The following is a 48,948-nucleotide window of genomic DNA, read 5'->3' on the forward strand; positions in this document are numbered from 1 at the left end:
ATTCTCGGAATGGGTGGAGCACTGGATTCTGCCAGGTTTAAATATTACCTGAGCGTTGAATTAGGATGCTCACCAGCTGATCTTAATGCAGTCGTAATTGGTGGACACGGCGATACCACAATGATTCCATTGATTCACCATGCTACTTGGAATAGTATTCCTGTCACCCAACTTCTTTCAAAGGAGCAACAGGAAAAGGTAGTTTCTTCGACCATGGTGGGAGGAGCTACATTAACCAAACTCATCGGTACTTCTGCATGGTATGCTCCAGGTGCAGGAACCGCAGCAATGGTTGAAAGTATTGTACGAGATGAAAAACGTCTTATATCCTGTGGTGTAGCTCTGGATGGCGAATACGGACAGAAGGATATTTCTCTCGTAGTGCCTGTAATAATCGGGAAAAATGGTTGGGAAAAAATTCTTGACTTCAAGTTGTCTGATGTTGAGCAAGCTGAATTTACAAAAAGCGCTGACGCAGTCCGGAATATGAATCAGGTATTGCGCGATTCAAATTTAATTTAGGGAAGTTGGTCTCTGTTTGTTTGCGACCAAACTAGACCATGGCCTGTGAGCTATTGGCCATGAGACAGATGAAAAAAATAACAGTTCCATTAGCACTAATAAATCTTCATGAGGATGGCTTCCACCTTTTGGTGGAAGTTGTCATTTTCGGGAAAAAATTTAATGCGGTATTGGATACAGGCGCATCGAAAACGGTGCTCGATAAAGCAACTATCGAAAAATACATCACTTCGGAGGAGCTGAAGCAATCGGAAAAACTTTCAACGGGTTTAGGCACCAATACGATGGAAAGTTACACTTTTGTACTTCCGCGACTGAAAATCGGAAAGCTTAAACTGAAAAACTTTGAAGCAGCAGTTTTAGATCTCTCAACAATTAGCACAGCTTATGAATCTCTTAATCTACCGCCAGTAATTGGCGTATTAGGAGGTGATATCCTCTACAGTCACTGCGCTGTGATTAATTACGAAAAACTGGTACTAAAACTTTTACCCGGCCGCCTTTAATAAATCGACTAAAAATCACTAACTTGATTTAAATTTCTATAGCATGAGATGGCTCTCCGTGTGTATCATAATGTTTTTTGGTTTCCAAACCTCATTTTCTCAAAATATTCAGGGAAGGTGGATCGGAAAAGTAACACAGACTCCCGGTGGATACAGCGAACTTTACGATCTTGAGCTGGAACTAACCCAGCGGAAAACTATATGGGGCGAATCTTATGCCTTTGAAGGTGACTCAGTCCGAATACGTTTCGGCCTTTCCGGTTATATTGCCAAAGATAGTATACATCTGAGTGAAAGCCTCGGTTGGATTCGTGAAGACAAGGTTCCATTTAGCTGGGTCGCTTGTGTAAAGCAATTTGTCCTGGCATATCGCAAGGAAGGAAGTTTCGAGTACCTTGAAGGGAGGTGGAATGGAGTTGGAACAGATGATCTTTCGAAACCCTGTTTCCCGGGGAAAGTTATCCTCTCTAGAACAATTGAAGGGTTGAATAACTTTCTAGAAGATCACAAAGATTCACTTGTTGTTACTGAGCCCATGTTAATAGCCAACATTAACCCTCCTATTCCCAACTTCAGTCCCATATTTCTTAATACTGAACCTAAAAAAATCACCGAAATCGTCGTGACGCAACCTGATCTTCAAATCCAGATTGTCGATTATATGAAGGTGGATAACGACACAGTTTCTGTCTACTTAAACCGAAACTTGCTTGCGAAGAATATTCGTATTGCCAAAAGACCAGCCTTACTCAATTTTAAACTCGATACCCGGCTTGAATTACATGAGATTTTATTATATGCTGAAAATCTCGGACAGGTTCCACCTAATACTTCAGAGTTGATTCTAATTGATGGGGAGAATCGGCACCGTGTTATGATAGTTTCTGACAAGGAAAAAACAGCGGCGGTTTATCTTAGATACAAGCCAAAAAAGAAAAATAAATAAACGCTATCGGTCGAAATGAAAAAATTACATGTACTTGTTTTATTTCTCTTCGCAGGCTCAACTTTGTTTGCTCAGGATTACAAAGGAATTTGGACGGGTTATTTGCGTGCTGAGGTATATGACGTTACGGTACTAAATATGCAGTATATATTGCATGTGAAAGACCAAAACCAAAACATTGTGAGCGGAAAAGCATATTTGTATCGAAACAACCCGTTAAAGGCGGAAGGAGCACTCGATTTTATTGGTGTAATTAAAGGTTCCGAGCTAAAGATTAAAGAACTTAAAATCCTTTATTCGAGAATTCCGGCGGATACAACCAGGTTTCTTTGTATTAAAAACCTAGAATTATCTCTTTCCCAGGAAAAAGGCGTAGAAAACCTGAGCGGCACCTTTACCGGAGCTGGAGAAAATACTATAGCCTGCTATCCTGGAAAAGCGTATTTGGAACGCTTCAGCAAAGATAATCAGGATGATATTCCACCAAATTTACTTACGAACCTTTTGTTGGACGACCGCGATCCGAATGTTTTTATGCAAACAAAACTAGCCCGGCCCATTGTGCTTGAAGTCACCAATAATGTGATCGAACTAGAAATTGGTGATTACTTGCGGGAAGACGGCGATATAATCTCAGTTTACCATAACAGGCGGCAGTTTATAAAGAATTTACCGATAGTAAATGCAAAGTCTGTTCATACCCTCCGGCTGAACCGCGATACTGAACTGCATGAGATCATACTTTATGCGGAGAACTTAGGTCGAATTCCTCCGAACACCTCCACGTTAAAAGTGTTTGATGGTTCAAAAGAACATCTGATTCAAATTACATCGAGTAAACAGGTCAGTGCGGTAGTTTATTTACGGTACAATCCTGCACAGAAAAGCCCTTCAAAATAATCGAGGGCACTGAAAAAGTCCGGTAGTTTTTATCTGGTAATAAAGGAGTAGAAAGCATATGTTTTCTGCTCCTTTATTTGTACTTTAAAGTGGAAATAAGAATACTTTAGATGTTAGCCCAACAACAAAAAATCAAATTCAGTGCGTTTTCAGGGTTGTATGATCTGATCGTACCCAAGGATAATCTTCTTCGCAAGATCAACGAACTGATCGACAGAAGAACGGATTATCACGGCCGCTGTGGTTACCTCAGGAGAAAAAGGGGACGGCCCGGAACTTCCCAGACTTTTGGAAATTAGTCAAAACAACGGTATTGAAGTAGAGACAATTATTGGGGATGCGGCTTATTCGGGGAAGGAAAACCTTGCCATAGCGACCGGGCAGGACATCAATGTCGTAGCCAGACTGACCCCTGCCATAGCCCAGGGTGCAAGAAAGGAAGAAGAGAAGTTCGATTATAATAAAGATGCTGGAATGTTTGTCTGTCCCGCCGGCCACTTGGCCATCCGACGAGCTCGTCAGGGGAAAAAGAACAGAGGAAAGAACCAGTCAGAGGTCTATTACTTTGACGTTGAAAAATGTAAAACCTGTCCATTGAGTGAGAATTGTTATAAAAGCGGGGCAAAAACCAAGACCTATTCGGTAACTATAAAATCAGACATGCACTTGCAGCAGATCGCTTTTCAAGAGACTGATCATTATAAACAGAAAGCAAAACATCGGTATAAGATTGAAGCAAAGAACAGTGAGTTGAAAAACGTTCATGGCTACCACCGAGCAATATCTTATGGAATTGGAAATATGCAAATGCAGGGAGCATTGGCGATTTTTACAGTGAATCTGAAAAGAATCATCAAACTAACTAGCTAAGTCAGTAAAACAAAAGAAAACATTCTTTACCCAACCTCAGCTATTAATTACCAGTACTACACGGTTCTCAATCTCAGTCAGCAAAATAGAAAAAGCGGCTAGGTAAAAAGTAAATTTACCAAGCCGCTTTAAAGGTCGACTCCCAAAAGGAAGCCTTTTTCAGTGCCCTCCAATAAAGTGAAGTGCTTTTCTAGCTTTCGTTATTAAATATCTATTCTGGCATACTTTGCATTCTTTTCTATGAATTCACGTCTGGGAGCTACCTCATCACCCATTAGCATCGAAAAAATATGATCGCATTCTGCGGCATTCTCAATCGTAACTTTTCTTAACGTCCGTGTTTCAGGATTTAAAGTAGTGTCCCACAACTGCTCAGCGTTCATTTCACCTAAACCTTTGTATCGTTGAATTCCAACGCTTTCTTCTTTACCGCCTCCTTTTAGACGCTGTACCGCCGCATCTCGCTGATCATCATTCCATGCGTATTCGAATTCCTTACCCTTCTTAACCTGATACAATGGAGGTGCTGCGATATAGATATAACCATACTCTATAAGCTCTTTCATATATCGGAAAAAGAAAGTAAGTATAAGAGTTGTGATGTGTGAACCGTCAACGTCAGCATCAGTCATGATTATAATCCGGTGGTAACGAAGCTTTTCCATATTGAGCGCTTTGGCATCTTCTGCCGTACCTATACTTACCCCCATAGCGGTAAACATATTCTTGATTTCGTCATTCTCGTAAATCTTATGCTCCATCGCTTTTTCCACATTCAGGATTTTACCTTTCAATGGAAGGATGGCCTGAAAATTTCGATCACGTCCCTGCTTTGCGGTACCACCCGCCGAATCTCCTTCTACAAGATATAGTTCACATGCTGCGGGATCATTATTTGCACAATCAGCAAGCTTGCCCGGCAGTCCTGATCCGCCCATTACCGTTTTGCGCTGAACCATTTCACGTGCTTTTCTAGCTGCCGCTCTTGCAGTAGCAGCCAGAATAACCTTGTTGACAATCATCTTAGCCTCACGAGGGTTTTCTTCCAGGTAATTCCCAAGAATTTCACCTACCGCAACATCTACTGCACCCATTACCTCATTATTGCCTAATTTGGTTTTAGTCTGGCCCTCAAACTGGGGTTCTTGCACTTTGACCGAGATCACAGCTGTTAACCCCTCACGGAAGTCATCACCTGTGATCTCAATCTTCATATTTTTTAACATGCCCGATTTTTCCGCATATGCCTTGAGCGTACGTGTTAAACCTCGGCGGAAACCTGCCACGTGCGTACCACCCTCATGAGTATTGATATTATTTACATAAGAGTGTACATTTTCAGTGTAGGTATCGTTGTATTGAAGAGCCATCTCAACCGGAATGCCTTGTTTAATTCCTTCCACATATATTGGTTCCGGAATAATTGAATTACGCATTCCATCAAGATATTTTACAAATTCTTTCAACCCACCTTCCGAATAGAAATCCTCTTTAAGTAAAGATCCATCTTCCAAAATTTCACGCTCATCAGTCAGTGAGAGACGAATTCCCTTATTTAAGTAAGCGAGTTCCCGCAGGCGCGCTGCCAGAGTATCAAATTTATATTCTGTAGTAAGTGTGAAAATTTCGGGATCGGGATGGAAAGTCACGATAGTGCCCGTTTTATCACTTTCACCAATAACTTTAACATCAAAGAGAGGCTTTCCACATTCGTATTCCTGCGTAAATATTTTGCCTTCACGATGAACGATCACCTTTAATGGCTTCGAAAGTGCATTTACACAACTCACACCTACACCGTGAAGCCCGCCGGATACTTTGTAGGTATCCTTATCGAATTTACCTCCCGCATGAAGAACGGTCATTACAACCTCTAGTGCAGACTTCTTTTCCTTGGTGTGCAATGCAGTTGGGATACCCCGGCCATTATCACTGACAGTAACAGAATTTCCTTTATGGATAATAACATTTATGTCAGTGCAATACCCCGCAAGAGCTTCATCGATTGAATTATCAACTACCTCGTAAACCAGGTGATGCAATCCTTTAAAACCTGTGTCGCCAATATACATGGACGGCCGTTTTCTAACCGCCTCCAGCCCTTCTAATACCTGTATATTATCCGCTGAATAATTAGACTTATCTACTGTTTCTTCGCTCATATTTTAATATAACAACTTGTACCAAAAATAACGATTTTAGCCGGAAAATACTACATTGTGGATAAAAATAGCCCATACTTTTATCCCTTAGATTTCCATCAAATTAAATGATTGGGATACTTGGATTGAAAGATTATATTTGCTTAAATTTTTAATAAAAAACATGAAGAAAATATTGACAAATTTAAGTAAAGTGGCGGCTGCGCTTGTGATTGCAGTAGCAATAATATCTTGCGGTAAAGAACAGCCTAAATCTAATACCTCAGTAACAACGTCGACTATTAATAAATCGGAAGCAATCGTCTTTGTAAACTCCGATTCCCTGCTAAATAACTACGAGTATTTTAAAGACGTAAAGAATGTTTTTCAGGAGAAATCTAAAAAAGCCCAGTCAGATCTTACAGCAAAAGGGACAGCATTTCAGAAAGAAGTAGCCCAATATCAGCAAAGCGCAGCAAACCTTAGTGCTGATCAGCGCACAAATACCGAACAACGCCTTGCGAGAAAGCAACAGGAATTAGCTGCATATAATCAAAATGCCGGTAACGCACTTGCAAATGAAGAAGCAGTAGAAAATGAAAAATTATATAACAAAGTTTCAGAATTTTTGAAGGGTTATGCTAAAACCAAAGGTTATAAAATGGTTTTAACCTATTCAAAGGCTAACCCGACAGTCTTATTTGCTGATGAAAGTCTGGATGTAACCACGGACGTCTTGGCAGGTTTAAATGGTGCTTATAAAAAGGATAAGAAGTAATTATCCATAGGAAATTTATTTCAACCCCAGCTTGACTGGGGTTTTTTAATGCAACTATTTCTAGAGTTTTTCAATAAAGATTATAAGATATGGAGAGCAAGGAACATGAAAAATTTATGCGATTGGCAATTCGGGTATCGGAAGGAAATGTCAGAAGTGCTTTGGGTGGACCCTTTGGCGCGGTCGTCGTAAAGGATGGAAAGATGGTTGCAAGGAGTGCAAATAAAGTTACTACTACATTAGATCCTACCGCGCATGCAGAAATTTCTGCCATTCGGATGGCGTGCAAAAAACTTAAGACCTACGATCTAAGTGGCTGTGTAATTTATACGAGTTGTGAACCATGCCCCATGTGCCTGAGTGCAATTTATTGGGCGCATATCGACAAGATTTTTTATGCAAATACCAAACAGGATGCAAATCTGATTGGGTTCGATGATCAATTTATTTATGATGAAATAGCCTTACCAATGAGTAGTCGAAAACTAAGCATTCATCAGATTTTAAGAGACGAAGCCCAGGCAGCGTTCCGGCTTTGGGATCAATCCGAGATGAAAATCAAATACTGATTCATGCCAACTGTCCACTCTCAACTCAACTGTCGACTAATCAAACCAACCTTCTTGCAGGTCGTCAATCTCCCTCCTATCTCTTTTCGTAGGCCTGCCTGCACCCCTATCCCGGCTTAAGTTCGGTGTGTGGAACATTGACTTATAAGAAGTTGTATCTTCCACTGGAGTTAAATCTTGATAAAACGTTACGGCAGTCTTTGCATCTACCCGTCTTTCTAAAAGACCGATAACTTTTATTATCTTTTTATCCGGACCTCTTTGAACGGTATACTCCTCACCTACTTTTACAATATGAGAGGGTTTAAGATTCTGTCCTGTCATTTTAATCCTTCCTGATTTGCAGGCTTCAGTAGAAATACTGCGTGTTCTAAATGCACGAATCGCCCATAAGTATTTATCTACCCGCAATTTTTCATTTTCAGCCATGTCAGCAAATTTACATATCCTTCAGGAATTTGCCAGAAAATTCCCTTAATTTGGCTCAAAATTACAGTATGACCACCGAATTGAAAAAACTAATAGAAACTGCCTGGGATGACCGCACGCTTATCACATTTAAAGAATATAGAGACGCCATTGAACGCGTTATTTTACATCTTGATAAAGGAGAATTGCGTGTTGCAGAACAAATCGGCACACGCTGGCATGTTAACGATTGGATCAAAAAAGCAGTCATCCTTTATTTCCCAATAAGAGAAATGAAGGAAATTGTAGTTGGGCCTTTTGTTTTTCATGATAAAATGAAACTGAAGACTGATTATAAAGCGACAGGTGTTAGAGTTGTTCCTCATGGCATTGCACGTTATGGTGCATACCTGGCGAAAGGAGTGATCATGATGCCTTCTTACGTCAATATTGGCGCTTATGTAGATGAGGGTACCATGGTAGATACCTGGGCTACTGTGGGGTCATGTGCTCAAATTGGAAAACATGTGCATTTGAGTGGTGGCGTTGGAATCGGTGGAGTTTTGGAACCTGTTCAGGCATCCCCGGTAATAATTGAAGACAATTGTTTCATTGGATCACGTGCCATTGTTGTTGAAGGCGTGCATGTTGAGAAAGAAGCTGTGTTAGGTGCTAATGTAGTTTTGACTGCTTCAACCAAGATAATAGATGTTTCTGGTAAGGAACCGATAGAATATAAAGGTATAGTGCCTGCCCGATCAGTAGTGATACCAGGCTCTTACGCCAAAAAGTTTCCTGCCGGTGAGTACCAGGTACCTTGTGCACTTATTATTGGAAAAAGAAAAGAATCTACCGACAAAAAAACCTCCCTTAATGATGCATTAAGAGAAAACAATGTCGCGGTCTAAATTTAATTGTAACCGGAATTTGATATATTATAAAACCTGCATGAGTGTACTCCTCATAAAACAAATTAATATAATCTCATGCAAACTTCATTGCCATTAAAAAATAAATTAAGTTCTGATGAAAGTAGGTTTTGATGGCAAGCGTGCAACCCAGAATATTACTGGCTTGGGAAACTATAGCCGGTACCTGATACGCTTGTTGACCAAGTTCCACCCACACAATCAATTTCTTATTTATGCTATAACTATTCCTCCTCCGGAACTGGCAATTTCTGAAGTGGAGTACCGATACCCTGGGAAACAATTAATTAAATCGTACTGGCGGAGTTTTGGCATTATCAAAAACCTCTTACGTGATAATATAGACCTCTTCCACGGCTTAAGCAATGAAATTCCATATAGCTTAAAAACAGCGGGGATACCAACGGTGGTCACTATTCATGATTTAATCTTTATAAGATACCCACAGTATTATTCCTTTATAGATCGCCTTATTTATAAATATAAATATCGTTATGCTGCTTTGCATGCAGACAAAGTTATCGCGATTAGCAAACAGACTAAACAAGATCTGATGCACTATTTTGGTGTAAACGAAGATAAAATAGAAGTGATATATCAGGACTGTGACGTAATTTTTCACCAGCAGGTCACTTCTTTAATGAAAGATGAAATAAAAAAAAAATATCAGCTCCCCGAAAAATACCTCTTAAATGTGGGGACGATAGAAGAGCGCAAAAATTTAATGCTTATAGCGAAAGCACTTTTAAGAATTGACAATATCCATCTTGTGGTAGTTGGAAGAGAGACAAAATACACTCTAACAGTTAAGCAATTCATTAAGCAAAATCAGCTTTCAGAGCGTGTGCATTTTCTGCACAATGTGGCTCATTGTGATTTGCCAGCTATATACCAGCATGCCGAACTTCTTATTTATCCGTCCAGATTTGAGGGCTTTGGAATTCCAATTGTTGAAGCATTACATTCGGGAATACCCGTCATAGCTGCGAAAGGTTCCTGCCTGGAAGAAGCTGGTGGACCCGGTAGCATTTATATAGACCCTGACGATGATGTAGAATTGGCAAAACAGGTCAAAGGCATCATCGACAACAACGAGACGAAAATGAAAATGGTGAGAATGGGGAAACAATACCTAGACAATTTTAAGAGCAAGCTTATTTCTGACCAAACTATTCACCTTTACCAAAATGTAATTGATAATGCTAAGAGATGAAGTAAGCAAAGCATTCGAAGTTTTGAAAGAAGGAGGTCTGATCCTCTATCCTACTGATACGATCTGGGGTATTGGCTGCGACGCTACCAATGCGGAAGCTGTAGACAAAGTTTTTAAGCTAAAAGGGCGTTCTGGTGAGAAAAGCCTCATCATACTACTTGACTCACATAGCAAACTTCAAAGTTATATCAAGGAAGTACCCGAAATTGCCTACGACCTTATAGAATTCGCGGAAAATCCGTTGACGATAATATATACAGGTGCAAAAAATCTCGCTTCAAATGCAATAAGCGGGGATGGCACAATAGGCGTCCGGATTGTGAAGCACGAATTCTGTACACAACTTCTCCAACGGTTCCGGAAACCTTTAATCTCCACGTCAGCAAACATCAGTGGCGAATCGTCACCTGCAAGTTTCTTTGACATTAGCCCTTTGATAAAAGACGGGGTAGATTACATAGTTAATTGGGACCAGCACGTCGTCACGGGCGCCAAACCATCTACAATAATAAAGCTTGAATCAGGCGGCAAGTTTTCCTTTATCAGGAAATAAGGCAATTCGAATCTAATTATAGTTCTGCTTTGCCGATATTTGTTTTGAGAGTAAAAGTCCTCATTTATTGAAAGGATCAAAATTGATATGAAAGAGTACTTACTTAATCCTATTTTTAAAAAGCTCAGCTTTATTGCAGAGGATACTAACGACGAGATATACGTTATCGGTGGATTTGTAAGGGATATTTTTTTACAACGGCCTTCAAAAGATATTGATATACTCGTAATAGGTAATGGAATTAAATTTGCAGAAGCAGCGGGAAAAGTTCTCCACTCAAAGGTTTCAATCTTTAAGAATTTTGGTACTGCTATGCTGCGTTGTGGAGACCTCGAGATAGAATTTGTGGGAGCTAGAAAAGAATCTTATCGGACGGAATCGCGAAAGCCAATTGTAGAAAATGGGACGCTTGACGATGATCAGAAAAGACGTGACTTTACAATCAATGCAATGGCCTTTGGTTTGAATAAGTCAAACTTCGGCATATTATTAGACCCTTTTGAAGGAATCAAGGATATTGAGAGAAGTCTAATAAGGACACCACTTGATCCTAAAATTACATTTTCGGACGATCCACTGAGAATGCTTAGAGCGATACGCTTTGCTTCGCAATTGGGTTTTAACATTCATGAAACAGCACTTCACGCAATTAAGGCAAATTGTGAGCGCATAAGAATTGTGTCTGTGGAAAGGATCACAGATGAACTGAACAAGATCATACTTTCCCCTAAACCATCATTAGGATTCACACATTTGTTTGATACAGGATTATTAAAAGTGATATTTCCACTGATGGCGGACTTGCATGGTGTTGATATCATAGAAGGTAAGGCACACAAAGACAATTTCTATCATACGTTGCAGGTTTTAGACAATATTTCAGAGAACACGAACGACTTATGGCTACGATGGGCGGCAATATTACATGATATTGCCAAGCCTGCAACAAAGCGTTTTGAAACCGGGCACGGATGGACATTTCATGGACATGAAGACAGAGGTGCACGGATGGTACCGAAAATTTTCGCACAATTAAAGTTACCGCTGAACGAAAAGATGAAAATGGTACAGAAACTTGTACAACTTCACTTGCGTCCCATCGTACTTGCCCAGGATGTCGTCACCGATTCGGCGGTTAGAAGACTGTTATTTGAGGCAGGTGAAGAAATTGACGGCTTGATGCTTCTATGCAGTGCTGACGTCACCACAAAAAATGAATTTAAAGTCAAAAAATATAGGCGTAACTTCGAAATGGTCACAAAACGTCTCAAACAAGTCGAGGAAAGTGACCAGATTAGAAACTGGCAGCCCCCAGTTAGCGGGGAAGATATTATGCTGGCATTTAATTTGCGGGCTGGAAGGGAAGTTGGTATAATAAAAAATCAAATCAGAGAAGCAATTTTGGAAGGTGAAATTAAAAACAATCGGAAAGAAGCACTACTATATATGTATGAAAAGGGCAGGGAAATTGGACTGGTTCCAGTTGAAATGAATACATAATATTTTATCAAAATCCATAAACCGTTTTTTCAAATCGTATTTTTGTATTTAATTTAATAATTAGTAATGGCGATATATAGATTTAGAGTGTCTTTCGAGGATTATGATGACGTAGAACGTGATATTGACATCAAATCAAACCAGACTTTTGAGGATCTTCACAGAGCCATTCATGGATCTACTGGATATAAAGTAGAGGTTTCCTCTTCATTTTATGTTAGTAATGACCAATGGATAAAAAACGAAGAAATTGCATTTTTGCCTAATCAGCGAAAAATTAATAATGAAGTTGCCTTAATGGAAAATTCAAAGCTGAGTAGTTTCATTGATGACCCTCATCAAAAGTTCTACTACATCTATAATTTTGAACGTCCCTTTGATTTCCACGTAGAATTAATTAAAATAATGCTCAACGAGGAATCTGGCAAAAGCTATCCACAAATATCGCGAACGCTGGGTGAAGCACCCAAAATTGCGGGTTCAGGAATTATATCGGCAGCGGAGGCTGTCGTATCAGATGATTTTGATTTCCTTAATGAGGAAGATTTTCAGCCTGAAGATCCAGAGGATCTGGAACAAATGACTGACATAGGCATTAATACAGATCAGCAGCTTGTAAATGTTGATGATGAAGAAAAAGATGAATTTATGGATGAATTCTCTGACAATGAGGGTTATGATCCGGATGACCTCCAAAAAGATGATTATTAATTGGTGAAGGAATTCAATGGCCAAAACACTGTTTATTATTGCAGGTCCAACAGCCATAGGGAAAACTATTCTCGCAATAAATTTAGCCCAATACTATAAGACTGAAATTGTTTCTGCCGACTCCAGGCAATTATACCGGGAGATGGAAATTGGTACAGCCAAACCCTCATCTGATGAACTCAATACAGTAACACATCATTTTATTAATTCCCATTCCATTACTGATGTCTATAACGTTGGCGATTATGAAAGGGAAGCACTTCAAGTAATTTCTACACTTTTTGAGCGCCACAATATCGTGATACTCGTTGGTGGATCAGGACTTTATATCAATGCCATCACCCAGGGATTTGACGACATACCATCTTCTTCTGCAGAGGTTAGAGAAAAATATAATCAGTTGTTGGAGGAACGCGGAATTTCATTCCTTCAGGAAAGTTTAAAAAGTATAGATCCCGAATACTATGATGAAGTAGATATAGATAATCCACAACGAATTATAAGAGCTATTGAGGTATATGAAACAAGCGGAAAGCCCTTCTCGGAATTTCGCAACAAGGTTAAAAAAACAAGGAACTTTAATATCATTAAGGTTGGACTAAACACTGACAGACAAAAACTGTATGAAAAAATTAACAATAGGGTTGATATAATGATTAATAATGGACTGGTCGGGGAAGTAGAAAGATTAAAATCATTCCGACATCTGAATGCTCTAAATACTGTAGGGTACTCTGAATTATTCGATTTTTTTGACGGAAGTTCTACTATAGAAGCAGCCGTAGATAAGATAAAACAAAATACCCGAAGATTTGCGAAACGACAACTCACATGGTTTCACAAATCTGAGGATATAAAATGGTTTCATCCTGATGAGGTGGATAGTATAACCAGCTATCTGAATTCTACACTCCTCGATCCTGAGCGCGTGGTGCAAAGAAATTGAAAAAGAGTATCAAAAAGGACAAGGTGCTTATTAACTGGGTCATGACAAGCACTTTCCCATCCGAGGTGATGGGATGAATATCTCCATATCCGACGGTCGCTCCAGTTATTAAACTAAAATAGAGAGCGTCGGTAATATTTCCAACTGATTCATTCAAATAATCTCCTGCTGCATAAATCACGGCATAAGATCCTATTACTTCTAAAAAATTGAAAAATAGCAGGATTAGAGACCTGTTATAATTTATACCAAGAGTATGCTCCGGAAGAAATATCTTATTGAAAATATATACAAAGGTTTCAATCAGGAGGTATATGTTAAATATAAAAAGCCCGACATGATTCCATAAGCCAAAATATAGAATTGCAAATGGCAAAGCAGTTTTAAATATTACGTAAACTTCCCCTCTGATTTTTCTCTGATGATAAGAGAATTTCCGATCAACATAGTCTAAATAAACTCCGGGGAAAAAGACTTTTGAAGTCACCAAAAATAATCTAAATATCCTTTCAATTCCAAAATCGACATAATTAGAGTTATGCCAAACATCCCTAATCTTATCGAAATGAGGTATATGCGGCCATTGCTCATGCCCTTTTACAGACTGACTACCAAATACCAGTTTACTTAGGTGTCGTTTCATCAAGCTTGTGCAGGCGGACCGCCAAAATTCATCGGAAACGCTGGCGGGTCTTCATTGATCTTTATCCTACCATTTATGGCCTCAAATTTCTCAAGATTGTCCTCAAGGGCTCTCATAAATCTTTTAGCATGTTCTGGTGTTAATACAATCCTTGATTTTACTCTGGCCTTTGGTACTCCTGGCATCACACGCACAAAATCTAATACAAACTCCGTATTAGAGTGGGTGATAATTGCTAGATTAGAGTAAATTCCTTCTGCAACTTCTTCAGAAAGCTCTATATTCAATTGATTTTCGGGTTGCTGCTCTTCCATAAAGTAAAAATAAAAAAAGTCCTCGCGATAAATGGAAGGACTCAAAAAACTTTATTCAAAAGTTATTTTATCATGAGATTTACTATTGCAATCATCGAACCTGTGACACCTAGAACTTTGATAAGGCCCACAAAATAAATGGATTTCATAAGTTCGAATTTGACCCCTCCCAAATCCTCATTTGTAGCAGATATCACTTTTCTGCTATCGAACTCATTTTTAACTTCTGCACTCACAAATTAAACACGTTCCTCTGCTTCTCCGTCACCGAGGTGTTCTTTAAGAATTTGATACAGTCCAATTTCGGACACGCTCATCCCTCTTCTTTTATGATAATGTAAATTACAATTTCTCAGCCAGACAAAAAAGCCCCTTCATGCAGAAGGGGCTTATAAATAGTAAAGGGCAAGTATTAAGCTTCTACTTCTTCCTGTTTAGATGCCAATAGTTTGTCATATTCTTCCTGAGAACCAACAATGATCCGCTCGTAGTGACGTAAACCAGTTCCTGAAGGAATCAAATGACCAACGATCACGTTTTCCTTTAATCCCAAGAGGTTATCACGTTTACCACTGATCGCTGCTTCATTCAATACTTTAGTGGTTTCCTGGAAGGACGCTGCAGAAATGAATGATTTAGTTCCCAGTGAGGCACGGGTAATACCTTGAAGCATCTGGCTTGAAGTAGCCGCAATCGCATCACGGGTTTCAACAAGTTTCATGTCTTTACGTTTAAGAACAGAATTTTCATCTCTTAATTTACGGACAGAAATGATTTGACCTGCTTTTAGGTTAGTTGATTCTCCCGGCTCTATTACTACGCGTTTATCGTAGATTTCGTCATTTTCCAATTGGAAGTCCCAACGGTCAACAAGTTCTTTCTCAAGGAATCGTGTATCACCAGCATCCTCGATCATCACTTTCTGCATCATTTGGTGAACGATGGTTTCAAAATGCTTATCGTTGATCTTCACACCTTGTAAACGGTAAACTTCCTGTATACCATTAACAAGATATTCCTGAACTGCTGCAGGGCCTTTAATTGAAAGGATATCAGCAGGAGAAATTGATCCGTCAGATAATGGCATACCCGCTTTAACGAAGTCATTATCCTGAACAAGAATGTGCTTAGACAATGGCACTAGATATTTCTTTATCTGTCCATCTTTTGATTCGATAGACATCTCACGGTTACCACGTTTAACTCCGCCTAAAGTTACAACACCATCAATCTCAGTTACAACAGCTGGATTTGAAGGATTCCGCGCTTCGAACAATTCCGTCACACGTGGAAGTCCACCCGTGATATCTCTTGTTTTACCTGTTGAACGGGGGATCTTAGCAATGATCTGCCCCATTTTCACAGCTTCATGCTCCTCAACTGCAATATGCGCCCCTACCGGAATGTTATACCCTTTAAGACCATTACCTTTTTTATCAGCAACACGGATAACCGGATTTTTAGTCTTATCACGAGTATCAATTATAACTTTTTCTCTGTGCCCGGTTTGCTCATCTGATTCCTCACGGAAGGTTACACCTTCAATAATTGCCTCAAATTCCGCCTTACCTTCAAACTCGGAAATAATAACTGCGTTATATGGATCCCAGCTACAGATTTTATCTCCTTTGGAGATTTTATCACCATCCTTAACATACAGATAAGCTCCGTATGGGATGTTATTTGCCATAATCATTTTATTTGTTCCTGGCTCAACAATCCTAAACTCACCTGAACGTCCCAAAACAACTTCTAGCGGACCTTCTTCAGTCTGGTGACTAACGGTTCTGACATTCTCGAATTCGATAACACCATCGAACTTCGCCACGATCTGAGATTCTGCAGCAATGTTTGATGCAGTACCACCTACATGGAATGTACGAAGTGTTAACTGTGTTCCCGGCTCACCGATTGACTGTGCAGCAATTACACCGACTGCTTCACCCATCTGAACACGTTTACCAGTTGCCAGGTTACGTCCATAACATAGTGCACAAACTCCACGTTTGCTTTCGCAGGTTAGAACAGAACGGATTTCAATACCCTCCAGGGCAGAGTTCTCGATCTTAGCGGCGATATGCTCTTCAATATCCTCTCCTGCAGGTAAAAGCAGTTCATTTGATAATGGATCATATACATCATGGAGACTTGTTCTACCCAAAATACGGTCGTATAATGGCTCGATAATATCTTCATTATCTTTTAATGCTGTAGTATAAATTCCTCTCAGCGTACCGCAATCCGTTTCACCCACAATCATGTCCTGGGCAACGTCATGTAAACGACGAGTTAGGTAACCCGCATCCGCTGTTTTCAATGCTGTATCGGCCAAACCTTTACGAGCACCGTGAGTAGATATGAAGTACTCCAATACGGATAAACCTTCTTTAAAATTAGATAAGATAGGATTTTCAATAATTTCACCTCCTGAACCGGATTTCTGCGGCTTAGCCATCAATCCACGCATTCCGCAAAGCTGACGGATCTGCTCTTTAGAACCACGCGCTCCTGAATCAAGCATCATGAATACAGAATTGAATCCCTGGTTATCACTAGATAACTGATTCATTACATTCGCTGTCAGGCGATTGTTGATACGGGTCCAGATATCGATAATTTGATTGTAACGCTCGTTGTTGGTAATGAATCCCATGTTGTAGTTATTCATTACTTCTTCAACCTCTTTACTTGCCTGGCCTATAAGCTGTGCTTTTTCAGCAGGTATATTCAGATCCTGAAGGTTGAACGAAAGACCACCCTGGAATGCCATCTGGAAACCTAATTCCTTAATCTCATCAAGGAACTGTGCTGCACGAGCCATCCCAGTAATTTTCACTACTTCACCAATGATATCACGAAGTGATTTTTTAGTAAGTAATTCATTGATATATCCAACTTCTGCAGGAACCCTTTGGTTAAATAACACCCGTCCCACAGTAGTTTCAATCAGTTTATTTACAATATTACCGTCCTTTTCTTTCACATTGGTTTTAACCTTAATGAAAGCGTGAAGATCAAGTTTACGCTCATTGTAAGCAATAATTACTTCCTCTGGTGAATAGAAGGTTTGATCCTGACCTATAACAACACGAGTTTCATCAGTTCTGCGGCCTTTAGTAATATAGTAAAGACCCAAAACCATATCCTGTGAAGGAACAGTAATTGGAGTTCCGTTTGCTGGGTTCAGAATGTTGTGAGAAGCGAGCATAAGCATTTGGGCTTCCAAGATCGCAGCATTACCTAAGGGTAAATGCACGGCCATCTGGTCACCGTCAAAATCCGCGTTGAAAGCGGTACACACCAAGGGGTGCAACTGAATTGCCTTTCCCTCAACCAGCTTTGGTTGAAAAGACTGAATACCTAAACGGTGAAGCGTAGGTGCACGGTTTAATAATACCGGATGTCCTTTTAACACATTCTCAAGAATATCCCAAACAATAGGATCTTTACGATCTACAATCTTTTTTGCTGATTTTACAGTTTTTACCACTCCTCTTTCAATCATCTTGCGAATGATAAATGGTTTGAAAAGCTCCGCAGCCATATCTTTAGGTAAACCGCATTCGTGAAGTTTCAAATTTGGACCTACAACAATTACAGAACGTGCTGAATAATCCACACGTTTACCTAATAAGTTTTGACGGAAACGACCTTGTTTACCTTTCAGGATATCTGAAAGAGATTTTAAAGCACGGTTACCTTCAGTTTTTACAGCATTTACTTTACGTGAGTTATCAAATAATGAATCGACAGACTCCTGAAGCATACGTTTTTCATTACGTAAAATAACCTCTGGTGCTTTGATTTCAATCAGGCGCTTTAAACGGTTGTTACGGATGATCACACGGCGGTAAAGGTCATTCAGATCGGAAGTAGCAAAACGGCCGCCCTCGAGTGGAACGAGAGGCCTCAGTTCGGGCGGAATAACCGGAACGATCTTAACGATCATCCATTCCGGATTATTCTCAATACGGGTATTTGCACCACGGAATGCTTCAACAACCTGAAGACGTTTTAATGCCTCAGTTTTACGTTGCTGTGAAGTTTCCGTTGCTGCCTGATGACGAAGGTCATACGATTGCTGATCAAGATCCAAACGGCCTAATAGATCCTGAAGTGCTTCAGCACCCATCTTAGCGATGAATTTATCAGGATCTTTGTCGTCCAAGTATTGATTTTCTTTAGGTAAAGTATCCAGTATATCAAGATATTCCTCTTCTGTAAGGAAATCCATTTTCTGAATGCCATCAGTTTCTTTCAGTCCTGCCTGAATTACTACATAACGCTCATAATAAATGATGAGGTCAAGCTTTTTTGTTGGCAAGCCAAGCAAATAACCAATTTTGTTTGGGAGTGAACGGAAGTACCAGATGTGTGCAACAGGAACCACCAAATTAATGTGCCCCATACGCTCACGACGTACTTTTTTCTCAGTTACCTCAACCCCACAACGGTCGCATACAATACCCTTGTAACGAATACGCTTGTATTTACCGCAATGACATTCGTAATCCTTTACTGGGCCGAATATCCGCTCGCAAAATAAGCCATCACGCTCAGGTTTGTAAGTCCGGTAGTTGATAGTTTCCGGTTTTAACACCTCACCGCTTGATCGTTCCAGAATAGATTCCGGCGATGCCAAACTAATGGTTATCGAGGTGAAATTACTTTTGATTTTATTATCCTTTTTGTAAGACATAGCTCTTTTTCTAGTTATGAGTTATGAGTTATGAGTTATGGGCTAAGAACTCTTAACCCGTAACCCATAACCCGTAACTTAATCTAATGTGATATCCAATCCCAATCCTCTCAACTCATGAACCAATACATTGAATGATTCCGGAACTGAAGGCGTTGGCAGGTTCTCACCTTTAACGATCGCTTCGTAGGTTTTTGCACGTCCTACAACGTCATCAGACTTAACTGTTAATATCTCCTGAAGTATGTTTGCAGCACCAAATGCCTCAAGTGCCCAAACCTCCATCTCACCAAAACGCTGACCTCCAAATTGAGCTTTACCACCCAATGGTTGTTGCGTAATTAATGAGTATGGTCCGATTGAACGGGCGTGCATTTTATCGTCAACCATGTGACCTAATTTCAGCATGTAGATAATACCTACTGTGGTCTGCTGGTCAAAACGATCACCCGTCAAACCATTGTATAAATAAGTTCTTCCAGATGTTGGTACACCTGCTTTTGTAACCCATTCTTCAACTTCATCATGGGAAGCTCCGTCGAAAATTGGCGTTGCGAACTTCATTCCAAGTTCCTTACCAGCCCAGCCCAACACAGTTTCATAGATCTGTCCAAGGTTCATACGTGATGGTACACCCAGCGGGTTCAACACGATATCAACCGGAGTTCCATCTTCCAGGAATGGCATATCTTCATCACGAACAATACGGGCAACGATACCTTTATTACCGTGACGTCCCGCCATTTTATCTCCTACTTTCAGCTTACGTTTTTTAGCAACATAAACTTTAGCCATTTGTACAATTCCTGATGGAAGCTCATCTCCTACGCTGATCGCAAACTTATCACGTTTGTAAGCACCTAGCTCTTCGTTAAGCTTAATGTTATAGTTGTGAAGTGTTTGTTTGATCAACTCATTCTTATCTTCATCAGTCGTCCACTTTGTAGGGTTAACGTTAGCAAACTCCATTTCAGTAAGGATTTTCTGTGTGAACTTCACACCTTTCGCTACCAATAGTTCTTTGTACACATTATACACACCCTGGGAAGTTTTCCCATTCACAATAGTAAACAATTTATCAATCAAGGTTTCTTTCAATTCCTTGGTTGCTTTATTGTGTTTGTTATCAAGTTTTTCGATCAGCACTTTTTCTTCCGGCTTAGTTGTTTTCTTGGCACGTGAGAAGAGTTTTGTATCGATAACCACACCATGAATTGAAGGTGGAGTTTTAAGTGAAGCATCTTTTACATCCCCTGCTTTATCGCCGAAAATTGCACGTAAAAGTTTTTCTTCCGGCGATGGATCAGACTCCCCTTTAGGAGTGATCTTACCGATAAGAATATCACCTTCCTTAATTTCTGCACCAACACGGATAATTCCATTCTCGTCCAGGTCTTTAGTTGCTTCTTCAGAAACGTTAGGAATATCCGGAGTAAGTTCTTCTTCACCACGTTTCGTATCACGAACTTCAAGTTCGAACTCTTCAATGTGAAGTGAAGTGAATATATCCTGTGAAACTACACGCTCAGAAATTACTATCGCATCCTCGAAATTGAATCCTTGCCAAGGCATGAATGCCACTTTCAGGTTTCTTCCAAGAGCAAGTTCACCGTTCTGCGTTGCATATCCTTCACAAAGAACCTGACCTTTCTCAACTTTCTGACCTTTTCTTACAATCGGCTTCAAATTGATACAAGTACTTTGGTTAGTTTTCTTGAATTTAATCAAACGGTAAGATTTAACCTCCCCATCAAATGAAACTAAAACGTCGTCTTCATTTCTCTCGTAACGAATACGAATCTCATTCGCATCAACATATTCTACAACACCCGATCCTTCGGCATTAATCAGGGTACGAGAATCACGTGCAACACGTCCTTCAAGTCCTGTTCCAACGATTGGTGATTCTGGGCGTAACAATGGTACAGCCTGACGTTGCATGTTAGATCCCATCAATGCACGGTTAGCATCGTCATGTTCCAGGAACGGAATCAACGATGCAGCAATTGAAGTGATCTGATTAGGTGCTATATCCATTAAGTCGAGCTTACTCGGCTCAATTACCGGGAAATCACCTTCATAACGGGCTTTTACATGCGGCGTTTCAAAATTTCCTTTATCATCGTATAGTGCACTTGCCTGTCCGATAGTTTTACCTTCTTCATCTTCTGCAGAAAGGTATATAACCGGCTCTTCAACAACTACTCGTCCGGCATCAACCTTACGATAAGGTGTTTCGATAAAACCTAAATTATTAATCTTAGCATGCACACAAAGTGATGAAATCAGACCAATGTTTGGTCCCTCAGGAGTTTCGATAGTACATAAACGACCATAGTGAGTATAGTGAACGTCACGAACCTCAAAACCTGCACGCTCACGCGACAGTCCACCAGGTCCTAAGGCTGACAGACGACGCTTGTGCGTGACCTCTGCCAGAGGATTGGTTTGATCCATAAACTGCGATAACTGGTTTGTTCCGAAGAACGAGTTGATCACAGAAGATAATGTACGTGCGTTGATTAGGTCAGTTGGTGTAAACACCTCGTTATCACGGATGTTCATACGCTCACGGATTGTACGCGCCATACGTGCCAGACCCACACCAAACTGCGCGTATAACTGCTCGCCTACTGTACGAACACGGCGGTTTGATAAGTGATCAATATCGTCCACCTCAGCTTTAGAGTTAATTAATTTGATCAGGTATTTAACTATGGCGATAATATCCTGTTTTGTTAAAACTTTAGTCTCTACAGGCGTAGCTAATTTAAGCTTCCGATTGATGCGGTAGCGTCCTACATCCCCAAGGTCATATCTCTTATCTGAGAAAAACAAACGGTCGATGATCCCACGAGCTGTTTCTTCATCAGGTGGTTCTGCATTACGTAATTGACGATAGATGTGCTCCACCGCCTCCTTCTCAGAGTTTGAGGTATCTTTTTGTAAAGTATTATATATAATAGTATAATCACCGCTGTTAATGGCATCTTCTTTTGTAAGAATTACAGTTTTAACACCAGCCTCGATGATCATATCGATATGCTCTTCTTCAAGTACGGTTTCGCGTTCCATAATGATCTCGTTCCGATCAATTGAAACTACTTCACCAGTGTCTTCATCCACAAAATCTTCCACCCATTTCTTCAACACTCTGGCAGCAAGCTTACGTCCAACGGCTTTTTTCAAGCCAGACTTACTTACTTTTACTTCATCAGCCAATTCAAATAGTTCAAGAATATCCTTATCAGAATCATAACCGATAGCACGAAGCAATGTAGTTACTGGAAACTTTTTCTTACGGTCTATGTATGCATACATGACGTTATTTACGTCCGTAGCAAATTCAATCCATGAACCCTTAAAAGGAATTACACGGGCTGAATAGAGCTTGGTTCCATTAGTGTGACGACTCTGCCCGAAAAACACACCCGGAGAACGATGAAGTTGGGATACAATTACACGTTCTGCACCATTTATAACAAAAGTTCCTTTAGGCGTCATATATGGGATTGTTCCCAAATAAACATCCTGGACGATTGTTTCAAAATCTTCATGTTCCGCATCGTTACAAGACAAGCGGAGCTTAGCCTTCAAGGGGACGCTATACGTTAAACCACGCTCAATACACTCGTGTATATCATAACGCGGGGGATCAATGAAGTAATCAAGGAATTCTAAAACGAAGATATTTCTTGAGTCAGAGATCGGAAAATTTTCAGAAAACACTTTAAACAAACCTTCTTGATGACGGTTGTCTGAAGTAGTTTCCAATTGAAAAAATTCCCTGAAAGATTGTAATTGAACATCCAGAAAGTCAGGATAATCCATCACATGCTTGCTGGTAGCAAAATTTACTCTTTCGGATTGCTTAATTTTGTTTGCCAAGGGATTGAGAATTTATTTAAGTAAATAAACTTCGACTTGTTTCCCGCCAGGTGCGGAGATGTAAGTCATACATCAATGGGTATAATACAAATGGCAATAGACCCCGATGAAAATCGGAGTCTAAGGCCATAATTTTATGTGTTAAGATTATTTAATCTCAACAGTAGCTCCAGCTTCTTCCAATGCTTTCTTTAATGATTCAGCTTCTGCTTTATCAACGCCAGTTTTCACTTCTTTAGGCGCGCTGTCAACTAAATCTTTAGCTTCTTTCAAGCCAAGGCCTGTAAGATCTTTAACCAATTTAACAACACCTAATTTAGAACCACCAGCTTCTTTCAAAATTACATCGAAAGCAGTTTGTTCTACTGCTGCTGCTGGTGCATCACCACCTGCTGCCGGACCTGCAACTGCAACTGCTGCTGCAGCTGGCTCGATACCATACTCATCTTTTAATATTTGAGCTAATTCGTTAACTTCCTTTACTGTTAAGTTTACTAATTGCTCAGCAAACGATTTTAAATCTGCCATTTTATTTTATTTTAAAATTTCTGTACTTTGAATAATTTAATCGAACTTTTAGGTAGTCCGTTAACCTCTTTCTTGTAATGTTTTAACAATTCCTGCAAGTTTGTTACCACCCGACTGTAAGCCTGAAATAACATTTTTAGCAGGAGACTGAAGCAATGCAATGATGTCTGCAACCAGTTCTTCCTTAGATTTAAGGCTTACAAGGGCATCCAACAGATGATCACCAATGAATACTGACGAATCAATATATGCAGCTTTAAGTACTGGCTTATCACCTGATTTTCTCAGTTGTTTAATCAGCTTTGCCGGAGCATTTGCCGATTTTGAGAATAAAATAGATGAAGATCCTTTAAGTACATCAAAGATTTCGCTGTAATCACCTTCAGAAGCTTCCATAGCTTTTCTGATAAGAGAGTTCTTAGCAACTTGCATTTTGATATCGTTTTCGAAACATTTGCGGCGAATAGCATTGACCTTTGCTACAGACAGGTTTGCGGTATCAGTAATATAAAAATTACCATACTCAGCAATCGTCTCTGTTAAAGCAAGAACAACGTCGTGTTTATCTTCTTTTTTCATGATTAGATTCCCGCTACTGATTTAGTTTCAATTTCGATTCCCGGACTCATTGTCGAAGACATATGTATGCTTTTGAAATAAGTTCCTTTTGCTGCTGAAGGTTTTAATTTAGAAATCACCTGAATTACTTCAAGGGCGTTCTCATAAATTTTATCTGCATCAAACGATACCTTTCCAATAGAGGCATGGATAATTCCTGTTTTGTCAACCTTGAAATCGATCTTACCGCCTTTAACATCAGTTACTGCTTTACCTACATCTGTAGTAACAGTTCCTGATTTAGGGTTTGGCATAAGGTTACGAGGACCTAAAACACGTCCGAGTTTACCTACTTTAGCCATAACACTAGGCATTGTAATAATGATATCAACGTCAGTCCATCCACCTTCTATTTTGGCAATGTATTCATCTAAACCCACGTAATCTGCACCTGCTGCTTTAGCTTCTTCCTCCTTATCAGGAGTACAAAGAACTAAAACACGGACAGTTTTACCGGTTCCATGAGGAAGAGTTGCAATACCACGCACCATTTGGTTCGCTTTACGCGGATCTACGCCTAAGCGTACATCAAGGTCAATCGAAGCATCAAATTTGGCAGTAGTAATATCTTTAACCAGAGCCGCAGCTGCAGTTAATGAATATGCTTTCCCAGCCTCAATTTTTGAATGTGCCTGTTTTTGATTTTTTGTTAATCTAGCCACTTCTTAAACTGATTTGTATAATTAATTATTCCAGGGTGCATCACCGCTAACGGTAATTCCCATACTGCGTGCTGTACCAGCAACCATTTTCATGGCTGACTCGACAGTAAATGCGTTCAAGTCGGTCATTTTATCTTTCGCAATGCTTTCAACCTGCTCCCAGTTTACACTGGAAACTTTTTTACGGTTAGGCTCTGCAGAACCACTCTTTAAACCAGTTGCATCCAATAATTGAATTGCTACAGGAGGAGTTTTAATGATAAAATCGAATGACTTGTCGACATAAACAGTAATTACAACCGGTAAAACTTTACCTGGCTTATCTTGGGTACGCGCATTAAATTGCTTGCAAAATTCCATGATGTTCACACCCTTCGCTCCCAACGCGGGACCTACAGGTGGAGATGGATTTGCAGCGCCGCCTTTGATCTGTAATTTTATTAAAGCACCGACTTCTTTTGCCATTTTTATTAATTTATTTGTAACTCAATGTTAGTAGTGGAAGCTATGTAACATTTAAGACTATTGTGTTATGTGTTACGGGTTATGTGTTACGAGCGATCCCATAACACGTAACTATTCCTTTTCAACCTGCATATAATTCAACTCAAGCGGTGTCCTTCTTCCGAAGATCTTAACCATAACCTTAAGTTTCTTTTTTTCTTCATTTACCTCTTCAATAACTCCGGTAAATCCGTTGAACGGACCGTCCATTACTTTAACGTTTTCCCCTACATAGTACGGTACATTCATGGACTCACCCTGCTCAGCCATTTCGTCGACTTTGCCAAGAATCCTGTTAACTTCGGCTGATCTCATCGGAACAGCGTTGCCACCTTTATCTCCAAGGAAGCCAATAACACTATTGATTCCTTTAATAACGTGTTCAAGTTCACCGTCTAAAGCAGCTTCAATAAGAACATATCCAGGATAGAAGTTCCGCTCTTTAGCGATCTTCTTACCATCCTTCATCTGATAGAATTTTTCCATCGGAATTAACACTTGAGGTAACAAGTGTGAGATGCCCAAACGGTTGACTTCTGCTTCTAAATATTGCTTAACTTTCTTTTCTTTACCGCTAACCGCTCTAACCACATACCATTTCAATTGATCGCTCATAGTGCCTGAATTATGCAAGAGAATTATAGAACATCTTCAACGCTCTGCCAACCGTTTCATCCATAGCCAATATCACAAGTGAAATAATGATAGATGCTATCAATACCAATACAGCTGAATTTTGTAATTCTCCCCAAGTCGGCCAGGTAACCTTCTGGGTCATTTCGGTATATGATTCTTTTATAAATTCTACTACGTTAGCCATCTTATATTTAGCGTAAGCACGGGAACAAGGATTCGAACCCTGATCAAAGGTTTTGGAGACCTCTATTCTACCATTGAACTATTCCCGTCAATATAACTGCGTTTTTATTTAAAAAACTCAGCCCGTGTATTATAAGAAAACATAAGTCCACAATAAAGGGACTTATGTTATCCAATTAACCTTTATTTGAAATTGCTTATTTTACAATTTCAGTAACCTGTCCGGCACCTACTGTTCTACCACCTTCACGGATAGCAAAACGAAGGCCTTTTTCCATCGCGATAGCGTTGATCAGTTTTACACTGATTGTAACGTTATCACCTGGCATTACCATTTCTACTCCTTCAGCAAGAGTGATCTCACCTGTAACGTCTGTCGTACGGAAATAGAATTGTGGACGATATTTGTTAAAGAATGGAGTATGACGTCCACCTTCTGCTTTTGATAACACGTAGATCTCAGCTTTAAAGTCAGTGTGCGGAGTTACTGAACCTGGCTTACAGATAACCATACCACGACGGATATCAGTTTTCTCAATACCACGTAACAACAAACCAACGTTATCGCCAGCTTCACCTCTGTCTAATATCTTACGGAACATCTCAACACCTGTTACTACAGATTTTAAGTTTTCAGCACCCATACCTAAGATATCAACCTGCTCACCTGAGTTGATTATACCTCTTTCGATACGTCCTGTTGCAACAGTTCCACGACCAGTGATCGAGAATACATCTTCAACTGGCATAAGGAAAGGAAGTTCAGTCAAACGCGGAGGAATTGGAATGTAGCTATCTACTGCATTCATCAGCTCCATAATTTGACCAACCCATTTAGGATCTCCATTCAATCCACCTAATGCAGAACCCTGAATAACAGGAATATCATCACCTGGGAATTCGTAGAAGCTTAACAGTTCACGGATTTCCATTTCTACTAATTCCAGTAATTCCGGATCGTCAACCATGTCGACTTTATTCATAAAAACAACCAATGACGGCACACCTACCTGACGTGCAAGAAGGATGTGTTCACGAGTTTGTGGCATAGGACCATCAGTGGCAGCAACCACGATTATAGCACCATCCATCTGAGCAGCACCAGTAACCATGTTCTTCACATAATCCGCGTGACCTGGACAGTCAACGTGCGCATAGTGACGGGTAGCGGTTGAATACTCCACGTGTGCAGTATTGATGGTGATACCTCTTTCTTTTTCTTCCGGAGCAGAGTCAATTGAATCAAATGAACGTGCTTCAGAAAAGCCTGCATCAGCCAACACTTTAGTGATAGCTGCTGTAAGTGTAGTTTTACCGTGGTCGACGTGACCTATGGTACCGATGTTTAAATGCGGCTTACTGCGGTCAAATTTTTCTTTTGCCATTTTGTTTTATACTTATTATTAGGTTAATTTAAATATTGTTCTTTTACTAAATACAATCCAGAGCCAACGATGGGACTTGAACCCATGACCTCTTCCTTACCAAGGAAGTGCTCTACCGCTGAGCTACGTCGGCTTATCATTTGCTCTCAGATTCATGCCAATCATTCATCGGAAGTACAAACCAATAAACCAACATATGGCAAACAATGAACCGTTGAGCGGAAGACGAGGTTCGAACTCGCGACCTATAGCTTGGAAGGCTATCGCTCTACCAACTGAGCTACTTCCGCTTGTAAATTTGATAATTAGCAAATGAGCAAATTAGCAAATTGGGTAATGTGAATTATCAAGTCGTAACAAGTCCATGAACTCGTGTATCAATTTGTTAATTCTCAAATTCGCTCATTGCAAATTTGATTGTGGGGAGGGAAGGATTCGAACCTTCGAAACCGAAGTAACGGATTTACAGTCCGTCCCATTTGACCGCTCTGGAACCCCCCCAACATTTCCGAGCCTCCTATCGGGATCGAACCAATGACCTACTGATTACAAGTCAGTTGCTCTACCAGCTGAGCTAAGGAGGCGGTTATTTTTCCCGGCATTTAAACTTCTTCAGTGACTCCCGCACAAAACGGTACTCAAACAGGTTGACTTCGCCGGGCGGAATGTCTTCATCTTTAAATAAAAATTTTAAAGAACCAACCTTTTCAGAGCAAATCATCTCATAAAGATAACCCATCTCTGAAAGGGACTGCAAATCTACGAAAATTTAGAGTTGGACAAAATTTTTTAGCAAAAAAAATCGGCAGTCATTTCGACTGCCGAAAAAGTATCTAATTATGAAGTATTTATAGATTAAATTATTTCATCATTGCTAAGGACAGCTTTGTGATTATTTATCCGCGCCCTTAATTTTACCTTGCGCTTGTCAAGTTGATGCTTCAAGGACTCGATTGCTTTATCCGTTGCTTCTTCAAAAGTTTTACACTGCTCTTTCGCGAAGAGGTCGTTCCCCGGTATAAGAAGTTTGATTTCTGTTATTTTATTTGCTTCATCTGCCGTGTTCTCAAGTTTAAGATAAACTTCGCCGCTAATAATCTGGTCAAAAAATTGATCTAGCTTGTCTGCCTTCTTCTGGATAAAATCCAATAATTTAACATCTGCTGAAAAATGGATCGATTGCACTCGGATTTTCATATTTCCTCCTTTTATAACAATTAAAAATTAATTAATTCCCGACTAAGGGAGATTTTACAATAGTAAGTGTAAAGTTCAAATCATAGTTTAGGTTTATGCTTTAGGATGTGCCTGCTTGTAAATAGCTTTCAACTTCTCCACAGAATTATGTGTGTATACCTGCGTGGCTGCAAGACTAGAATGTCCCAGAAGTTCTTTAATAGCATTTAGGTCTGCTCCCCTGTTCAAAAGCGCAGTTGCGAATGAATGCCTCAATATGTGCGGACTTCTTTTAGATTGAGTAGAAATTTGAGATAAGCTTGACTTCACAGTTCGATAAATAAATTGAGGGTAAGCATTATTCCCTTCATTTGTAACGATTAAAGAACTCGCTTTGTTGTCAAAATTTTGACTTAATTTTTTCATGATATACTCTTTGGTCAATTTGATCAGAGGCGCACCCACAGGAATAATACGTTCCTTATTTCGTTTACCTAAAACCTTGATATATTGTTCATATTGATTCACATCCTGATCTTTTAGATTTACCAGCTCAGAGAGCCGCATACCTGTGCCGTACAATAATTCAATAATCAACCTGTCCCTCATGCCTCCAAAATTATCTTCAAAAACATGTTCACTATCGAGAAGTGCATCCATCTTTTGCTCTTCAACAACTAATGGAAGACGCTTTGGAACGCGCGGGGCCTTAACATGAATCATGGGACTAACTCGAAGGAAACCCTCACGCTGGAGGAATTTGTAAAAAGACCTCAGAACGGATAATTTACGGTTAACCGTCTTTGCCCCTGACCCTTGCTCCATAAGTGCAAGCATCCAGCTACGAACTTCCTGGTGCGATATTGTGAGTATATCAAGTCCATCAGAAGTTAGGAAATCATTAAATTGACAGAGGTCGTGACTGTAAGCAGTAACGGTGTGGGGAGAGAACCGTTTTTCAAAGTGTAGGTAACAAATAAATCGCTCTATAAACATCAAAAAACTATTTGAACATCAATAAATTGAATATACAAATAGTTTTAAGATTTTATATGCTCAAAGAAAAATTAAACCGTATCGATGTTTAACCCTTGCTTGTAAATAGCTTTTTTAACTTCCGTACGGCGGGTTATAGACTTCTTCTCGTAGGCCTGACGGCTTCTAAGCTCTCTTAATACACCGGTTTTCTCGAATTTCTTTTTAAAGCGTTTTAAAGCTTTGTCTAGTGATTCACCGTCTTTTACATTAATAATGATCATAATATACAGATACCCCCTTTCAGAATTGGATTGCAAATGTACAAAAAATATTAAAGATCAAAAGTTTAGACAAATAATTTTTGAACATTTCCTGCTCAATTATGTTCATTCCTTAAGGACCAGACAGAATTTCAGGAAGCAGGAAAAAAGGATTTGACTCAGTTAAAGTGCCAGGGTCGGGTATTGAAAGGAACTAAAAAGACGATTCTCTTAAAATTCTTATTTCTGACACAATTTTTGCAACGAAGATTAAAGTTAGGAATGCAGAAGAAGTACCAGATAGAAAAAACAATAATAAATTAAAGAAGACCATGGCAAAATGCAGTATATCAATCGATTTCGAAGGAGATCCGGATAAACTTATCAGGTCAGCAGAAGAGGCAATATCAGGGGCTGGAGGCTCTTTTGCTGGAAATAACGCTGAAGGAAAATTTGCAATTAACTCTCCTCTTGGAAAGGTTTCAGGAACTTATACGGTATTGGGCCAGTCCTTCAATATTAGTATAATTGACAAACCTTTTTTGGTAAGCTGCAGTAAGATTGAAGATGAGTTGAGAAAGCAAATTAAATAAGTTCTCCAAAGTCTGAGGTCTGAGCTGGGCTGAGATGCATTTCGGTTAACTTAGAGTGCAAATGTCGGAAATCCAACATACCTAGATAAGGTGAATTACGACTAATGTTTGTCATTAAAACCCACGGATCAAGTTGCGAAAGCCCTGCCTTAAAGCCTATTTTAATTGCCCGTGTTTGGTAAGGTGTCTTCCATGATATCTCCGCGCGGGTCTGTCCGTAATATTATCATATCGGATTTACCGATATGACTTGCGTACCAATGGATAGCGTCATTCATATAATCATACGAAATCCCGTCGTCCAAACTCACTTCAAAAGCATACAAATCCGGCTTTGACTCCCCATACATTTCGATACAATTCTCAGCAACTTGGTAATCCGTGTCAGTCAGAGAATATACTTTTAGTTCGAAGTCCGTACCCCACATTTTTACAACGTCCACGCAGTTATATTTAATTTCTGCGGACAGATAAAACTCGTTGTGTTTCATTGTTTGTGCGTAAAATATAAGCGTACGGTTTTTTGGTTCAAACTCTAACAAAAGATGTTCCATTATTACAATTGTCGAGAAGGAAAATCTTTCAATTATAAAATTGCAGATTATTCACCGCGAAAGGTTAATTTTATTTTTATAAAAGATTTACTGCTTAGATCTAATGATTCGACATAAAAAATTAATCCTTTATATAGCTTATACTTTTTCTATAACAGAATTTCTGTTTGCCCAGGAACAAAAGACTTCAGATTATACCCAAAACATTCCGGGTGTAAGTCTAAAATTCGAAATGACTGCAATTCCCGGAGGAGAGTTCAAAATGGGAAGTGAGCTTACGGATCCAGGAAATAAGAAAGATGAAGGTCCGCTCCACTTAGTCAAGATCAGTCCGTTTTGGATGAGTTCTCAGGAAATAACCTGGGATATTTATGAGCTTTTCGTTTATCAGGATTTTGATCAGACAAAGAATCTTGGAGTGGACGCAGTTAGCCGGCCATCTAAGCCCTACCTGGATATGACTTTCGGAATGGGAAAAGAAGGTCACCCTGCCGTTGGGATGACACACTATAATGCTTTACAGTTCTGTAAATGGCTATATACCCGAACAGGTGTATTCTACCGTCTGCCAACAGAAGCTGAATGGGAATACGCATGCCGCGCAGGAACTCAGACTACTTATTCTTTCGGCAACGATACGACGAAACTAAGCGATTACGCCTGGTATAGATCCAATGGTTTAGAAAGCACCCACACTGTTGGCACAAAGAAGCCAAATCAGTGGGGCTTATATGATATGCACGGAAACGTTGCAGAATGGACCTTAGATCAATACTTTCCCGACTATTATTCGCAGAGTGCTGATAAAATTCAGGATCCTTTTGCAAAACCAAAGACTTTATACCCACACAGCGTTCGAGGAGGATCATTTCAGGATGACGCATCGTCTTTACGATCTGCAACTCGACATAGTTCAGATCCAGCCTGGAAACGGATAGACCCTCAAATACCTAAAAGTAACTGGTGGCTTCCTGAAGCGCCGTTTGTAGGGATTCGCCTAGTCCGGCCGGTGATACCCCCCTCAAAAGAAGAAATAGACATATTTTATAATCAAAAACCGATTGAAGACTATTAATAACTAAGCAAATGAATGTAAACAAAAAAATTACCCCTCAGACACAGCGTAGAGCCTTTCTGAAAACATCAGCAATTATTGCCGGAGGAGCTGTTTTAAGTAATATTCCGTTTTCCGGAGTTTATGCCGATGAAGGCGGTACAATTAAAATCGCGTTAATCGGTTGCGGTAATCGCGGGACCGGAGCATTGTTTCAGGCATTGGAGACTAAATATAAAATTAAGGTGGTAGCAATGGCTGACGCATTCCGGGACCGTCTGGATAAAAGCTACGATGCAGCGTTTAAAAAGTTCGGCAAGGATAAAGTCGATGTACCAGAGGATAAAAAATTTGTAGGTTTCGATGCTTACAAGCATGCTATAGCCGAAGCTGATGTGGTCCTCCTCGTCACTCCTCCAGGGTTCCGGCCGGTTCATTTTGCAGAAGCTATAAAGCAGAATAAACATGTATTTATGGAGAAACCAGTCGCCACTGATTCGCCCGGTATAAGAAGCGTACTGGCGACTGCTGAAGAAGCCAAACGTAAAAAGTTGAATGTAGTAGTAGGTCTGCAGCGCAGGTATCAAAACAATTATAAGGAAACCATCAAACGAATAGAAGATGGTGTGGCAGGGGATATCGTTTCGGGCCAGGTTTATTGGAACAGCGGTGGTGTTTGGGTAAATCCGCGTGTCGCCGGACAAACGGAAATGGAGTATCAAATGCGTAACTGGTATTATTTTAACTGGCTTTGCGGAGATCATATTAATGAACAACATGTGCATAACATCGATGTGGCTAACTGGGTCAAAAATGCCTATCCTGTGTCTGCTCAGGGCACCGGTAGCCGTTTCCTTCGCACCGGAAAAGACCATGGGGAGATCTATGATAATCATACCGTTGAATTTATTTATGCTGATGGAACGGTTATCCAGAGCCAGTGCAGACATCATGAGGGAACCTTAAATCGTGTAGATGAAAGCTTTCAGGGCACCAAAGGGAGAGCATTTCTATCCGCAAATACTAATACAGGTAAACTCTGGGATACCAAAGGCAATGTTTTATTCAATCATGTTGGTAAAGGTGATCCAAATCCTTATCAAACTGAACACGACGAACTATTTGAAGCTATCGATAAAGGGCAATATAAATTTGCGGATGCCGAGCGTGTTGCCAAAAGTACACTTAGCTCCTTGTTAGGGCGCTATGCGACCTATTCCGGAAAAGAGGTCAAATGGGATGAGGCACTTAATTCTCAGGTAAACCTGATGCCCGAAAAATTGAGCTGGGATGCCATGCCTAAAGTACTGCCGGATGCAAATGGCATGTATCCCTTTGCAATTCCAGGCAAGTCCAAAGTGGTTTAATTTTCCTCTAAAAAAGAAACCCCAAAATACCGGGGTTTTCTTTTTTAGAGGTTTGTTGTAAAGAGGAATTTATCCTTTCCACGTACCACTCTTTTTTAAATACCTGATACTGAAATAATAGGCACCCAGTAGAACTAATAAAATAATAAAAAGTTTATCTCGCAGGTCTGTATCGTAAACAGTCAGCTGAGGATAATAAAAAAGCAGAATCACAACAATGCCTGTCACCCAAACGGTTTGGGTGTTATATTCTTTAATTAACCATCTCTTACCGTTAAAATCCATACCAGCGATAGTTTGCCCAATACCGTTGAAATTGATCCACCATCTACTTACTTTACTGCAATAAGCATCAAATTGCCCCTTAAATTTGTTGCGCAGAAACTGTTCCTCGGCCAGGACAATCGCCTGGTAAATGAATAAAAAGAGAGGAATGAATACTGCAACGAACAGCAGGGAGTTGATTAGAATCCCAACCCCTACCAGCATTAAAATATTGCCGACATATAAGGGATTTCTACAATGAGTAAATATCCCCTCGGTAATCAGATCATCAGCATAAACCTCCTTATTCTTCCCACCCCTTACAATGTATTTTAGTGCAATAGTAACACCCCTAATAAGTTGCCCGAAAATGGTTGTTGTCAGTCCAATTATGATCGGATAGAGATAGTAATTTGATCCTAAATCTTCCTCTGTAAAAATTTCAGACGATGGAATAAATAAAGCGAGGTACAAAAAAATAAATAAGAGATTTCTGTACTTAAAGAAAAAGTTCCCTATAGCCAGCATCTTAATTTTTTATTGCGATAAAACCTGAAAAATTGTACCATTTAAAAAAGGTCTCTATGTGTGAGAAGCCTGCCTCGCGAAACATTTTGATATTCTCACTGAGCTTATACGGAATCAAGACATTTTCCAATGCCTCCCTTTTTTGAGATATCTCCATCTCACTATAATTATTTCTTCTTTTATAATCGTAGTAATATTTTATGAAATTCCTGTTAAAAAGGCTGTCCTCCGCAAGAATTTTCTCAGAAACAATTAATACACCACCCTCTGTAAGACCGTCGAATATTCTTTTGATAAGTTTCTCCCTGTAAAGCGGTCGTACAAATTGCAATGTGAGACAAAGAATTACAACTGAAGCGTTTTCGATTTTGACATCTTCATGCAGATCACCAAGAACAAGATCATATGGACGCTTGAAATTTGCCTCTTTTAATTTCAAATCACATTTCTTCAGCATTTCGGAAGAATCATCTACCCCTATAAATTTGATAGATTCATCAACATAGGGATTTAATCCTATCATCGTTGTTCCGGTAGAACAACCCAGATCTATCACATTTGTATTTGCTGCAGCATGTTCAATAGCTTGCTCAATAATCATTCTCTGGATCTCACTATAAAACGGCACTGAGCGTTCAACCATGTCATCAAAAGCATTAGCTACCGTTGCTCCGAATTTGAAATCCGATGGTTTTTTTATTTCCTCGCTAAATACTTTGTCCGATACTTTATTACTCTTCATCAAGTGATCTTCAGTTTAAAATTTAAGAAAGTTAAGTCATATTGCTTGCGCGACCCGGCGTTAAAAATAAATCTAATGGCTGATATTTGACGGATTTTTTAAAATTATTATGCACGGCATCAGAATAATAAGGCGCAGGAACGGTTTAAATCATTCGTCATATATCTTCGAACACTAGTGTGAGGTAACCAAATAAGCTTAATTGCGCTCTATAAACGCGGCGAGCTGAGCAATTTTGTCAGTACCAATCAAATCCACTTTTAACTTCATTAACATTTTCCATGCTTCAGGACTATCGGGTGAACCCCAAAACCGAATCTCTTTACCCGCTTTATGTACACTGTCCACAGTGAATTTGATTTTCAATCTTTCGTCCTTTTCCATTTTTCCAATCCCTTTCCATTTTGAAAGACTCGAAAATCGGAGGCTAACTAAGCCTACCCTGCCCCATTGTTCTGGAGAACTTTTTCGGCTTTGATCATCATCAAAGTATAGATAATCCGGATAAGTGTTAAATTCTGACGGTGCTGGACGGTTGCCGCTTATAACAATTTTAAGCTGCCGGCTATCAATAATTGCTTGCAGAGGTCTTAGTTCCTTAATCAAAATGGGTAGGGAGATTCTGTAATTTTCTTTAATATCAACTAGTAAAATTAAATGCCGCGACTTGTCGATCGATAATGTTTTGAATATGGGTTCCAGATATAAAGATTGCAGCGATTTTTCCAGGGTGATACTAGTTTTATCATGAGCGACATACAGTTTGCCATTCACTGGAAAAACGTCTGCTTCTATCGATCGGAAGCCTGCTTTATAGGCCGTAAAAAAAGGAAGTTCATTCTCATAATCGTTATGTGCATGAGCATTCTTAACACTATAATTTTTCCTCTGACCCAAGGCATGATAACATGTACCAAACGTCAGCAAAATAAAAAGTATGGACTTTGCTATTTTTATTTTCATTCGGTCGTCATACAAAGCTATCAGGATGTCCATGGCCCTGTTATAGCCAGGGTAAGGCCGGGTGATTGAATATTTATAAATAAAGTTCGACCTGAGGGCGAAAAAACTGGTCCTGCGAATTCAGATTGACGATAACCAATATTCTTAGCGATCACATATGTCTTACCTTCCGGGGTAATTCCAACAATTCTTGCGTCAGATTTATCTTCACATATGATCACATCTCCCCAGGGGGCAATGGTTAGGTTATCGCAGTTTTGGAACATTGTAGTGTCGTTGGGCTCAATATATAGCTCCAGTTGCGCAGGAAATTCACTTTCTCTGGATCTACCTTCGTACTTGCTTGGTGTATACTTGAAAATCTGGCCCCCTTTATTCACTCCTCCATCAGTACATGCAAAAAATAGTTCCTTTTTTCCATACCATATTCCTTCACCTCTTGAAAAACGAGCAGCTCCCTGTTTGAAGCCTCTAAGTCTAAGATCATTGTCAGGGGCTTCCACATTGTCCAGATCAACCCATCGTACATCGAAAGCTTTCTTTTCCGGAAACTTTCCTCCCTGAAGATTTGGCCAATTACGAGTATCGGCGCTTGCCCATTCATTTATTACTAAACATTGCAGTTTGCCACCCTTGTGAAGGTCTTTGTTCTTATTAGGCAGATATCGGTAGAAGAGACTATCACCAGCATCTTCGGTTTGATATACAATTCCTTTCTTTGGGTGTACTGCTACCGCTTCATGTACAAACCTGCCCATAGGTTTAATTGGCATAGGTTGAGTTAAACCAATTTTATCGGTAGCGAAAATTTCGAAATTATAACCATGATCTTGCTCAAGTAATCGATTTTCCCCGCCTTTTACAAAACTAAATTCTTCGCAGGTAATCCATGATTTCCAGGGTGTTATCCCTCCAGCACAATTTCTTACAGTACCTATAAGACTCAGATATTCAGTTTCAATTTTTTGCACCTTCTCATTATATACCATTGTTGTGGTCCCACCATAACACATAGAATCTCCTTTACCAAAATCATAAATATTGTTCTTATCGATTTTGCTGAGTAGCTCATTATTCTTTCCAAAAGGCCCCGATGCAATTGCACCTGGTAATAGTTCGTGATTTCTAATAATAATCATTTTATCGTTTTTCCACTTAAAGACACCCATACCATCATGCGCTCCGGGAGTTAAGAGACCATCGCTCATTACATCCCCTTTACGAGATATAACTTTTGCAGAAAATCCTTTTGGAAGACTTAGAATATCCCCCTGATTATAAAGAAGAGGTCCATATCTGCCATCAGAAACTGATTCAACAAAGCCTAAGGCAGATGCATTAGCCGCGAGTTGGTTTAAGCCCAAAAATCCTAGGCCAACCAGGCCGGTAGTTTTAATAAAGTCTCTTCTAGAATTGCTCATCCGCTAAATATAAAATGATAGATTGAATACACAATTAAATTTTCATTAAGTAATTGCTTATAACATACCATGACGAGATTCGTCCTACTTCATTATTTCCCTTGCAATAACGATCTTCTGAATTTCTGAAGTCCCTTCACCTATTGTACACAATTTCGAATCTCTGTAAAACTTCTCAACCGGAAAATCTTTAGTATAACCGTATCCTCCAAATATTTGGACTGCTTCAGTGGCTGTTCTTACACAAACCTCAGAAGCGAAATATTTAGCCATAGCAGATAGCTTAGTAACATTTTTGCCCTGGTTCTTGAGATTAGCAGCACTCATAATTAATAGCTCTGCCGCTTCAATTTCGGTTGCCATATCCGCAATCTTGAAAGAAATTCCCTGAAAATTTGATATCGGCTGGCCGAACTGAAAACGTTGTTTTGAATATTCTACTGCAGCTTTAAATGCCCCTTTGGCCATTCCAAGGGATAAAGCTGCTATCGAAATTCTTCCTCCGTCGAGAATATACATGGCTTGTTTAAATCCTTCACCTTCATTTCCAAGTAAATTTTCTTTCGGAACCCGGCAATTGTCAAATATGAGTTCTGTTGTTTCAGAAGCCCGCATACCAAGCTTGTTCTCTTTTTTCCCATGTGTAAAGCCCGGAGTTCCTTTTTCGATTACAATAGTGGAAATCCCCTTAGAATCGCCTTTCTCGCCAGTCCGTACCATGACCACAGCTACATTTCCAGATTTACCATGAGTGATCCAGTTTTTAGAACCATTGACAACATAATGATCTCCATCCAATACAGCCGTTGTATTCATTCCCATTGCATCAGAACCAGTATTCGCTTCGGTAAGTCCCCACGAACCAATCCATTCAGCCGTGGCTAGTTTTGGCAGCCAACGTCGCTTTTGCTCATCATTTGCAAAGGCGAGGATATGGCCCGTGCACAGCGAGTTATGCGCTGCAACAGAGAGTCCTATAGAGCCGCAAACCTTAGAAATTTCAGAAATAACATGCACGTATTCGTGATAACCCAGTCCAGAGCCTCCATATTCTTCAGGAACCAGAACGCCCATTAAGCCCAGCTCTCCTAATTTTTTGAAAGTTTCTATCGGGAAAGTTTGTGCTTCATCCCATTCCATCACATGTGGCCGGATATGCTTTTCAGCAAAATTCCGAACCATCTCTATTACCATTTGTTGATTTTCGGATAACTGGAAATTTATCCCCCCTTGTTCGAGGTTTTCTATTGATTGCATAAATTAATAATTGGTTGCCTGCAAGGTAGCAATTATAGCACCAAACGGAGTTAAACGTTGTACGTTATACGTTATACGTTTTCTAAACGCTGTGCTATCCGACCAGACGTATAACGTATAACGTACAACTTAGAACATAATCAATATGAAACCAGGGTAATAATATTATCAGAATCCGCTTTAAGCTTCTCCTTTCCATCGAGAAAATCAAGGCTTATGACAAAAGAATAACCTGCTATAATACCTCCTAGTCTTTTTACCAGGCGAGTTGCGGCGGACACGGTTCCGCCAGTTGCCAGGAGGTCGTCATGTATCATTACTCTTTGACCAGATAGTAGTGCATCCGCATGTAGTTCCAGTATTGCGGATCCATATTCAAGCTCGCAAGGTTCCTGAATAGTTTTTGCTGGCAGCTTCCCCTGTTTCCGTATTGGTACAAACGGGATTTGCAAACGGTTTGCGAGCATCAGTCCGAATAAGAAACCGCGGCTTTCTATACCTGCAATTACATCAATTGTGTTAACGTCCATTTGGCTCACAAAGGCATCAATTATCTCAGAACATAATTTTGAGTCTTTTAGGATCGGTGTAATGTCTTTAAATATTATTCCGTGTTTGGGAAAATCAGGAATGTCCCTTATTGCGCTATCAAGCTTCGCACTGATCATTGTTCGAAAGATAAGTAAGGCTCAATTTTACGGATAATTTCTTCATTCAGGATAAGAACTTTCTTTAAATCATCCGTTGAATTGTACTTACCATGCTGTTTACGAAACTGGATTATAGCATTGATTTGTTTAAAAGTCAAATAGGGGTGGTGGCGCAATTCGTCAAATGTGGCATTATTCAGCTTCATCCGTTTTATCGATGTTGAATTGACAATCATTTGACTTTCCACTTGAGAATACCTCAGAGAATCCATACCATAAACCTCCTTCAACTGCTCCTTCCTATAAAAGCCTCCCAATCTATTCCTGAAACGAATTATCCTGGACGCAAAAGCTGGTCCGATCCCCCGAAGCTGATCGAGCATTACCGAATCCGCACTATTCAATTCAACTAAAATACTATTTTTCTTAACCCTGGTGCCCTTGTACTTTTGCGCCGACAGGTTCCGTTCCCTAAATGAAGAGGGCTTATCCGCCTTTATTTGAATGTAAGGTTCGAGCTGCTTATACTGTTCTTCAGAAATTGAATATATTTTCTTCAGGTCCTCAGTCCTGTAAAACTTGCCTCCTTTAGTAAGATAATTCTGAACTACCCTGATCTGCTTTTGCGACAGTCCCAGCCTATGCCATTCGGACGTCGAGGCGCTATTGGGATCAAATTCAAAATATTGAGGATTGATTATTCGGTCGTCAATATCCTTTTTGAACGTCGCTTTGCCATTTCTCCTCTTTACAGCTGATGCTTCAAATAAGGCTATTTCCTCCTGAAATTGGGTCAGATCATACTGTTCCTGTTCATCAATAAGCCTGTAATAAAAGGGATAGGCCAGGATCAGACTTACAAGGAAAAGTAGTATCAAAATACCATTCAGTTCCCTTTTTGAGAAGCTGAAATAAGAACTCAATTGTTTGTTCATGGCCTGCTATTTAAAGCTCTGCCAGGCATACATAACAGACATGTTATTTACATATCTTTAATTAGTTTTTTTCGGGATAGACTTAGATATATTCTAATATAATAGGATAATTTGAAAACTTCCAACTAATTTATTTGCCGGAAACCCTTCCGCCAGTGCCACGCATTGAATGCCAGAGTCATTTGATTTAACTAAATTTTCAAATAGCGTGGATGGCTTTTTAACGGTCGATATGGAAAAGATACCAGTGGAGATGCTGGAAAGATAGGTAAGAATCTCTAAGCTTAAGATATGCCTATAGTATAGCTTAGGTATCACTAAGAAAGCTTAATCCTACGTTTATCCTACGTTTATCCTACGTTGAAATTTGGTTCGGGAATGGATTTGGAAATGGGGTAAACGATTTGTTATATTAATATACGAAAATAGTTTCATAATTCCAAATTTTGTTATCATGTTATTTCATCGTATATTTAATGTTAAGTTAATGTTAACAAGTGGCTCCAGCGACTAAATACGGCTATAAATTGTTTCTGATGCTATTTCTAATCGCATCATCAGAACGGCTTGCGGCTCAGAATTTCAGCTTTGAATTCTACGATGGTACTTTCAACTTCGAGCTTGATCAAACTTCTGATATTGCCTTCAGCAATGAGCTATCACAACAATCTGTTGAAAGTTTTTATCAGGAAATAAACCAGAGCAAATATCAGCCTTTGCTTTCCAGACTCATGGAATACAAGGAGAAGCATGAACTGAACGACTGGATTTACTACCAGCTTATCCGGAAAACCGCTCAGCAGATAAGTCCAAAGGCCGAAAATTATCATCGGTACACCTTATACAAATGGTTTCTTTTATCTAAATCAGGTTATGATGCACGCTTAGGCGTGGGGAAGGACAGATTAATCTTTTACGTGAGGAATGACGAGAATGTAAACGACATACCATTTTTCATGGAGGACGGGCAAAAATATATGTGTCTTAATTATCATGACTACGGAAAGATAGATTTTATAAAAGAGAAGATTATCCCTGCGAAGATCCATATACCTGAATCAAAAACGTCATTTTCGTATAAAGTTACCCGAATGCCTGATTTTAAGCCTGAAAGCTATACGCACAAGAATATAATTTTCGAATACAATAAGCGCACTTATAATTTCCAGGTTAAGATCAATCCGGCAGTCGATGGAATCTTCGCGAATTATCCTGGCGTTGACTTTGAGACCTATTTCAATATACCGTTGAGCAAGGAATCTTATCATTCGCTAATACCCATACTTCAGGAAAATATTAGAGGCATGAGCCAGAAAAAAGGTGTAGACTATTTAATGCGGTTTACACGCTATGCATTTTTGTATGAGAATGATGATGATAACTTTGGGAGAGAAAAGCGCTTATCTCCCGAACAAACATTATTATCAAATTACAGCGACTGTGATGACCGTGCCGCCTTGTTTTTCTACCTGGTTCGCGAAATCTACAACCTTCCGATGATTGCTTTGCTTTATCCCACCCATATCAGTATGGCGGTCCAGTTTGATAAACCGACTGGAACTTCAATTATTTACAAAGGAGAAAAATATTCGGTGTGTGAATCTACGCCTCAGAAACAGGATTTAAAGATCGGGCAAATTGCCTCAAATTTGAAAAGGGTTTCATATGATGTGGTATACCAGTATGCTCCCACATTAAAATGATGAAAATAAAAAACCCCGCCGGAGCGAGGTTTCGTTTTCAGAGAATTTCAATCAATTATTTAACTTTTCCCGGAGCATCATAAGGCATAACCTGCGGGTTATAATTTGCCCATCCGGACGACCAATCTATACTTCCAAAGGCACCTCTGTAAGCTACTTTATCAAAAAAAGCATCAATGACTTTTGCGTTTGTAAATACAGCGCCAGTTTCAGCCGCAGAACCAGTTTTTACAGTGAACGTTGGCGTTCCTTGTTTCGCACCTGAAATAATATCCGGTGCATACTTATAGGGATCAGTAATTAAGTCTCCGTAAGAAGCGGCAGTAAAAGTATTAGCGGCTCTGATAAAAGTCTCAAAATCTGCTTTATTTTCACCCTTCACTTCATTGCTCTTCGAGTTATTGCCAAATACCAGGTTGTTCTGGAAAACCAGACTACCAGTCAGGTAGTTGTTTGAGGTCGCTTTTGCAACGGACACTCTTGAATCATCGATGTATATTCCTTCAGTATAGCCGGTGAATACCGAATTAAAAATACTGATGGTCGAATTTCTGCGTATCTGAGCTGCATGTTGATAATTAGCATTAAATCCAGTCATATTCGCTGCTGACAATGGACCTATTACTGTAATATTACTGAATACAGCACCTGTGAGGGGTGTTTTAACAGATCCGGAACCGTCGTTGTCTGATTCAAAACCGTTCGAGCCAGAAACGTCAGCAAGTGTGATGAAACGCTGAACTAAACCGAACTGAATCTTACCTGAATATCCGAAATCTGTATCAAAATCATCATCTAGAGTCCCGATTGCAAGCAAATGTTTAGCATTTACTGTTCCGCCAAAGAATTCAAAGGCGTCATCACCTGAACGGTAAACTTCGATATAATCAAGTGTTGTGCCTGATCCCACGCTGGCCAGAGTTAAACCATTAATCTCGTTATCCGGTGATAAAGGCACACCTGCGAATTCAATCCTGACATATTTTAAGGTACCGGAATTGTCAGCTGCATCTATTCCACCGTGAGAAGTTTTATTTACATCCGATGTTGCAGTAATACCTTCAATTGGAGTATTCGTGCCTTGATTGTTGGGTGCCTTACCTAATATCACGATGCCCCCCCAGTCGCCTGCAGCTCTTGCTCCCGCTGCCTGATTGGATGTAAATACAATTGGCTTATCAGCAGTTCCTGCAGCATTGATCCTACCTCCTCTGTTGATGACCAATGTAGCTCTTGAAGCTTTATCTCCCTTAATCAACGTTCCTGGTTCAATCGTTAAGGTAACACCGCTGGTTACGTTGATAATATTCTTGATCAGGTACATTTTGTCGGCGGTCCATGTCGTATTCACTGTTATATCTGTTGTCACTTCAATAGCAGTAGTCACCAGAAGACCAGTACCACCTGGAGTGTCATCCACAGTGCTTTTTTTACAAGCGGCTGTAAATATCACAGCAAATAGTGCTAATAGAATTCCTTGCTTTTTCATTATAATCAAATGTTTCATATTTAATTTGTTACTAACCTTTTGGTCAAAAATATGCCTGTTAGGTAACCTTTCTATTAATTCTTAATCAAGTAATTGTTAAAGGGCGTTAAGCTTATGTTAACTAGAAGGAGTAATTAAACGAAAGCGAATAGTTACTCCCTGTTCTGAAACGGCTGATGGTTTCATCAGACGATGTGGCAGAATATTGTTTGTTAAGATCTCTGTCGAAATACATAACATTGTTATTATTCAGGATATCGCTCGCATTCAACTTTATCTCGGCTTTAGATTTCATGATCTTATACCCCACTTGAAAATCAAGTACGTCGCGCGGTGCTTCATAAACACTTGGAAATTGCTGCCCGCCGGACTTGTAAATTCTGCGTCCGCTTCTGTTATATAGCAGATTAAAGTTCACTAAGTTGTTAGATGTTGTGTGCTGGATTCCCGCATTGATCACATAAGGAGACTGGCCAATAAGAGGCCGCTCAGTTTCAATCTGATTAGAAATCACAGGATTTTGCACCTTAGATTTTATCAGAGAGAAATTTGTATAAAGCGTGGTATTCTTCAAACCAGGATTCGCGCCCAGAAACTCCAAAGATTTTCTCATTTCCAATTCTGCCCCGTAGACACTGGCTTCCCGAGAATTAAAATAAGTAACGTTAGCTGTTGAGTTAACATCATATATAGCTGACTCAATGGCATTATTGAATTTCTTATAGAAGGCTGAAACAGAGAATATCTGACCGGCTGCCGGGAAGAATTCAAACCGCAGATCGCCATTGTCAATCAGCGAACGTTGCAGATCAGGATTTCCCTGTTGAATAGCCAACAATTCATAATCATAATATGCGAATGGTGCAAGCTCCCTAAATTCAGGTCGTGCAAGTGTTCTGAAATAAGATGCCCGGAAGTTACTTTTTGGCGTTACACTCAATGTGTAATTTACTGATGGAAGGATGTCAATGAAATTTTGCGAAACAGGAGCGATCGTCTTGTCGGAAGTGGTTAAATTCAAATCGTATTGTTCCACTCTCACACCATAAACTAATCTGGATTTGGTTCCGAGCTTATTATCCATCATTACATATGCAGAATTGATAAGCGAATTTGCTGTGTAATTATCAGCTGCGTTTCCGATCTCATCGAGTTTGTATTTACCCTGGTTAATCAGGTCGAGATCAAATAAAGTGTTTAATGGGCGCTGACGAATTTGATTCGCATCAGGATCGAGCGGGTTTAACAGCATCCCAAGAAAGCGCACATTGAATAATCTGTCCCTATAGCTTGAAGATATACCAGCTTTGAAAGTAGCATTCTTCTTCGCGATCAAAAAAGGTAAAGAATAATTTACTTCACCCGAATATCCGTTCTCGTTCAGATTCGAGAATAAGCGGGTATTTTCTTTTCCTATTGTAGTAATGCTGGCGTTATAAAAAGAGGATGTATTGTTACGTTCTGAAATATTCCTGGTATAATTCACTTTACGCTGATCGGGCTGATCATTCATTACATTACTAAATCCAAGTGTCCATTTAATCTTTGAACTTTTTTCTCCCAATTTATGTTCACCTTCCAGTGCCGTCTTAAACAGGCTTTTCTGTATCAGGTCAAACGCATAAAACATATTGTCACTGCTTGTAGCCACATTCGTGCCCGTACGGCTTGTATATTGATCATCGTAAGTGCGGTTATAAATGTTCTTTAATGTGATGCGTGTATTTTTGAAATTGTAAGCAAAATTTGCCAGGGCTCCTATATTAGAAGAAAATTTATACTGATTATCCAGGTAATCAAATACATGGTATTTCCTTACAATGCCTTCATTAGTGTTCTGTGAATTGCGGTAGCTCAACGATACAATCGCACCCAGACGGCTTTCAGATTTTTCAAAGTCTTTTACACGTCCGATCGTGAACTGATAATTCTGGCTTAAAAAACCTTTACTATCGTTGACGTTAAATCCCTGAGGGAGAGCCCTTAGTGAAGCGTTGTTCTTTAGTGGTCCCGCAAGGTTATTTACTATTATTCTGGTTGTCGGAAAGTTGTTTGGGACCTGTCTAAGCCCATTATCAAAGCCCAGGTAATCTGTAAAGTTTCTGGAACCGCCTTGGAAGTTCTTGAAGGTTGCCTGAGAGTTATAGCCGTATCCAACTCCAAATGACTCAAAATTATCGTCCGGAATATCTTTAGTTACTATTTGAACAGATCCGCCTGCAAAATCCCCGGCAAGGTCTGGAGTTGCTGTTTTACTGATAACGATATTATCTATTAAGTTGGCAGGAACGATATCAAAAGAGAATGCTTTTCTGTTAGGCTCTGTACTCGGCAATACACCATTGTCAAGTGACGCTGAATTATATCGGTCGGAAAGCCCCCTGACGATTACAAATTTATTATCCTGAATAGTCGTCCCACTAACTCGTTTTAAAATTTCGCCGGTATTCTTATCCGGAGAGCGTTTAATAGATTCAGAAGAAATTCCATCACTTACACGTACGCTATTTTTCTGCTGAGCGTATAGGGCATTCACAGTCTCCTGTCTGATAGTGGCAGTAACGACTACTTCCTGCAATGCCTGTGAACTTGCTTCGTCTATAGTTACATCCAGAGTAGTTGTTTTCCCAGCCAAAACTTCTATCTCAGTAATATTCTTTGACTGATATCCGATATAAGAAAATGTCAGGCTATAATTTCCCGGAACTAAATTTCCTAGTGTATAACGTCCTTCCACATCCGTTGACGCTCCCGAAGTGCCACCAGTAATTTTCACAGTTAAGCCGATAAGCGACTCACCGGTCTTGGTATCACTCACTTTTCCAGCAATTCTACCTGTTTGCTGACTGTAAACTGAATGTGAAATGAATAAGAAGGATAGGAGAAAACTGATATTAAGAGCAAGAAGCTTGTGTTTCACTTTGTTGAGGTTTTAATTTTCAACAAAAGTATTACCACAGTATTAACTCATGGTATTATTAGAGTTAAGTAACATTTAAGAATATGTGAACTGAACGTTAAAGAGGTTAAATTAATGTTAATACCTAAGTCCGACTTTCTTAAATACAAAATGCAGTAGCCATATCGGTCCTATCAGAAGAAACTTCAAATCATCAAAGAAAGAGGGTTTTTTGCCTTCGATTTTGTGTCCGATAAATTGTCCAATCCAGGAAAGCACGAAAATAATCAGGCAAACCTGCCACATTTCAGGCCAGCTGTTATTATTGTGGAGTTTTTCGAGCCCCACAATCCCGGCACTGAAAATCATAATTACCAGTAGCATGGCATAAGAAAGTACCGGCGAGAGCTTGTAATAGTAATAAACTGAAAAAGCAATTAGGAAAGAAGCCCAATTTACAAATCCATTATACCTTCCCAGGAATTCAAGTTTCGGAAATGGAATGGCCCAAATCAAACCAAACAAACTAAAAACAATTAATGGAACACAGATCCAGTGAATAAGCTCATTGGTATGGTTCTGGTGGCTTTCCGCGTACTTATCAAAGTAGACGTCGACGGGGCGTTTTTGGGTTTTCTTTTGCATTTTTCGAGTATTACGTTATACGTTGTACGTTATACGTCTGGGCGGATAGAACAGCGTATAACAATCTTATTCCCGCTTGGTACGTCTGAAAGAAGACGTACAACGTAGAACGTATAACGTATAACTATTTCGCGTAAGCCACCGACCTCGTCTCCCGTATCACCGTAACTTTTATCTGTCCCGGATAAGTCATTTCAGTTTGTATTCGGTTTGAAATGTCTGCTGCCAGAATTTCTGCTGCTGCATCAGAGATTCGTTCGCTTTCAACAACTACACGGAGTTCTCTTCCAGCCTGAATTGCAAACGTCTTTTCAACTCCCGGATAAGACAAAGCCAGAGCTTCGAGTTCTTTCAAACGGCGGATGTAACTTTCCACCACTTCACGTCTTGCTCCCGGCCTTGCACCTGAAATTGCATCACAAGCCTGAACAATCGGGGAAATCATAGAAGTCATTTCAACTTCATCATGGTGGGCACCAATGGCATTACATACTTCCGGATGTTCTTTATATTTCTCAGCCAGCTGCATACCTAATATAGCGTGTGGAAGTTCCGGATTATCATCAGGCACTTTACCTATATCATGTAGCAAGCCTGCTCGTTTCGCCATTTTTACGTTCAACCCAAGCTCTGCCGCCATGGTTGCACAGAAATTTGCTACTTCACGTGAATGCTGGAGCAAGTTCTGGCCGTAAGAAGAACGATAACGCATTCTACCAACCATCCGGATTAGCTCCGGATGTAAGCCGTGAATACCAAGATCAATAACAGTTCTCTCACCTATTTCGACAATTTCATCCTCAATCTGTTTCTTGGTTTTGGCCACAACCTCTTCAATCCTTGCCGGGTGTATACGGCCATCAGTTACCAGGCGGTGAAGTGCCAATCGTGCAATCTCTCTCCTTACCGGGTCAAATCCTGATAGTATTATTGCTTCAGGTGTATCATCCACTATGATTTCAATTCCGGTTGCAGCTTCAAGTGCCCTAATGTTACGACCCTCACGACCAATAACCCGGCCTTTTATCTCATCATTTTCAATATTAAAAATAGAAACTGTGTTTTCAATTGCGCTCTCTGTTGCAGTACGCTGAATGGTTTGGATAACAACCTTTTTAGCCTCTTTACTGGCCGTAAGTTTAGCTTCGTCTACTATGTCCTTTATTTGAATCATCGCCTGACTACGAGCTTCTTCTTTCAACGAATCGATCAACTGGTTTTTTGCATCAGTTGCAGATAATCCGGCAATCGCTTCCATTTTTTGAATATGCTGATTTTTTAGCCCATCTAATTCTTCCTGTTTGATACGCGTTAATTCGATCTGCTTCTCCATATTAACTTTTACAGTGTCCAGATCCTGTTCCTTTTTTGTTAAGTTATCAAGCTTTTGAGTTATCGACTGCTCTTTTTGTTTTACAGAATTTTCACGCTGATTAATTACATTATTCTTATTGCTAATTTCCTGCTCATGATCAGCTTTCATCTGAAGAAATTTCTCCTTTGCTTCCAGCAGCTTATCCTTTTTTAAGATTTCAGCATTGGTTTCTGCATCCTTAAGTATCTTTTTAGCCTTATTCTGGGCACCAACTTCCTGACTCCTGAGGAGCTTCCTGAGTAGAAATCTTCCGATTACTACCCCTGCAGCTAGTCCAAGTAAAACATAAAGTATTATTTGTAGTATATTCATAATTTTTTAGGTATAAAAAAACCGCAACTAAATCTAAGTATCATGTATTATAAGCTTCGTCCATAAATAGGGTTCTGGCCATTGATCAGATGCTAACCAAATGATCGGCACTAAACCCTTCAATATTGAAGTGTTAAGCTTTAAATAGTGAAACTTAAAAATTTAACTGCGGTTAAATCTTTATTGCTCTATGTATAAAGAACGATATTACTTTGAAAAAAAATCAGTTAA

Annotated in this window: 43 protein-coding genes, 5 tRNA genes and 2 pseudogenes; 17 read left to right on the forward strand and 33 right to left on the reverse strand. The window is 39.7% G+C overall.

Going from position 1 to position 48,948, the window contains the following annotated elements; genetic code table 11:
* The 5 genes and pseudogenes from ACLL8Z_RS12050 to ACLL8Z_RS12070 form a co-directional block, all read left to right on the forward strand.
* A pseudogene (locus tag ACLL8Z_RS12050) lies at positions 1-522 on the forward strand (malate dehydrogenase); the annotation flags it as partial.
* Positions 523-590: 68 nt separating this feature from the next.
* Complete coding sequence (locus tag ACLL8Z_RS12055; protein ID WP_411275040.1) at positions 591-1,028, forward strand: aspartyl protease family protein; 438 nt, start codon at positions 591-593, stop codon at positions 1,026-1,028.
* 43 nt (positions 1,029-1,071) lie between these two features.
* On the forward strand, positions 1,072-1,974 hold the full coding sequence (locus ACLL8Z_RS12060; protein WP_411275041.1) for a hypothetical protein: 903 nt from the start codon (positions 1,072-1,074) through the stop codon (positions 1,972-1,974).
* Between the two features lie 15 nt (positions 1,975-1,989).
* On the forward strand, positions 1,990-2,874 hold the full coding sequence (locus ACLL8Z_RS12065; protein WP_411275042.1) for a hypothetical protein: 885 nt from the start codon (positions 1,990-1,992) through the stop codon (positions 2,872-2,874).
* Positions 2,875-3,087: 213 nt separating this feature from the next.
* Positions 3,088-3,744 (forward strand): annotated as a pseudogene (locus ACLL8Z_RS12070) (transposase); the annotation flags it as partial.
* Between the two features lie 203 nt (positions 3,745-3,947).
* Here ACLL8Z_RS12070 and gyrB read toward each other — a convergent pair.
* Entirely contained in the window at positions 3,948-5,906 is a 1,959-nt protein-coding gene (gene gyrB, locus ACLL8Z_RS12075; RefSeq protein ID WP_411275043.1) for a DNA topoisomerase (ATP-hydrolyzing) subunit B, read from the reverse strand.
* Between the two features lie 163 nt (positions 5,907-6,069).
* Here gyrB and ACLL8Z_RS12080 point away from each other — a divergent pair, with 163 nt between their 5' ends.
* Together ACLL8Z_RS12080 and ACLL8Z_RS12085 are read left to right on the forward strand one after the other, a co-directional pair.
* Entirely contained in the window at positions 6,070-6,663 is a 594-nt protein-coding gene (locus tag ACLL8Z_RS12080) for an OmpH family outer membrane protein (RefSeq protein ID WP_411275044.1), read from the forward strand.
* 89 nt (positions 6,664-6,752) lie between these two features.
* Complete coding sequence (locus ACLL8Z_RS12085) at positions 6,753-7,232, forward strand: nucleoside deaminase (RefSeq protein WP_411275045.1); 480 nt, start codon at positions 6,753-6,755, stop codon at positions 7,230-7,232.
* A gap of 36 nt (positions 7,233-7,268) precedes the next feature.
* On the opposite strand, the gene ACLL8Z_RS12090 is transcribed toward ACLL8Z_RS12085, so the two are convergent.
* Positions 7,269-7,661: an RNA-binding S4 domain-containing protein gene (locus ACLL8Z_RS12090; protein WP_411275046.1), complete on the reverse strand. Its 393-nt coding sequence runs from the start codon at positions 7,659-7,661 to the stop codon at positions 7,269-7,271.
* A 68-nt stretch (positions 7,662-7,729) separates the two neighbouring features.
* On the opposite strand from ACLL8Z_RS12090, the gene ACLL8Z_RS12095 reads away from it, so the two are divergent.
* The 6 genes from ACLL8Z_RS12095 to miaA all read left to right on the forward strand — a co-directional run bounded on the left by ACLL8Z_RS12095 (position 7,730) and on the right by miaA (position 13,492).
* Positions 7,730-8,548 (forward strand): 2,3,4,5-tetrahydropyridine-2,6-dicarboxylate N-succinyltransferase, encoded by an 819-nt coding sequence (locus tag ACLL8Z_RS12095; RefSeq protein WP_411275047.1) that lies wholly within the window; start codon positions 7,730-7,732, stop codon positions 8,546-8,548.
* Positions 8,549-8,666: 118 nt separating this feature from the next.
* Positions 8,667-9,782: a glycosyltransferase family 4 protein gene (locus tag ACLL8Z_RS12100; protein ID WP_411275048.1), complete on the forward strand. Its 1,116-nt coding sequence runs from the start codon at positions 8,667-8,669 to the stop codon at positions 9,780-9,782.
* Complete coding sequence (locus ACLL8Z_RS12105) at positions 9,769-10,335, forward strand: L-threonylcarbamoyladenylate synthase (RefSeq protein ID WP_411275049.1); 567 nt, start codon at positions 9,769-9,771, stop codon at positions 10,333-10,335. The genes ACLL8Z_RS12100 and ACLL8Z_RS12105 overlap by 14 nt, the downstream gene beginning before the upstream one ends.
* Positions 10,336-10,422: 87 nt before the next feature.
* Positions 10,423-11,835 carry a CCA tRNA nucleotidyltransferase gene (locus ACLL8Z_RS12110; protein ID WP_411275050.1) on the forward strand — a complete coding sequence of 471 codons (1,413 nt, stop codon included), beginning with the start codon at positions 10,423-10,425 and terminating at the stop codon, positions 11,833-11,835.
* Between the two features lie 66 nt (positions 11,836-11,901).
* Positions 11,902-12,546 carry an IS1096 element passenger TnpR family protein gene (locus ACLL8Z_RS12115; RefSeq protein WP_411275051.1) on the forward strand — a complete coding sequence of 215 codons (645 nt, stop codon included), beginning with the start codon at positions 11,902-11,904 and terminating at the stop codon, positions 12,544-12,546.
* A gap of 16 nt (positions 12,547-12,562) precedes the next feature.
* The gene (gene miaA, locus ACLL8Z_RS12120; RefSeq protein WP_411275052.1) at positions 12,563-13,492 is read left to right on the forward strand and encodes a tRNA (adenosine(37)-N6)-dimethylallyltransferase MiaA; all 930 of its coding nucleotides are present in this window, start codon (positions 12,563-12,565) and stop codon (positions 13,490-13,492) included.
* Here the strand turns inward: miaA and ACLL8Z_RS12125 are convergent.
* From ACLL8Z_RS12125 to rpsU, 19 genes are all read right to left on the reverse strand, one after another.
* Positions 13,452-14,135, reverse strand: coding sequence for a potassium channel family protein (locus ACLL8Z_RS12125; protein ID WP_411275053.1), 684 nt, complete (start codon positions 14,133-14,135; stop codon positions 13,452-13,454). The genes miaA and ACLL8Z_RS12125 overlap by 41 nt on opposite strands.
* Positions 14,135-14,449, reverse strand: coding sequence for a DUF3467 domain-containing protein (locus ACLL8Z_RS12130; protein WP_411275054.1), 315 nt, complete (start codon positions 14,447-14,449; stop codon positions 14,135-14,137). Before ACLL8Z_RS12130 ends, ACLL8Z_RS12125 begins: the two co-directional genes overlap by 1 nt.
* Before the next feature lie 412 nt (positions 14,450-14,861).
* Positions 14,862-19,148 carry a DNA-directed RNA polymerase subunit beta' gene (rpoC, locus tag ACLL8Z_RS12135; protein WP_411275055.1) on the reverse strand — a complete coding sequence of 1,429 codons (4,287 nt, stop codon included), beginning with the start codon at positions 19,146-19,148 and terminating at the stop codon, positions 14,862-14,864.
* Positions 19,149-19,226: 78 nt separating this feature from the next.
* Complete coding sequence (rpoB, locus tag ACLL8Z_RS12140) at positions 19,227-23,036, reverse strand: DNA-directed RNA polymerase subunit beta (RefSeq protein ID WP_411275056.1); 3,810 nt, start codon at positions 23,034-23,036, stop codon at positions 19,227-19,229.
* Between the two features lie 147 nt (positions 23,037-23,183).
* Positions 23,184-23,564: a 50S ribosomal protein L7/L12 gene (gene rplL, locus ACLL8Z_RS12145; RefSeq protein WP_411275057.1), complete on the reverse strand. Its 381-nt coding sequence runs from the start codon at positions 23,562-23,564 to the stop codon at positions 23,184-23,186.
* A 60-nt stretch (positions 23,565-23,624) separates the two neighbouring features.
* A complete protein-coding gene (gene rplJ, locus ACLL8Z_RS12150; RefSeq protein WP_411275058.1) occupies positions 23,625-24,143 on the reverse strand; it encodes a 50S ribosomal protein L10 in 519 nt (172 codons plus the stop codon).
* A gap of 2 nt (positions 24,144-24,145) precedes the next feature.
* Entirely contained in the window at positions 24,146-24,844 is a 699-nt protein-coding gene (rplA, locus tag ACLL8Z_RS12155) for a 50S ribosomal protein L1 (RefSeq protein ID WP_411275059.1), read from the reverse strand.
* A gap of 21 nt (positions 24,845-24,865) precedes the next feature.
* Positions 24,866-25,309: a 50S ribosomal protein L11 gene (rplK, locus tag ACLL8Z_RS12160; RefSeq protein WP_079700630.1), complete on the reverse strand. Its 444-nt coding sequence runs from the start codon at positions 25,307-25,309 to the stop codon at positions 24,866-24,868.
* A 111-nt stretch (positions 25,310-25,420) separates the two neighbouring features.
* A complete protein-coding gene (nusG, locus tag ACLL8Z_RS12165; RefSeq protein ID WP_411275060.1) occupies positions 25,421-25,963 on the reverse strand; it encodes a transcription termination/antitermination protein NusG in 543 nt (180 codons plus the stop codon).
* 10 nt (positions 25,964-25,973) lie between these two features.
* Positions 25,974-26,168 carry a preprotein translocase subunit SecE gene (gene secE / locus ACLL8Z_RS12170; RefSeq protein WP_079700628.1) on the reverse strand — a complete coding sequence of 65 codons (195 nt, stop codon included), beginning with the start codon at positions 26,166-26,168 and terminating at the stop codon, positions 25,974-25,976.
* Positions 26,169-26,185: 17 nt separating this feature from the next.
* Positions 26,186-26,256 (reverse strand) — tRNA-Trp (locus ACLL8Z_RS12175).
* A gap of 108 nt (positions 26,257-26,364) precedes the next feature.
* Positions 26,365-27,552: an elongation factor Tu gene (tuf, locus tag ACLL8Z_RS12180; RefSeq protein WP_411275061.1), complete on the reverse strand. Its 1,188-nt coding sequence runs from the start codon at positions 27,550-27,552 to the stop codon at positions 26,365-26,367.
* Between the two features lie 61 nt (positions 27,553-27,613).
* A tRNA-Thr gene (locus ACLL8Z_RS12185) sits at positions 27,614-27,685 on the reverse strand.
* An 84-nt stretch (positions 27,686-27,769) separates the two neighbouring features.
* Positions 27,770-27,842: transfer RNA gene (locus ACLL8Z_RS12190), tRNA-Gly, on the reverse strand.
* Between the two features lie 130 nt (positions 27,843-27,972).
* Positions 27,973-28,053 (reverse strand) — tRNA-Tyr (locus ACLL8Z_RS12195).
* 10 nt (positions 28,054-28,063) lie between these two features.
* Positions 28,064-28,136, reverse strand: a tRNA-Thr gene (locus tag ACLL8Z_RS12200).
* 271 nt (positions 28,137-28,407) lie between these two features.
* Entirely contained in the window at positions 28,408-28,749 is a 342-nt protein-coding gene (gene hpf / locus ACLL8Z_RS12205; RefSeq protein WP_411275062.1) for a ribosome hibernation-promoting factor, HPF/YfiA family, read from the reverse strand.
* 93 nt (positions 28,750-28,842) lie between these two features.
* On the reverse strand, positions 28,843-29,724 hold the full coding sequence (locus tag ACLL8Z_RS12210) for a tyrosine-type recombinase/integrase (protein WP_411275063.1): 882 nt from the start codon (positions 29,722-29,724) through the stop codon (positions 28,843-28,845).
* 71 nt (positions 29,725-29,795) lie between these two features.
* Entirely contained in the window at positions 29,796-29,987 is a 192-nt protein-coding gene (gene rpsU / locus ACLL8Z_RS12215) for a 30S ribosomal protein S21 (protein ID WP_411275064.1), read from the reverse strand.
* Between the two features lie 311 nt (positions 29,988-30,298).
* Here rpsU and ACLL8Z_RS12220 point away from each other — a divergent pair, with 311 nt between their 5' ends.
* Positions 30,299-30,559, forward strand: coding sequence for a hypothetical protein (locus tag ACLL8Z_RS12220; protein WP_411275065.1), 261 nt, complete (start codon positions 30,299-30,301; stop codon positions 30,557-30,559).
* Positions 30,560-30,720: 161 nt separating this feature from the next.
* Here ACLL8Z_RS12220 and ACLL8Z_RS12225 read toward each other — a convergent pair whose 3' ends face one another.
* Entirely contained in the window at positions 30,721-31,050 is a 330-nt protein-coding gene (locus ACLL8Z_RS12225) for a hypothetical protein (RefSeq protein WP_411275066.1), read from the reverse strand.
* A 166-nt stretch (positions 31,051-31,216) separates the two neighbouring features.
* On the opposite strand from ACLL8Z_RS12225, the gene ACLL8Z_RS12230 reads away from it, so the two are divergent.
* Positions 31,217-32,188: a formylglycine-generating enzyme family protein gene (locus tag ACLL8Z_RS12230; protein WP_411275067.1), complete on the forward strand. Its 972-nt coding sequence runs from the start codon at positions 31,217-31,219 to the stop codon at positions 32,186-32,188.
* A gap of 11 nt (positions 32,189-32,199) precedes the next feature.
* Positions 32,200-33,534, forward strand: a complete 1,335-nt coding sequence (locus ACLL8Z_RS12235; RefSeq protein ID WP_411275068.1) for a Gfo/Idh/MocA family protein — start codon at positions 32,200-32,202, stop codon at positions 33,532-33,534.
* Positions 33,535-33,603: 69 nt separating this feature from the next.
* On the opposite strand, the gene ACLL8Z_RS12240 is transcribed toward ACLL8Z_RS12235, so the two are convergent.
* The 7 genes from ACLL8Z_RS12240 to ACLL8Z_RS12270 all read right to left on the reverse strand — a co-directional run bounded on the left by ACLL8Z_RS12240 (position 33,604) and on the right by ACLL8Z_RS12270 (position 40,294).
* Positions 33,604-34,326: a methyltransferase family protein gene (locus ACLL8Z_RS12240; protein ID WP_411275069.1), complete on the reverse strand. Its 723-nt coding sequence runs from the start codon at positions 34,324-34,326 to the stop codon at positions 33,604-33,606.
* Position 34,327: 1 nt separating this feature from the next.
* Positions 34,328-35,068, reverse strand: a complete 741-nt coding sequence (gene cmoA, locus ACLL8Z_RS12245) for a carboxy-S-adenosyl-L-methionine synthase CmoA (RefSeq protein ID WP_411275070.1) — start codon at positions 35,066-35,068, stop codon at positions 34,328-34,330.
* 198 nt (positions 35,069-35,266) lie between these two features.
* The gene (locus tag ACLL8Z_RS12250) at positions 35,267-36,064 is read right to left on the reverse strand and encodes a hypothetical protein (protein WP_411275071.1); all 798 of its coding nucleotides are present in this window, start codon (positions 36,062-36,064) and stop codon (positions 35,267-35,269) included.
* The gene (locus tag ACLL8Z_RS12255) at positions 36,052-37,452 is read right to left on the reverse strand and encodes an alkaline phosphatase PhoX (protein WP_411275072.1); all 1,401 of its coding nucleotides are present in this window, start codon (positions 37,450-37,452) and stop codon (positions 36,052-36,054) included. Before ACLL8Z_RS12255 ends, ACLL8Z_RS12250 begins: the two co-directional genes overlap by 13 nt.
* A gap of 84 nt (positions 37,453-37,536) precedes the next feature.
* Positions 37,537-38,676: an acyl-CoA dehydrogenase gene (locus ACLL8Z_RS12260; protein WP_411275080.1), complete on the reverse strand. Its 1,140-nt coding sequence runs from the start codon at positions 38,674-38,676 to the stop codon at positions 37,537-37,539.
* A gap of 173 nt (positions 38,677-38,849) precedes the next feature.
* Positions 38,850-39,377: an adenine phosphoribosyltransferase gene (locus ACLL8Z_RS12265; RefSeq protein WP_411275073.1), complete on the reverse strand. Its 528-nt coding sequence runs from the start codon at positions 39,375-39,377 to the stop codon at positions 38,850-38,852.
* Complete coding sequence (locus tag ACLL8Z_RS12270; RefSeq protein WP_411275074.1) at positions 39,374-40,294, reverse strand: helix-hairpin-helix domain-containing protein; 921 nt, start codon at positions 40,292-40,294, stop codon at positions 39,374-39,376. Before ACLL8Z_RS12270 ends, ACLL8Z_RS12265 begins: the two co-directional genes overlap by 4 nt.
* 536 nt (positions 40,295-40,830) lie before the next feature.
* Between ACLL8Z_RS12270 and ACLL8Z_RS12275 the strand changes: the two genes are divergently transcribed.
* Complete coding sequence (locus tag ACLL8Z_RS12275; protein ID WP_411275075.1) at positions 40,831-41,997, forward strand: hypothetical protein; 1,167 nt, start codon at positions 40,831-40,833, stop codon at positions 41,995-41,997.
* A gap of 55 nt (positions 41,998-42,052) precedes the next feature.
* On the opposite strand, the gene ACLL8Z_RS12280 is transcribed toward ACLL8Z_RS12275, so the two are convergent.
* From ACLL8Z_RS12280 to rny, 4 genes are all read right to left on the reverse strand, one after another.
* Complete coding sequence (locus tag ACLL8Z_RS12280; RefSeq protein ID WP_411275076.1) at positions 42,053-43,504, reverse strand: hypothetical protein; 1,452 nt, start codon at positions 43,502-43,504, stop codon at positions 42,053-42,055.
* A gap of 103 nt (positions 43,505-43,607) precedes the next feature.
* Positions 43,608-46,406, reverse strand: coding sequence for a TonB-dependent receptor domain-containing protein (locus ACLL8Z_RS12285; RefSeq protein ID WP_411275077.1), 2,799 nt, complete (start codon positions 46,404-46,406; stop codon positions 43,608-43,610).
* Positions 46,407-46,523: 117 nt separating this feature from the next.
* On the reverse strand, positions 46,524-47,030 hold the full coding sequence (locus ACLL8Z_RS12290; protein ID WP_411275078.1) for a DUF962 domain-containing protein: 507 nt from the start codon (positions 47,028-47,030) through the stop codon (positions 46,524-46,526).
* Between the two features lie 124 nt (positions 47,031-47,154).
* Positions 47,155-48,717: a ribonuclease Y gene (gene rny, locus ACLL8Z_RS12295; RefSeq protein WP_411275079.1), complete on the reverse strand. Its 1,563-nt coding sequence runs from the start codon at positions 48,715-48,717 to the stop codon at positions 47,155-47,157.
* Positions 48,718-48,948: the final 231 nt, after the last annotated feature.

Origin of the sequence: Daejeonella sp. (assembly GCF_046590655.1) — a bacterium.
Classification (GTDB): domain Bacteria; phylum Bacteroidota; class Bacteroidia; order Sphingobacteriales; family Sphingobacteriaceae; genus Daejeonella.

Excerpts from the sequence above, each read along its gene's own strand:
- ACLL8Z_RS12055 (WP_411275040.1), top strand. The coding sequence starts at position 591 with ATGAAAAAAATAACAGTTCCATTAGCACTAATAAATCTTCATGAGGAT.
- ACLL8Z_RS12060 (WP_411275041.1), top strand. The coding sequence starts at position 1,072 with ATGAGATGGCTCTCCGTGTGTATCATAATGTTTTTTGGTTTCCAAACC.
- ACLL8Z_RS12065 (WP_411275042.1), top strand. The coding sequence starts at position 1,990 with ATGAAAAAATTACATGTACTTGTTTTATTTCTCTTCGCAGGCTCAACT.
- gyrB (WP_411275043.1), bottom strand. The coding sequence starts at position 5,906 with ATGAGCGAAGAAACAGTAGATAAGTCTAATTATTCAGCGGATAATATA.
- ACLL8Z_RS12080 (WP_411275044.1), top strand. The coding sequence starts at position 6,070 with ATGAAGAAAATATTGACAAATTTAAGTAAAGTGGCGGCTGCGCTTGTG.
- ACLL8Z_RS12085 (WP_411275045.1), top strand. The coding sequence starts at position 6,753 with ATGGAGAGCAAGGAACATGAAAAATTTATGCGATTGGCAATTCGGGTA.
- ACLL8Z_RS12090 (WP_411275046.1), bottom strand. The coding sequence starts at position 7,661 with ATGGCTGAAAATGAAAAATTGCGGGTAGATAAATACTTATGGGCGATT.
- ACLL8Z_RS12095 (WP_411275047.1), top strand. The coding sequence starts at position 7,730 with ATGACCACCGAATTGAAAAAACTAATAGAAACTGCCTGGGATGACCGC.
- ACLL8Z_RS12100 (WP_411275048.1), top strand. The coding sequence starts at position 8,667 with ATGAAAGTAGGTTTTGATGGCAAGCGTGCAACCCAGAATATTACTGGC.
- ACLL8Z_RS12105 (WP_411275049.1), top strand. The coding sequence starts at position 9,769 with ATGCTAAGAGATGAAGTAAGCAAAGCATTCGAAGTTTTGAAAGAAGGA.
- ACLL8Z_RS12110 (WP_411275050.1), top strand. The coding sequence starts at position 10,423 with ATGAAAGAGTACTTACTTAATCCTATTTTTAAAAAGCTCAGCTTTATT.
- ACLL8Z_RS12115 (WP_411275051.1), top strand. The coding sequence starts at position 11,902 with ATGGCGATATATAGATTTAGAGTGTCTTTCGAGGATTATGATGACGTA.
- miaA (WP_411275052.1), top strand. The coding sequence starts at position 12,563 with ATGGCCAAAACACTGTTTATTATTGCAGGTCCAACAGCCATAGGGAAA.
- ACLL8Z_RS12125 (WP_411275053.1), bottom strand. The coding sequence starts at position 14,135 with ATGAAACGACACCTAAGTAAACTGGTATTTGGTAGTCAGTCTGTAAAA.
- ACLL8Z_RS12130 (WP_411275054.1), bottom strand. The coding sequence starts at position 14,449 with ATGGAAGAGCAGCAACCCGAAAATCAATTGAATATAGAGCTTTCTGAA.
- rpoC (WP_411275055.1), bottom strand. The coding sequence starts at position 19,148 with ATGTCTTACAAAAAGGATAATAAAATCAAAAGTAATTTCACCTCGATA.
- rplL (WP_411275057.1), bottom strand. The coding sequence starts at position 23,564 with ATGGCAGATTTAAAATCGTTTGCTGAGCAATTAGTAAACTTAACAGTA.
- rplJ (WP_411275058.1), bottom strand. The coding sequence starts at position 24,143 with ATGAAAAAAGAAGATAAACACGACGTTGTTCTTGCTTTAACAGAGACG.
- rplK (WP_079700630.1), bottom strand. The coding sequence starts at position 25,309 with ATGGCAAAAGAAGTCGGTGCTTTAATAAAATTACAGATCAAAGGCGGC.
- nusG (WP_411275060.1), bottom strand. The coding sequence starts at position 25,963 with ATGAGCGATCAATTGAAATGGTATGTGGTTAGAGCGGTTAGCGGTAAA.
- secE (WP_079700628.1), bottom strand. The coding sequence starts at position 26,168 with ATGGCTAACGTAGTAGAATTTATAAAAGAATCATATACCGAAATGACC.
- tuf (WP_411275061.1), bottom strand. The coding sequence starts at position 27,552 with ATGGCAAAAGAAAAATTTGACCGCAGTAAGCCGCATTTAAACATCGGT.
- hpf (WP_411275062.1), bottom strand. The coding sequence starts at position 28,749 with ATGAAAATCCGAGTGCAATCGATCCATTTTTCAGCAGATGTTAAATTA.
- ACLL8Z_RS12210 (WP_411275063.1), bottom strand. The coding sequence starts at position 29,724 with ATGTTTATAGAGCGATTTATTTGTTACCTACACTTTGAAAAACGGTTC.
- rpsU (WP_411275064.1), bottom strand. The coding sequence starts at position 29,987 with ATGATCATTATTAATGTAAAAGACGGTGAATCACTAGACAAAGCTTTA.
- ACLL8Z_RS12220 (WP_411275065.1), top strand. The coding sequence starts at position 30,299 with ATGGCAAAATGCAGTATATCAATCGATTTCGAAGGAGATCCGGATAAA.
- ACLL8Z_RS12225 (WP_411275066.1), bottom strand. The coding sequence starts at position 31,050 with ATGAAACACAACGAGTTTTATCTGTCCGCAGAAATTAAATATAACTGC.
- ACLL8Z_RS12230 (WP_411275067.1), top strand. The coding sequence starts at position 31,217 with ATGATTCGACATAAAAAATTAATCCTTTATATAGCTTATACTTTTTCT.
- ACLL8Z_RS12235 (WP_411275068.1), top strand. The coding sequence starts at position 32,200 with ATGAATGTAAACAAAAAAATTACCCCTCAGACACAGCGTAGAGCCTTT.
- ACLL8Z_RS12240 (WP_411275069.1), bottom strand. The coding sequence starts at position 34,326 with ATGCTGGCTATAGGGAACTTTTTCTTTAAGTACAGAAATCTCTTATTT.
- cmoA (WP_411275070.1), bottom strand. The coding sequence starts at position 35,068 with ATGAAGAGTAATAAAGTATCGGACAAAGTATTTAGCGAGGAAATAAAA.
- ACLL8Z_RS12250 (WP_411275071.1), bottom strand. The coding sequence starts at position 36,064 with ATGGACATCCTGATAGCTTTGTATGACGACCGAATGAAAATAAAAATA.
- ACLL8Z_RS12255 (WP_411275072.1), bottom strand. The coding sequence starts at position 37,452 with ATGAGCAATTCTAGAAGAGACTTTATTAAAACTACCGGCCTGGTTGGC.
- ACLL8Z_RS12265 (WP_411275073.1), bottom strand. The coding sequence starts at position 39,377 with ATGATCAGTGCGAAGCTTGATAGCGCAATAAGGGACATTCCTGATTTT.
- ACLL8Z_RS12270 (WP_411275074.1), bottom strand. The coding sequence starts at position 40,294 with ATGAACAAACAATTGAGTTCTTATTTCAGCTTCTCAAAAAGGGAACTG.
- ACLL8Z_RS12275 (WP_411275075.1), top strand. The coding sequence starts at position 40,831 with ATGCTATTTCTAATCGCATCATCAGAACGGCTTGCGGCTCAGAATTTC.
- ACLL8Z_RS12280 (WP_411275076.1), bottom strand. The coding sequence starts at position 43,504 with ATGAAACATTTGATTATAATGAAAAAGCAAGGAATTCTATTAGCACTA.
- ACLL8Z_RS12290 (WP_411275078.1), bottom strand. The coding sequence starts at position 47,030 with ATGCAAAAGAAAACCCAAAAACGCCCCGTCGACGTCTACTTTGATAAG.
- rny (WP_411275079.1), bottom strand. The coding sequence starts at position 48,717 with ATGAATATACTACAAATAATACTTTATGTTTTACTTGGACTAGCTGCA.